The 57,671-nt window shown below is 29.7% G+C and carries 43 protein-coding genes (1 of these 43 only partly in view); 5 read left to right on the top strand and 38 right to left on the bottom strand.

Going from position 1 to position 57,671, the window contains the following annotated elements:
• Positions 1-170: 170 nt before the first annotated feature.
• The 3 genes from CLPUN_RS15095 to licT (CLPUN_RS15085) all read right to left on the bottom strand — a co-directional run bounded on the left by CLPUN_RS15095 (position 171) and on the right by licT (CLPUN_RS15085) (position 4,690).
• Positions 171-1,604: a 6-phospho-beta-glucosidase gene (locus tag CLPUN_RS15095; RefSeq protein ID WP_077848080.1), complete on the bottom strand. Its 1,434-nt coding sequence runs from the start codon at positions 1,602-1,604 to the stop codon at positions 171-173.
• Between the two features lie 217 nt (positions 1,605-1,821).
• A complete protein-coding gene (locus CLPUN_RS15090) occupies positions 1,822-3,705 on the bottom strand; it encodes a beta-glucoside-specific PTS transporter subunit IIABC (protein WP_077848079.1) in 1,884 nt (627 codons plus the stop codon).
• Between the two features lie 157 nt (positions 3,706-3,862).
• Positions 3,863-4,690, bottom strand: coding sequence for a BglG family transcription antiterminator LicT (gene licT / locus CLPUN_RS15085; RefSeq protein ID WP_077848078.1), 828 nt, complete (start codon positions 4,688-4,690; stop codon positions 3,863-3,865).
• Positions 4,691-5,171: 481 nt separating this feature from the next.
• On the opposite strand from licT (CLPUN_RS15085), the gene CLPUN_RS15080 reads away from it, so the two are divergent.
• Complete coding sequence (locus CLPUN_RS15080; protein WP_077848077.1) at positions 5,172-6,203, top strand: PocR ligand-binding domain-containing protein; 1,032 nt, start codon at positions 5,172-5,174, stop codon at positions 6,201-6,203.
• A 267-nt stretch (positions 6,204-6,470) separates the two neighbouring features.
• On the opposite strand, the gene CLPUN_RS15075 is transcribed toward CLPUN_RS15080, so the two are convergent.
• From CLPUN_RS15075 to CLPUN_RS15065, 3 genes are all read right to left on the bottom strand, one after another.
• On the bottom strand, positions 6,471-8,171 hold the full coding sequence (locus CLPUN_RS15075) for an ABC-ATPase domain-containing protein (protein WP_077848076.1): 1,701 nt from the start codon (positions 8,169-8,171) through the stop codon (positions 6,471-6,473).
• Between the two features lie 83 nt (positions 8,172-8,254).
• Positions 8,255-9,403: a toxic anion resistance protein gene (locus CLPUN_RS15070; RefSeq protein WP_077848075.1), complete on the bottom strand. Its 1,149-nt coding sequence runs from the start codon at positions 9,401-9,403 to the stop codon at positions 8,255-8,257.
• 28 nt (positions 9,404-9,431) lie between these two features.
• Complete coding sequence (locus tag CLPUN_RS15065; RefSeq protein ID WP_077848074.1) at positions 9,432-10,664, bottom strand: 5-bromo-4-chloroindolyl phosphate hydrolysis family protein; 1,233 nt, start codon at positions 10,662-10,664, stop codon at positions 9,432-9,434.
• Positions 10,665-11,018: 354 nt separating this feature from the next.
• On the opposite strand from CLPUN_RS15065, the gene CLPUN_RS15060 reads away from it, so the two are divergent.
• The 3 genes from CLPUN_RS15060 (at position 11,019) to CLPUN_RS15050 (ending at position 13,505) form a co-directional block, all read left to right on the top strand.
• Positions 11,019-12,056 (top strand): agmatine deiminase family protein, encoded by a 1,038-nt coding sequence (locus CLPUN_RS15060; RefSeq protein WP_077848073.1) that lies wholly within the window; start codon positions 11,019-11,021, stop codon positions 12,054-12,056.
• Positions 12,057-12,078: 22 nt separating this feature from the next.
• The gene (aguB, locus tag CLPUN_RS15055) at positions 12,079-12,957 is read left to right on the top strand and encodes an N-carbamoylputrescine amidase (protein ID WP_077848072.1); all 879 of its coding nucleotides are present in this window, start codon (positions 12,079-12,081) and stop codon (positions 12,955-12,957) included.
• Positions 12,958-13,040: 83 nt separating this feature from the next.
• The gene (locus CLPUN_RS15050; RefSeq protein WP_077848071.1) at positions 13,041-13,505 is read left to right on the top strand and encodes a GreA/GreB family elongation factor; all 465 of its coding nucleotides are present in this window, start codon (positions 13,041-13,043) and stop codon (positions 13,503-13,505) included.
• A 147-nt stretch (positions 13,506-13,652) separates the two neighbouring features.
• On the opposite strand, the gene CLPUN_RS15045 is transcribed toward CLPUN_RS15050, so the two are convergent.
• From CLPUN_RS15045 to CLPUN_RS14970, 16 genes are all read right to left on the bottom strand, one after another.
• Positions 13,653-14,525: a 50S ribosomal protein L11 methyltransferase gene (locus CLPUN_RS15045; protein WP_077848070.1), complete on the bottom strand. Its 873-nt coding sequence runs from the start codon at positions 14,523-14,525 to the stop codon at positions 13,653-13,655.
• A gap of 161 nt (positions 14,526-14,686) precedes the next feature.
• Complete coding sequence (locus CLPUN_RS15040; RefSeq protein WP_077848069.1) at positions 14,687-15,154, bottom strand: AAA family ATPase; 468 nt, start codon at positions 15,152-15,154, stop codon at positions 14,687-14,689.
• Positions 15,151-15,657 (bottom strand): ABC-2 family transporter protein, encoded by a 507-nt coding sequence (locus CLPUN_RS15035; RefSeq protein WP_158078782.1) that lies wholly within the window; start codon positions 15,655-15,657, stop codon positions 15,151-15,153. Before CLPUN_RS15035 ends, CLPUN_RS15040 begins: the two co-directional genes overlap by 4 nt.
• 119 nt (positions 15,658-15,776) lie before the next feature.
• A complete protein-coding gene (locus tag CLPUN_RS15030) occupies positions 15,777-16,052 on the bottom strand; it encodes an ABC-2 family transporter protein (RefSeq protein WP_077848067.1) in 276 nt (91 codons plus the stop codon).
• Positions 16,053-16,423: 371 nt separating this feature from the next.
• Positions 16,424-17,647 carry a serine hydrolase domain-containing protein gene (locus CLPUN_RS15025; protein ID WP_158078781.1) on the bottom strand — a complete coding sequence of 408 codons (1,224 nt, stop codon included), beginning with the start codon at positions 17,645-17,647 and terminating at the stop codon, positions 16,424-16,426.
• 235 nt (positions 17,648-17,882) lie between these two features.
• Complete coding sequence (locus CLPUN_RS15020) at positions 17,883-18,719, bottom strand: PRD domain-containing protein (RefSeq protein ID WP_077848065.1); 837 nt, start codon at positions 18,717-18,719, stop codon at positions 17,883-17,885.
• 21 nt (positions 18,720-18,740) lie between these two features.
• Complete coding sequence (locus CLPUN_RS15015; protein ID WP_077848064.1) at positions 18,741-20,867, bottom strand: PTS sugar transporter subunit IIABC; 2,127 nt, start codon at positions 20,865-20,867, stop codon at positions 18,741-18,743.
• A 381-nt stretch (positions 20,868-21,248) separates the two neighbouring features.
• The gene (locus tag CLPUN_RS15010; RefSeq protein WP_077848063.1) at positions 21,249-22,229 is read right to left on the bottom strand and encodes a DUF5692 family protein; all 981 of its coding nucleotides are present in this window, start codon (positions 22,227-22,229) and stop codon (positions 21,249-21,251) included.
• Positions 22,230-22,359: 130 nt separating this feature from the next.
• Positions 22,360-22,932, bottom strand: a complete 573-nt coding sequence (locus CLPUN_RS15005; protein WP_077848062.1) for a TetR/AcrR family transcriptional regulator C-terminal domain-containing protein — start codon at positions 22,930-22,932, stop codon at positions 22,360-22,362.
• Between the two features lie 335 nt (positions 22,933-23,267).
• The gene (gene ahbB, locus CLPUN_RS15000; RefSeq protein WP_077848061.1) at positions 23,268-23,747 is read right to left on the bottom strand and encodes a siroheme decarboxylase subunit beta; all 480 of its coding nucleotides are present in this window, start codon (positions 23,745-23,747) and stop codon (positions 23,268-23,270) included.
• Positions 23,740-24,207 (bottom strand): siroheme decarboxylase subunit alpha, encoded by a 468-nt coding sequence (gene ahbA, locus CLPUN_RS14995; protein WP_077848060.1) that lies wholly within the window; start codon positions 24,205-24,207, stop codon positions 23,740-23,742. Before ahbA ends, ahbB begins: the two co-directional genes overlap by 8 nt.
• Positions 24,208-24,236: 29 nt before the next feature.
• Positions 24,237-25,220, bottom strand: a complete 984-nt coding sequence (gene nirJ2 / locus CLPUN_RS14990) for a putative heme d1 biosynthesis radical SAM protein NirJ2 (protein ID WP_077848059.1) — start codon at positions 25,218-25,220, stop codon at positions 24,237-24,239.
• 123 nt (positions 25,221-25,343) lie between these two features.
• Positions 25,344-26,507, bottom strand: coding sequence for a putative heme d1 biosynthesis radical SAM protein NirJ1 (nirJ1, locus tag CLPUN_RS14985; protein WP_077848058.1), 1,164 nt, complete (start codon positions 26,505-26,507; stop codon positions 25,344-25,346).
• A gap of 370 nt (positions 26,508-26,877) precedes the next feature.
• Complete coding sequence (gene polC / locus CLPUN_RS14980) at positions 26,878-31,218, bottom strand: DNA polymerase III subunit alpha (RefSeq protein ID WP_077848057.1); 4,341 nt, start codon at positions 31,216-31,218, stop codon at positions 26,878-26,880.
• Positions 31,219-31,503: 285 nt separating this feature from the next.
• The gene (locus tag CLPUN_RS14975) at positions 31,504-33,453 is read right to left on the bottom strand and encodes an oxidoreductase (protein ID WP_077848056.1); all 1,950 of its coding nucleotides are present in this window, start codon (positions 33,451-33,453) and stop codon (positions 31,504-31,506) included.
• Positions 33,454-33,621: 168 nt separating this feature from the next.
• Entirely contained in the window at positions 33,622-34,851 is a 1,230-nt protein-coding gene (locus tag CLPUN_RS14970) for an L-lactate MFS transporter (protein ID WP_077848055.1), read from the bottom strand.
• Between the two features lie 241 nt (positions 34,852-35,092).
• On the opposite strand from CLPUN_RS14970, the gene CLPUN_RS14965 reads away from it, so the two are divergent.
• On the top strand, positions 35,093-35,635 hold the full coding sequence (locus CLPUN_RS14965) for a PadR family transcriptional regulator (RefSeq protein WP_077848054.1): 543 nt from the start codon (positions 35,093-35,095) through the stop codon (positions 35,633-35,635).
• An 86-nt stretch (positions 35,636-35,721) separates the two neighbouring features.
• On the opposite strand, the gene CLPUN_RS14960 is transcribed toward CLPUN_RS14965, so the two are convergent.
• The 16 genes from CLPUN_RS14960 to CLPUN_RS14890 form a co-directional block, all read right to left on the bottom strand.
• Positions 35,722-37,050 carry a right-handed parallel beta-helix repeat-containing protein gene (locus tag CLPUN_RS14960; RefSeq protein WP_077848053.1) on the bottom strand — a complete coding sequence of 443 codons (1,329 nt, stop codon included), beginning with the start codon at positions 37,048-37,050 and terminating at the stop codon, positions 35,722-35,724.
• Between the two features lie 212 nt (positions 37,051-37,262).
• A complete protein-coding gene (locus CLPUN_RS14955) occupies positions 37,263-39,044 on the bottom strand; it encodes a pectate lyase family protein (protein WP_077848052.1) in 1,782 nt (593 codons plus the stop codon).
• Between the two features lie 828 nt (positions 39,045-39,872).
• Complete coding sequence (locus CLPUN_RS14950) at positions 39,873-41,879, bottom strand: methyl-accepting chemotaxis protein (protein WP_077848051.1); 2,007 nt, start codon at positions 41,877-41,879, stop codon at positions 39,873-39,875.
• A 501-nt stretch (positions 41,880-42,380) separates the two neighbouring features.
• Positions 42,381-43,181 carry a hypothetical protein gene (locus CLPUN_RS14945; RefSeq protein ID WP_143329065.1) on the bottom strand — a complete coding sequence of 267 codons (801 nt, stop codon included), beginning with the start codon at positions 43,179-43,181 and terminating at the stop codon, positions 42,381-42,383.
• Between the two features lie 163 nt (positions 43,182-43,344).
• Positions 43,345-43,923 carry a DUF1097 domain-containing protein gene (locus CLPUN_RS14940; RefSeq protein WP_242954146.1) on the bottom strand — a complete coding sequence of 193 codons (579 nt, stop codon included), beginning with the start codon at positions 43,921-43,923 and terminating at the stop codon, positions 43,345-43,347.
• Between the two features lie 81 nt (positions 43,924-44,004).
• The gene (locus CLPUN_RS29230) at positions 44,005-44,139 is read right to left on the bottom strand and encodes a hypothetical protein (RefSeq protein ID WP_278281660.1); all 135 of its coding nucleotides are present in this window, start codon (positions 44,137-44,139) and stop codon (positions 44,005-44,007) included.
• Positions 44,140-44,734: 595 nt separating this feature from the next.
• Positions 44,735-45,400 carry a GntR family transcriptional regulator gene (locus tag CLPUN_RS14935; protein ID WP_077848050.1) on the bottom strand — a complete coding sequence of 222 codons (666 nt, stop codon included), beginning with the start codon at positions 45,398-45,400 and terminating at the stop codon, positions 44,735-44,737.
• A gap of 333 nt (positions 45,401-45,733) precedes the next feature.
• Positions 45,734-45,982: a CPF_0552 family protein gene (locus tag CLPUN_RS14930; RefSeq protein ID WP_077848049.1), complete on the bottom strand. Its 249-nt coding sequence runs from the start codon at positions 45,980-45,982 to the stop codon at positions 45,734-45,736.
• A 210-nt stretch (positions 45,983-46,192) separates the two neighbouring features.
• Positions 46,193-47,746, bottom strand: a complete 1,554-nt coding sequence (locus CLPUN_RS14925) for an ABC-F family ATP-binding cassette domain-containing protein (protein ID WP_077848048.1) — start codon at positions 47,744-47,746, stop codon at positions 46,193-46,195.
• Positions 47,747-47,966: 220 nt separating this feature from the next.
• Positions 47,967-48,242 (bottom strand): CD3324 family protein, encoded by a 276-nt coding sequence (locus CLPUN_RS14920; RefSeq protein WP_077848047.1) that lies wholly within the window; start codon positions 48,240-48,242, stop codon positions 47,967-47,969.
• A 485-nt stretch (positions 48,243-48,727) separates the two neighbouring features.
• The gene (gene ascB, locus CLPUN_RS14915) at positions 48,728-50,146 is read right to left on the bottom strand and encodes a 6-phospho-beta-glucosidase (RefSeq protein ID WP_077848046.1); all 1,419 of its coding nucleotides are present in this window, start codon (positions 50,144-50,146) and stop codon (positions 48,728-48,730) included.
• Positions 50,147-50,296: 150 nt separating this feature from the next.
• Positions 50,297-52,147, bottom strand: coding sequence for a beta-glucoside-specific PTS transporter subunit IIABC (locus CLPUN_RS14910; RefSeq protein WP_077848045.1), 1,851 nt, complete (start codon positions 52,145-52,147; stop codon positions 50,297-50,299).
• A 248-nt stretch (positions 52,148-52,395) separates the two neighbouring features.
• On the bottom strand, positions 52,396-53,238 hold the full coding sequence (gene licT / locus CLPUN_RS14905; protein ID WP_077848044.1) for a BglG family transcription antiterminator LicT: 843 nt from the start codon (positions 53,236-53,238) through the stop codon (positions 52,396-52,398).
• Positions 53,239-53,940: 702 nt separating this feature from the next.
• Positions 53,941-55,023, bottom strand: a complete 1,083-nt coding sequence (locus CLPUN_RS14900) for a 2,3-butanediol dehydrogenase (protein WP_077848043.1) — start codon at positions 55,021-55,023, stop codon at positions 53,941-53,943.
• Positions 55,024-55,261: 238 nt separating this feature from the next.
• Entirely contained in the window at positions 55,262-57,208 is a 1,947-nt protein-coding gene (locus CLPUN_RS14895) for a sigma-54-dependent Fis family transcriptional regulator (RefSeq protein WP_077848042.1), read from the bottom strand.
• A gap of 232 nt (positions 57,209-57,440) precedes the next feature.
• Positions 57,441-57,671 carry the 3' portion of an HD domain-containing protein gene (locus tag CLPUN_RS14890; RefSeq protein WP_077848041.1) on the bottom strand. Its footprint extends 543 nt past the window's final position, so the window shows 231 of its 774 coding nt (coding positions 544-774); its start codon lies off the right edge, out of view — the gene reads right to left on this strand; the stop codon is at positions 57,441-57,443.

Genomic DNA, 57,671 nt, shown 5'->3' with positions numbered 1-57,671 from the left:
TATTACCATCTCCTTTCACTTAGAATCACCGGCAAGTTAATTATCTCATAATTTTTACCAAACTCTCAATGGAAAGAATTTTTATAATAAAACTTTCCTAAAACAAAAGAACTAATATCAATTTTTATATCTGATATTAGCTCTTCTTATATTATTATATCTATATTATTTTATAATTGTTCACCATTAGTTTCGATAACCTTTTTATACCAATCAAAGCTCTTTTTCTTAGAGCGCTTTAGTGTACCGTTACCATCATTATCTTTATCTACATAGATAAATCCATAACGCTTCTTCATTTCTCCTGTAGATGCACTTACCAAATCAATACATCCCCAAGGGGTATACCCCATAAGTTCTACACCATCAATTTTTACAGCATCCTTCATGGTCTTAATATGTTCTCTTAAATACTCAATTCTATAATCATCTTCAACATATCCATTTTCATCTGGTGTATCCACAGCACCTAATCCATTTTCTACAATAAATAACGGTTTTTGATAACGATCATATAACGAATTTAGTGTAATTCTAAGTCCAAGAGGATCAATTTGCCATCCCCATTCACTTGCTTTTAAATATGGATTTTTTAATGTTGCAAATACATTACCTTCTGTTTGTGCATTCACTTGTGGATCTGCACTAGTTAAACGAGAAGCATAATAGCTAAATGAAATAAAATCTACAGTGTTATTCTTTAATAATTGTTCATCTCCATCTTTTATTTCCAAATTTATGTTCATTCTTTCAAACATTTTCTTTGCGTAATTAGGATATTCTCCACGAGATTGTACATCTACAAAGAAATAATTTTCTCTATCCTTTTCCATAGACTTCCATACATCTTCTGGAGCACATGTATTGGCATAAGTATTACCAGCAGCTAACATACACCCTATCTTAAATTCTGTATTTATTTTACGAGCTATTTTAGTTGCTTTTGCACTTGCAATTAATTGATGATGTGCGGCTTGATACTTAATAGCTTCTTGATTTTCACCGTCTTGAAAAACTAATCCTGCTCCAATGAATGGTAAATGTAATAACATATTAATTTCATTAAATGTAAGCCAGTATTTAACTTTATTTTTATAACGTGTAAAAATAACCTCACATAATCTTTCATAATATTCTACCATCTTACGGCTTCTCCATGAACCAATTGTTTCTACAAGATGCATTGGCACATCAAAATGAGTTATAGTTACTAATGGTTCAATTCCATACTTAAGACACTCATCAAATACTTCATCATAAAACTTTAAACCTTCTTCATTTGGCTGAGCATCATCACCATTTGGGAAAATACGTGACCATGCAAGAGATAAACGAAAAGTTTTAAATCCCATTTCTGCAAATAAAGCGATATCCTCTTTATAATTATGATAAAAATCAATTGCTTCATGACTTGGGTAAAAATGATCGTTATCACATTTCATCATTTTCATTTTTCCAAGCATAACAGGAAAACGATCCTTACCTGCTGGAATTACATCAACTGTTGACAAGCCTTTATTAGCTTCTAAATATCCACCTTCACATTGGTTAGCAGCTGTAGCTCCTCCCCAAAGAAAATTATCTGGAAATGTACTTTTATTCATAAACTTCTCTCCTTCAAATTATAGCTTTTATTATTTTAAACTACTATTTTTTTGAATAGTATATTTTTAGTTAGTAAATTTCATTGTTTTTAAAGCTTGCCTGTTTTTTAATTATTAAAAGTACAAAGTCAATTTAAATTAATAAACTTTTTTCAGAATACATATATATAAATTCTAAGTATAAGAGGAAATTCCTCTTATACTTAGAATTTATTTTTTAAATCATTACTGTTAATAAATCTTCCTTGTAACTAATAGTTTTCTTATCTGTTTCTATAACATCTAAATAATTATCTGAATTAGTAACTATTACAGGTGTTATTACTGAATATCCTTCTGCTTTTATAGCTTTAATATCAAATTCTAGTAATATATCTCCTGCTTTAACCACATCACCTTGTTTTGCTTTAGGAGTAAAGTGCTTACCTTCTAATTGAACTGTATCCATACCTACATGAATTAATATTTCAGCACCATTATCACTTGTAATTCCTAACGCATGACCTGTTGGAAAAAATGTTGTTAACACACCATCCACTGGAGCAATTACTTTACCTTCTATTGGTTCTATCGCTATACCTTTTCCAAGTGCTCCTTTTGAAAACGCTTCATCTTTTACTTCTGATAAAGGTTTAACTTCACCTTTTAGTGGACTTACTAATATTTCTTGTTTCACTAATGAATTTGCTTTAGCTCCTTCACTTGTTTCTGGATCATCTTCAAATTTAGTAAATAGCATCATAACAAATCCTAAAACTAAACTTACTACCATAGCTATAGCCATTCCATAGAAGCCTTTATCCATTCCATTTGGTCCTATATAACTTGGAAGTGCAAATATACCCATTCCACCTATCATATATCCTTTTGAACCAAAGAATCCTATGATACCACCACCAATTGATGCTCCTATACAACTTATTATGAATGGTTTTTTCTTTGGTAATGTAATACCATAAATTGCTGGTTCTGTAACACCGAAAATACCTGAAATAAATGCTGGAATTGCTAGAGATTTTAATTTCTTATTTTTAGTTTTTAACAATATAGCTCCAACTACACCAGTTTGTGCAAATGATGCTGCCACTGAAAGTGCTAATACTGAATCGTATCCTAACGTTGCTAAATTGTTGAAAGCTATAGGTACTAGGCCCCAATGTAATCCAAAAATAACAAATACTTGCCAAAATGCACCAATAAATAATCCTGCAACAATTGGGCTGAAATTATAAATTGCAGCAGTAATAGCTCCAAGTAATTGACCTGCCCATGTTGAAATTGGTCCTATTACTAGAAAAGTTAATGGAACAATTACCAATAATGTACAAAATGGAACTAAGAAGGTTTTAACTACATCAGGAATAATTTTTTTAAATAATTTTTCAATTTTTGACGCTACAAATATAGCTATTATTATTGGAATTACAGTTGATGAATAATTCATCAATATAACTGGAATTCCTAAGAATGTAGTGCTTACCGAAGATTCAAACATTGTACCACCTAAAACTTTAAATAATGGTTCACCAGTAGTTAATGCTATAATCTTTGGATAAACCATAGCTGCACCTATTGCCATTCCAGTAAATTCATTTAATTTAAATTTCTTAGATGCTGTATAACCTAAGAATATTGGAAGGAAATAAAATAAACTATCGCCTATTGCATTTAGAATTTGATATGTTCCATCTTTATCTGTAAGTATATTAAATGCTACAAATAATGCATTAAAGCCTTTTATCATACCTGTTGCAGCTAAAACGCCTAATGTTGGTGCAAATACTCCTGATATAATATCAATGAACTTATTAAAAGCATTCATGTTTTCATTTGAATCATCTTCAGAAGCTGCCGCAAATCCACCTACTGCTGATACATCTGCATATACATCTGGAACATGGTTTCCGATAACTACTTGATATTGCCCACCACTTTTTACTACAGTAACAACACCATCCATATTTTTCAATACCTCTGTATTAGCTTTACTTTCATCTTTTAATTTGAAACGTAAACGCGTAACACAATGAGTTAAGCTATTAACATTTTCTTTTCCACCGACATTTTTTATAATGTCTTTTGCCAATTTTTCATATTTCATATATATCTCTCCTTATATATTATTTTCATATTTATAAAAAAAGCGAGACCTAACACTAATGATATAAATAAATTTTGTCCAATAGGATAAAGTTTATACTATCTAATGTTGGTCTCGCCTGCTTTACCAGTAACAATCCATTAATATTTAATTTTAACTATCTTTGTGTAACCCTTTGAATGTGAATAGTTAGATATAACTTTTCCTCATCAGATAATTCTTTTTCTAAATATGCTTCTATTTTCAACATACAATCATATGCATTTCTATATTTTGCTTTCACTTGAGTTAGTAAGAAATCATCTTCCGATTCTACTTCTTGATTTTTACTTAATCTTTGAAAGAAAAATCTTAAATGTGTAACAAACCTTTCATAGTTCAACGATTTCTCATCAAGTGGAATATTATATGTATATTTAACAATATTTAAAATATCTTGTATCATTTTTGTTTGCTTAGCAACATCTTCAACCTTACCACCTACACTATTAACTTGTGCATTTATTAAGTGAAGAGTTATATTACAAGCTTCATCTTCAGGTAATTTTTTTCCTGTTTCATCTTCAATAAATTCTAACGCTTTTAATCCTATTTCAAATTCTTTAGTGTAGAACTTTTTGATTTCCCAAATTAAAGGATTTGGGCGATTAAGGCCTTCATTAAATAATTTTAATGCATAGTTTATATGATCTGTAAGAGTAACATATATATAGTCACTCAATTCAACCCCCAATATATTCTTTGAATATTCAATAATATCATAGCATAATGAAACATATTCTGAGGGAATATCTTCTAATAATAATTTAAATTTTTCTGATGCATCTTTTTGCTTAAGAATAAAGGTTTTTTCGATTAAAGATTCATCTACTTTTTCCCCAACACTCTTTTTAAATCCAACACCACTTCCCATAACAACAAATTCATGCTTATCGGAATCTTTAGCTAATATAGCATTATTATTAAATATCTTTTTTATTATCATGGTTATCCCCCTATCGATATCACTATGCTAATTAAGAATATAAAAACCTTAATTAATCAAAAGAGATAGTTTGTTCTCTTCTCATTAATTAAGGTCTCGCCTGATCGTATCAGTAACAATCCCACTGTATTAACTTGTAAGCGTTTAAATTCTATATTTATAATATATTATTTTTTCTTAATTGTCAATACCTTTTTTATCTTTTATTTTACATATTCCGATTCTTTTTTCATTTTACATACTTTATCAAATTTGAATTTTAAAACAAATTTACTATAATATAGGCTGTTTTTTATTTTAAATTTAATTTTTTAAGAGAATATTTCATGACTTCGTGATATAATAAATAATTTTTAGATTAATTGCTCATCATTTCACGATTATATCAATATCGAATAGTAATACATTATATCATATTTCTTCATTTCATTGTATAATATGAATAATTGTTAAAAATATAACTGTATTTAAGGAGGATTTTATGAAAAATTATAATGTTGAATTAAACACTTTAGAATTAAACGATATAATGGACTTACAATTTCTTCAGAAGTTCCAAGATGATTTTGCTAAAAGTATAAATATTGCTAGTGTTACAGTTGATAAAAATGGAGTTCCATTTACTAAACCAAGCAGCTATAGCTATATTTGTTCTAATCTGACTCAGTCTACACAACTTGGGAAAAATCGTTGTGCGCAATGTCACAGTAAAGCTGGTGAAGAAGCTTTTAGAACTGGAAAGCCATACATATATAAATGTCATTCTGGACTTATTGACTTTGCTGCCCCTATAACAGTTAAAGGTGTACTTATAGGAACAATACTTGGTGGGCAAATACTATTTAATGAACCTGAAGAAATGGAATTCAGAAGTACTGCAAAGGAATTAGGATTAAATGAAGACAATTATTATGATGCGGCTAAACATGTGAAGATATTAGATGAAAGTAATGTTAAAGCAGCAGCTGAAGTATTATTTTCAGTTGCAAATACACTATCTAATGAAGGTTATCAACGTCTAAAAATTAAACAATTAACAGCAACTCTTTCAGAAAGTTTTGAACAAATATCTTCTGCAACTGAACAGCTTGCCTCTTCATCAATGGAGGTTACTGAGACTCAAACTTTATTAAATAATGAAATCTTAAATGTTCAAAATCTGTCTAATGAAATAAATATTATTCTTGGATATATAAAAGATATATCCAAACAAACAAAAATGCTTGGACTTAATGCTTCCATTGAAGCTGCAAGAGTTGGAGACCTTGGCAAAGGTTTTAGTGTAGTTGCTTCAGAAATAAGAAAATTATCAGAGAGCTCAAAAGAAACAACAAATAGTATTGCTGATTTATTAGATAAAATACAAGCATCAGTAGACAGAACTATGCAAGCATCAAATACTACTTTAAATATAACCGAACAGCAATCAGCAGCAATAGAGGAAACAAATGCCAGTGTTGAGGAAGTAACAACTTTCACTATGGAATTGAATAAATTAGCTAATGAAAAATAACTATAGTTACAATGAGCATTTCTGGAATTGATTCCACGAAATGCTTATTTGCTTAATTATCCTATTACATCAAAAAGTAATTTCTAATAAATTGAAAAAAGTTCTTGGTTGTGCTTCGCACTTTTTTCATCTGTAAAAAAGTTTTTAATCTTACTATATGGTTCAAATAATATCTTATATTAATGACCTAATTGAAAATTTCACTTTTATGATTTATATATTCATATATAACTTCCTCCATAGCTGTCTCCTATTCTTAAATTTAATCTATATTTTTAATTTTCTATATCGATTATATGCAGCCATTATTTCCTGTTTTCTAATCATGGCTAAACTTCCACTGCCACCTTTTATTTCCTCTATTGATATTAATCCATTTTTATTTATTTCACAGATTATATTATCAACCATTTCATTTAGGCTTAAACCTTTATTCATAAGGTTAGCTTCTGCCCATTTCATAATCGATCCTATAGTATTTAACTGTTCGTTATCAACAATTTGCTCTACTGCTCTTAAATTTATTTCTTCTTTATTTATACTTATTGTATCTACTCCTAAGGTTTTTATTTTAATTCCTTTTTCTCTAGCCTCAATATTTCCTGCTTTAATCTCTCTGTTAAATGCAATATCTATCTTTAAATTTTTCTCATTAATCCTTTTTATAATATTTCCACTACTTAATGCTTTAGCTTGTTTTGTTACATCCTTAATATCATAATTATCCATTTGTATTACACAATCTGCAACATCAAAAAAATCTCCGCAGCTTCCAACTACTATGATTGTTGAAATATCTTTCTGTTCATATAAAGATCTGACAATTTCAATAAAAGGTGTAATTGGTTCCTTATCTTTAGAAACTAATTTTTGCATCAAATCATCTCTCATCATAAAATTAGTGGCTGAAGTATCCTCATCTATTAAAAAGACCTTAGTGTTACTTTCTATTCCTTCTATAATATTAGCTGCTTGTGATGTACTTCCACTTGCATTTTCTGTGTAGAATTTCACCGTATCTTTTCCATTAGGTAAATTATTTATAAACAAAGATATATCTATCTTAGTTACACATCTGCTATCTTCCGCCCTAATCTTTAAGGCTGATTTATTTGTTATAACAAATTCCCGTCCATCACCTTCAACATGATTATAAACTCCAAGTTCTAAAGCTTTTAATAATGTGGATTTACCATGATAACCTCCACCTACAATAATCGTTACACCCTTTTTAATACCCATTCCTTTTATTATTCCTCTGCTTTGAGTATTGAATTCCACTTCTAATTCCTTTGGTGACATAAATGTTTTACCCGTTTTTAATGCTTTCGTTGATACTCCACTTTCTCTTGGCAGCATTGATCCATTAGCTATGAAAGAAATTAATCCTCTCTTATTTAATTCCATTCTTATATATTCCTGATCTTCTACAAGCTTTACTCTAGCTTGTAATTTTCCATTATTAATATTTTTATATATTAAAGTTTTTTCCACAAGGTTTGGTATAACATTATATAAAATCTTTTCTAATTCTTTTGATAAAACACTTCGTCCTCTTGCTGGAAATCCAACATAAAATCTTGCCTCAATTTCATCTTCATTTATAATTATTGATGTTCTATTTAATATCTCTTGTGGACATTTACTTATGGCTATTATCCCACTCTTTCCAGATCCAAAAATTCTTTCACTAAATCTATTTATATTAAAGTAAAATTCTCTTGTTAAATAATCTGCAACAGCAATATTTTTATTTTTATTATCAAAAAGTTCCTTTGGAAATTTAGCTGTATGCTGCTTTACTATTAATCTAATTCTTGATGGTGCTGCAAAAGGATCGCCTTGAACATGATCTATACTTAAAATGTAATTTTCAAAATCATATTGTCCCTCTAATTCCTTATACAATCTGTAGCTCCTTCCATCAATTCTATCTAAGTCCTTTTTTAATATTTGTGAATTTTTCATATAAATCTCCTTTTTATTGCTTATAACCTTAAAAGATGAGCCTTATACAAAGCTCATCTTAATAAAGTCACATTATTATATGCTTATTTACTTAATTGTAAAAGTCTATTTTTTAATTTTTCTTCTATATTTTGTAATTCTTTTTCAGCTTCTTTACGTTTTTGTCGACCTTCTGTTTGTATACGAAGCACCTCATCAAGAGTTGTAATTAATGATTCATTTGTATTACGAAGAGTATCAATATCAACAATTCCACGTTCAGATGCTTTAGCTGTTTCTATAGTTGACATTTTTAAAGTTTCAGCATTCTTACGTAAAAGTTGATTAGTCATATCTGTCACTTCATTTTGCACTTTTGCAGCATTAGTAGAGTGAGCAACACCAAGTGCTAATACAATTTGACTTTTCCAAAGTGGAATTGTATTTACAATGGTAGATTGTATTTTTTCTGACATTAATGAATCATTATTTTGAACTAAACGAATTTGTGGTGCCATTTGAAGAGAAATCATTCTAGTTAATTCTAAATCATGAATTTTTTTCTCAAAGCGATTGCAAAGTGACATAAAATCATTAGTTGCTTGTGCATCTTCTGGAAGACCACTAGTTTTGGCTCTTTCAACTAAAACAGGAAGTTCTTCCTTTTCTAATTTTACAAGCTTCTTTTTTCCTGCCAATATGTACATAGAAAGTTCTTTAAAATATACTTTATTTATTTCATACATCTTATCCAACATAGCAATATCTTTTAGCAGTTGAATTTGGTGGGTTTCAAGCATAGTACAAATTCTATTTATATTATTTTCAACCTTATCATATTTTACTCTCATAGCAGAAACTTTTTCTGTAGTTTTCTTGAATAGACCTAAGATACCTTTTTTCTCCTCTGGAGCATCAAAACTTTTTAATTCACTTACTACACTAGAAAGCATATTCCCTACTTCGCCTAAATCCTTTGTCTTTACATTATTTAAGGCTGATTCAGAAAAATCTGCAATTTTCTTTTGAGCTCCTACTCCATATTGGAGAATTGAGTTTGAATTGCTTATATCAATCTTCTGTACAAATTGATCTACCATCTTTTTTTCTTCTTCTGTTAAATTACTATCATCAAGTACTTCTGCTTCCTTATTTTCTTCACTTGCCTTAGTAATAGAAACTTCCTCTTCTTGAAAAGGTTCAAAAGTTAAACTTGGCGTTACATCAATTACTTCTTTAAATTCATTGCTCATTTAAAAATCCTCCTTTTTCGTTTCAATATTAATTTTCAAAATCTTTTTTAGTCAATCCTTCCTGCGTAAAAAGTGTTTCCAAGACAGAAATATCTGTAGAAATATCCAAAGCTACTTCTTCAAATAAATCATCTAATAATTTTTCAAAAGCAGTATTTATGAAATCAATACTTTTTTCAATTTCATTTTTAGCATTTTTTATATTATCACCCTGAACTGCCTGCTCATTTAACTCTTTATATGAATTAACTAATTTTAAAGTTATAGGAAGATAATGATTGGCAAATTTATTAACCTCAGGTAATTTTTTTGGATTATTTTCTATGTGTTCTAATATTTGTATCACAATATTTTCAAGTCTATATAATTTATTTGAAATCTCTTCTTCTGGCAAGGCATCATTTACACTTCTTATTTGTTTAATATAATTTTGCCCCATATCTATTGTAAATCGTAATTCTCTTTTCGCAGGATCATTTTTTTCTTCATTTGACTTCTCTTGTCTTCTTAATTCTTCTTCATTACGTTGTTTTAACGCTTCTTGTGATTTTAGATAATTGTCATAAACTTCATTACTTAGCATAAAATAAGTCTGTTTTTCATCAATATGAGCTTCTTTAAACATACCTAGTTCACTCATTTTTCTTAGATCTTTTACAACATATTTATTTTTCTTTTTAATATCGCTAGCCAAATTTTCAATTAAGCAGTAATTTTCACCATCAAGAATCTTAACATACTTTTTAAAACGATATACCCTATTCCTTAAATATCTACCTCTAAATGATAAACCAATACTTGATATAAAAAAAGTAGATAGAAATCCTAAAAAAATAAAATTATTAGTCAAAAATTGTGGAAATAAAGGTGTCAGCATTGAATAAACCATTAATAGAATACCAAAAACCAAACTTCCAGTGTACCCAAGTACCTTATAAACTACTCCTGATATACTTCCGATGGGTCTTTTTACAATATATACTGGTGCCTTATTTTTTTCTTTTTTATTTACCTTCGATAAGTTTGTATGCTGATTTTGAATCTTAGATTCCATTTTTTCACTAAATTCTTGTGATTTATTCCTTAACTTTCCTATTACATCATCTGATTTATCTTTAAACTTTGTTTTTACACCATTTAAAGCATCATCAGCTTTATTATTAATACCTTTTTTTAGATTAACAAAATCTATAGCATTGAATGCACTTTTTACTGTATCTTTAATTTGATTTTCTAAATCAGAAAAATCCTTTTTGTCCATGTTCATGCCTCCAAATTTTTTCTTATAATTCACTTTAAACTTAAAGAATATTTAATAGTATTCCTTATATAATTTAATATTTTCGTTTTATTATATCTTATTCTCTGGTAAATTACAATTTGCACCAATCAGAGAAAATATAATTATTTTTCTTCCTCTTTTCAATATATCTATTTAAATTATACCTTAATTCTTAAATCACTTAAATAGATTATTTTATCCATTTAATCTTTGGAGCTTATGAAATTGACTTGAATATTGACATTGAAGTGAGTTGAAGTTTATTATATGATTGATACTATAAGAACTTAAACGAAAATTTAAATGTAATTATTTAAGGAAAAGGAGTATAATATGTATCCAAAAGATTTAAATTATAAAATGCCTGCTGAATGGACTTCACATGAACGTACATTTATTTCATGGCCTGTTAAAGAATCTATGTGTTATCCAAATAATTATGAGGTTATTTGCCACGGTTATGCAGAGCTTATTAATGCAATTTCTGAGTTTGAAACTGTTACAGTTATTGTTAACCCAGAAGATTTAGAAACAACACAAAAACTTTTTCATAAGTCTAATATAGAATTTCTTCCAATTAAACATAATGACGCATGGCTTAGAGATAATGGTCCTACATTTTTAATGGATGATGATGGAAACATGGCTGGAGTAAACTGGAATTTTAATGCGTGGGGGGGGAAATATACTCCTTGGGATTTAGATAATGAAGTGGCTCCAAAAATCTTAGATCATTTTAATATTAAAAAATTTGATGCACCTCTTATAATGGAAGGTGGTTCAATTCATGTTGATGGTGAAGGTACACTAATAACTACTGAAGAGTGCTTGTTAAATCCTAATAGAAATCCAAACCTTACTAGAGAACAAATTGAAAATTATTTAAAGAAATACTTAAGTATAGAGAAAGTTATTTGGCTTAAGAATGGTTTAAGTGGTGATGAAACTGATGGGCATGTTGACAATATCGCATGTTTTGCTAAACCAGGTAGTATACTTATTCAGACTTGTGCTGATTCAAATGATGATAACTACAAAATCACTTTACAAAATCTTGAAATACTAAAAAATCAAACTGATGCAAAAGGAAGAAAGTTTGAAATTATCCAAATAGCTCAACCGCCTAAAACTGAGTATGGCAATCATAGATTAACATTAAGTTACCTAAACTTCTATTTTGTAAATGGTGGTATTATTTTACCGATTTTTGGCGATAATGCAAAAGAAACTGATAAAATGGCAGAAAAGGTATTAAGCGGAACTTTTCCTGAAAGAAAAATTCGAAAAATAAATGGAATGGCAGTTATTACGGAGGGTGGTAATGTTCATTGTACTACTCAGCAAATGCCTACCCCTAAAAAGTTTTTATAAATAAAGATATGAGGTGATTAGCATGAGAAAAGTTAAAGTTGCAGCTACGCAAATGAGCTGCTCTTGTAATATTGATGAAAATATTAATAAAGCAGAAATTTTAGTACGAGATGCTGCAAAAAAAGGTGCCCAAATCATTCTAATTCAAGAACTATTTGAAACGCCATATTTTTGTCAGAAAGAAAAATCTGATTATTACACATATGCTACGGAATTAGAACACAATAAAGCTATAAATCATTTTAAAGAAATTGCTAAAGAACTTAAGGTAGTGCTGCCTATTAGTTTTTACGAAAAGAAAAACTGTGCTAGATATAACTCTTTAGCGGTAATTGATGCTAATGGTGAAATATTAGGTACATATAGAAAAAGTCATATTCCAGATGGACCAGGGTATGAAGAAAAATTCTACTTTAATCCAGGCGATACTGGTTTTAAGGTATGGAATACTAGATATGGAAAAATCGGTGTTGGAATCTGCTGGGATCAGTGGTATCCAGAAGCTGCTAGATGTATGACATTAATGGGTGCAGAAATTCTTTTTTATCCAACAGCTATTGGGTCAGAACCTCAAGATCAATCAATAGACTCTAAAGATCACTGGCAAACTTGTATGTTAGGTCATGCTGCTGCCAATTTAGTACCAATTATTGCTTCTAATCGCATTGGAGTTGAAGAGGATGAAGATTCTAAAATTACTTTTTACGGTTCTTCCTTTATTGCAGGTCCACAAGGAAATAAAATTATAGAAGCTAATCGTACAGATGAAACTGTTCTGGTTGCTGAATTTGACCTAGATCAACTGGAAATACAACGTACTGAATGGGGAATATTTAGAGATCGTCGTCCTGATTTATATAAAATTATCACATCTTATGATGGAGATTTAATGATTAAATAAATCTTTTAAAATAAAAAATGCCTAAAAAAAATATTTATATTATAATATTAATATAGTATATTTTAGTGGAGGTTTAGCATTTTATGAATAATACGCTAACAGAAGAAAATATAAGAAAATTAAGAGAAGAATTAGATTATCGAATGACCGTAAAAAGAGCTGAAATAGCCAAAGAAAAATTAGTAGCGGCAGCTCATGGAGACAGATCTGAAAATGCTGAATATAAAGAGGCTTGCAGAAACTATAGAGAAAATGATAATAGAATTCAATACCTATTGACGATGATTTCAACAGCAACAGTAATCGATGATGATGATTTGGATAAATCAGTTTTAGGAATTAATAGTAAAGCTAGAATTAAATTTGTAGAAGATGACGATGAAGTTGTCATAACCTTAGTAACTACTATGGATTTAGACCCTGAAAATATGCTTATAAGTATAGAATCAGATTTAGGCAAAGCTTTATCTGGGAAAAAAGTTCGTGACATAGTAGAAGTTGATGCTCCTGGCGAAAAATATACAGTAGAAGTACTAGAAATATTATAAAAATATATAACATAACCAAAAATGCCACTCTACAATGCATATATTTCTGCATTGTAGAGTGGCATTTTCTTTCTAGAAATTAATCATTATCTCTATATAAAAGCTTGTGTTTTTAATTATTTTTCATGACATATATGTATTTAATTTTTAGTTTTCTTTCTTAAGAACCATTGTTACCCATTCATTAGTTTTTGTCTTTTTTATTAGGTTATATCCTTGAGCATTTAATTCTTCGTAAATTTTATCACTACTCCATTCTACTAATCCAGATATAAATAACCTTCCATTAGTTTTTATAACTCTATTAATTAATTCCATAGATGATAAGGTCTCATCCCCACCTATATTAATAAATACTACATCAAAGTTATTGTTAACACCTAAATCTTTTGAAGTAACATCTGCAACTACAACCTCTATATTTTTTATATTGTTAAGATGTGAATTATGTAAAACTTCGCTAGTTACATCTCTTATATCTAATGCTACTATATGTTTTGCATTTTTTAAGCCAGCTGCTATACTTAATATTCCTGAGCCTGTACCTAAATCAAGAAGTATTAGCCCTGAAAAATCTTCTTCTAATATATATCTAAGTAAATCCTGAGTAGTTTCATGTAATCCAGTACCAAATGAACCTTGAGATTCAAAGTTTATTTTCTTTGCATTTTCACCTACTACACTTGGTTCTGCAATTATCCATCCATTATTTAAATCTACAGGTTCAAAAGGATGTTGCCAATTATCTTCCTTAAGCTCTGCTAAAGTTATATTCTCCTTTATATCTAGAACTTCTTTAATTTCATCAATAAATTTACTGCATTCCTCAATATTTTCACTTTCAGGATAAACCTTTAAATTAATAAATTCATTTTCTTTTTCATAAAATCCATACCCATTAGAATCCACAGTAACCTCATAAGGGGCATCATAATAAGTAGAAGAAAAACCTATACTTATAAGTTTATTTAATACTGTTTCAATTTCAGAATATTTTACTAGGAATGATATTTCAAACATACATTTCACCTCGTTATATTAATTTTCTATTTTATTTCTGCGATTTCATCATATAAAAATCATAAAAGATTAAAAATGTTAATATATTTTCATATAATTTAACAAATCTCTCTTCTTTTCATTATATCTTAAATCAGAAAACTATCAAACCTAGTAATATTTTATGTAGTTTTTTCATAAATTCTCATTATTACTTTTTCCATAGGAAGTTCTTTAGTTAAAGTCAGCTCCACTATGTTTTTCTCACCAAAAGTTTTTCTTAAATCATCAATAGATACATCAAAAACTTTTTCCCCCTTATTTATGATTATCACATTTTTAGCCAACCTTTCTACGCCTTCTAAATCATGTGTAGTCAATATGAAGGTCACACCTTTTTCATTCATTTCTTTAATAAATTCTCTTATATTTTGCTTTGCAATAACATCAAGACCAATTGTAGGCTCATCTAAAAACACAATATCCGGATTATGAAGCATAGCCATAATAAACTCGCATTTCATTTTTTCTCCTAAGGATAAAACCCTAGTTGGACGCATGATAATATCACCCACATCAAGTAAATCTACAATCATATTTAAGCGTTCCTTATAGACATCATCAGGTATTCCATAAATAGCCTTATTCATTTTAAAGCTATCAATAGGAGGTATATCAAAAATAAGTTGGCTTTTCTGTCCAAAAACTGCTCCCATCTTATTAACATATTCTTTTCCGTTAATCCTAAAAGTGCAGAAGCTGGAAAAAATCCAATCATTGCTACAGGTACAATATATGAAGTTATGAAAATAATGCTTCTACTAAATATACTTTGCGGATAATAACCAAAACGAACAAAGCTATTATACATTTCTGGTATTCTAGAATTAGCAACCCATTTAAAAGATGTTGCAGCCATAAGCAGTTGAATGCCAACCATTACAAAGAGTCCCGTAACAAAGAATACTAAAAATTCTATCCACATTATAGCTGTTATTTCTCCAATATGCGCAATTGATATACAAAAGAAGACAATTACGCCTATAATAACACCTATTCCATCCATGCTAAAAGTAGAAGCCATTAAGTAAAACATGCAGTTTACTGGTTTTATAAGTGTTACTTCCAGAATACCTTCTCTAACTTCCTCCACGATTTTTCAAATAATACCATAAAAAAAATACGCTTGAAACTCCATTCGATATGCTGTTGATGATGAAAAAAAAATTCTTATTGCTTCTTTATATATTTTTAAATATTTTCTCATTTTCATCAACCTCCTGCATCAGTATATTTATTCATTGCAAGTCTATATATAACTTCGCTAAGTATTATTACAATAGCTACTGCTACACCTTGAATCATTACAATTTGACTAATCTCCATAGTAATTCCACCCAATGAGTATTTTCCCATAACCACACAAGCTGGCACATAAGTAATATAATGAAATGGCAAGAAAAAAAGCATCTTTTGTAATGCTTCTGGAAAAAAGATTAGTGGAATCAAAATCCTTGACAATATCTCAGAAATTACTTGATACACCATTCTGATTCCTTATGACTGTACAAGCAAAAAAGCAGTCATTCCAATATAGTAATTAACATAAAAGTTCATAAGAAATGCAAAAATAATTATTATAATAGATAAGCCTACCCGCTAGGAATTAAATCAACCTTAAAAATAAATTCCAAAATAAAAAAGCAAGGCAAAACTCAAAAATAAACCCTAAAATTCTGTGCCCAATTTTTTGTGATAATGCAAAAAATCTATGATTTATAGGTAACAAATACCACCAATTTTAATACTACAAACGATGCTTTATTTTGTTCTTTTAATCCTTCCTTATGATTATTCACTCATTACTCAGGATTACTCATATTATATAAAAATAAAGAGTAATCCTTTAATTCTATTCTCTAATCCTCCATAGCTGCCATAACAAGATTTAAAACACGTCCATTTATATTAATAAATTCTGGCTTTTCAAAATGCACAGTTTCCGCTGCAAAAAATGCCATTGTCAAATCGTGTTCTGGATCAACAAAAATTTTTGTTCCACCATATCCTGTATGGTCAATGCATTTCTCTGATCTTAAAATCCCATCGCTATCTTTTTTATTTCCATGAAGATTCCAACCTAATGACCAGCCTGAATATTCTTCTCCTAAATCACATGAAACCCCTTTATTATGATTAATAAACATTTGGTCTATACTTGCCTTAGATAATACTCTAACATTATTAAGTTTTCCTTCATTTAAAATCATTTGAGTGAAACTCATCATATCATCTACAGTTGTTTTAATACCACCTGCTCCACTTTCAGAAACATAGTTTTCTTTGCAATTAAACCACTCTGCACTAACAGCTGTATCAATTCTTCCAATAATTCTATGCCATTTATCTTTTGGCATACGCCACGCAGTATCTTTCATACCTAATGGAACAAATAGTTTTCTTGAAGCATATTCATCTAAGGATTCACCTGTGACAGCTGTGATTATATCAGCAAGTCTTTGATATCCATAATTAAAATAAACCATATTTACACGTGGCTTACGTTTCATTTTAAATTTTAAAGAAATAAGATATTCAACGTCCCCCATTCTTCCTTCTATACTCCTATCAACCCCCATCTTTTCAGCTACTTTAGTTGAAAATTCTTCAAATTCTTCATGTGAACATTCATTGTTAGGTACTTCTATTCCAAGTTCATTTTTAATATATTCATTTAAAAAATCCCAAATTTCTTGATCATCTAAACCACTAGAATGAGTCATCAAATGCCATATGCATACGTTTTCTTTACCTCCCCCAGTAAATTCAGGAAGGTACCTGCATACTCGCTCACTAACATCAACAATCCCATCTTCTTGTAAACATAAAATTAATGTAGCTACAATAGGCTTTGTAATAGAACACACATTAAATATTGTATCCAATTTCAAACCATATTCTTTTGTGTTAATTCCATAGGTACCTTCAAAGAAGATAACACCTTTCTTCATCCCTTTAAAAATAATTGCCTGCCTCTGACCTTGTTCAATAAAATAATTTAACTGTTTATCCAATACTTCTAATCTTTCTGGTATAATTCCAAGCTCTTCTGCCTTGTTCATTGCTTCCTTAGTAATACCCATGCTTCTATTCCCCTCCATTTTTAAATTTACCAATAATTCCTTTGAAATCGTCTAAATACCATTAAAGTATAAATTTAATTTTTCTTAATTTAGATAATAGCTTTATTTTATTTATTTGTCAATTATTTTAAATTTATTTAAACTTTATAAAAATTGACACATATTAAACAAATCCCCTCGAAAATCTACTCGCATTTAGATTTTCATGGGGGATTTATTAAAATAATATTTTTTTCTACTCCTCTAATTCATCTGAAAATACTCTTTCAATATGCATTGCAAGATATCCAATTTCAACTTCTTTAAACTCTTTCTTTAACTCACGGCCTAGTTTTCTGCATATTTCTTCTGCAATTTCAAATGACTTAGGAAATCTTTCGCTAATGTAATCATTCATATCCAACTTTATTGTCTCACCTTTTAATATTCTTGCTGCCATATATTTAATATGGCTCATAAGACGATTATAAGATAATGATTCAATATCAATTTTTTTCCCAATACTATCTTCAATAGAAGTAATACATGATCTAACAAGCATTGCTATCTCCATCGCCTGTGATACTTTTTCATTTCCGAGACTTGAATGAATATGAATTGCTATATAACCAATCTCATCTTCATTTATATCAATGCCTTTTATTTCCTTTATAATATCTTTTCCTTTACATGCTACTTCATATTCTTCTGGAAATAAAGCTCTGATATCTTGAGTTAAAGGATTGCTTATTTCTTCATTATTTTCTATTCTTTTTACTGCAAATGCAATATGATCTGCAAGAGGGCATAAAATGTTCTCATCTACTTTTGTAAATTTCTTTTCTGCTTCTATAATGATGCTACCTGCAATTTCTAAAAATTCTGGCTCTATATCATTTATTAGTTCTTTAGATAAACCTCTTTCTGTTTCTTTTTGCAAAAGGTATATGTGTGCATTTTCAGGAGCTTCCATACGTTCATTTACTTTTTTCCCAAAACCTATACCTTTTCCTAGCAAAATATATTCATTCAAAGTATCCATATCTATAGCCATTACTCCATTATGATTTAGTGCCTTTATAACTCTGAACATTTTATGCCTCCTCTTTACATGTTATTCAAATACATCAATTGCAATAAGAGCTTCTCCAGCCTTTATCTTTCCTGTCTTTAATAAACGTACTTTTTGTTTACTATTTAATGATGTGCAAATACATGGTGATGAAGTTGATGGTGCATTATCTTTTATAAAGTCTAAATCAAAACTTAATAGTTTATCACCCTTCTTTACCTTATCTCCATCTTTTACAAAAGTTTCAAAGCCTTTTCCATCAAGCTTTACTGTATCTATTCCTATATGAATAAGTAATTCAATTCCATCAGTTGTTGTTAATCCTACTGCATGCTTTGATGGGAATACAAAACTTATAACTCCATCTGCTGGTGCTACAACAGTGCCATCAATCGGAGTAACTACTGCACCATCTCCCATCATCTTGCTTGCAAATGCTTCATCTGGTGATTCTGATAAATCTTGAGCTTCACCAGTTAATGGACTATCTAATATTATTGTATTAATAATGTTTCCTTCAACTTCTTTTTCAATTACTTTTTCTTCATTATTTTTTTCTACTGTATTCATTATAATTTCTTCATTCGGTGCTGCTGCTAAGTAATCTTCTAAATTTGACTTTATAACAGTTACTCTTGGTCCATATATAATTTGAACCCCAACCCCTTTATGAACTACTCCTGATGCTCCAGATTGCTTTAATAAAGCATCATTTACTAATTCTGCTTTATGTACTGTACAACGTAATCTAGTTGCGCAGCAGTCAACATCTGAAATGTTTTTCTTACCTCCAAGACCTTGGCATATCATAGCTGAAAGTTGATCTGAATCTTCATTTTTACCATTTTTCTTTGCTTCTACATCACTTCTACGATAAAGTTTAACTTCATCAGTATCTTCACGACCTGGAGTTTTTAAATTAAATTTCTTAATTAAGAAAGTGAATAATAAATAGTATACTACAAAATATCCAATCCCTACAATAACAATCCATATCCAGCTTGTTTTTGCATTTCCTTGTAAAATACCAAATAAGAATAAATCAATTAATCCACCTGAGAAAGTCATACCTACTCCAACACCAAACATATGCATTAGCATATATGCAGCTCCCGCAAATACACAGTGAATTCCATATAATGCTGGTGCAACAAATAAAAATGTAAATTCAATTGGTTCTGTAATACCAGTAAGCATTGAAGTTAATGCTGCAGATATTAATAATCCACCAACTATTTTTTTCTTTTCTGGTTTAGCACATTGATACATTGCAAGAGCTGCCCCTGGTAAACCAAATATCATAAGTGGGAATTTACCTGACATAAATCTTGTAGCTGAAACACTAAAATGCTCTATTCCTTTAGTCCCAAGTTCTGCAAAGAAAATGTTTTGAGCACCTTCAATAAGTTTTCCACCAACTTCAGCTGTACCTCCAACTGCTGTTTGCCAGAATGGTAAGTAAAATACGTGATGAAGACCAAAAGGTATTAATAAACGTTCCATTAAACCATAAACCCATGTTCCTGCATAACCTGATTGAAGAACTATATCTCCAACTTTATAAATACCTGCTTGAATATGAGGCCAAATATAAAACATTAAAATTCCAACAATTAAATATGTTATTGCACTTACTATTGGAACAAATCTAGTTCCACCAAAGAATGATAATACTTGTGGCAATTCAATTTTATAATATCTATTATGTAGCGCTGCTACTCCAAGACCTACAATAATACCACCGAAAACACCCATTTGTAATGAAGTAATACCAAGTACTGAAGTTGCTGCTCCACTAAGAAGAGCTTCAGTTCCACCATTAATATTAATCATAGCACCTATTGATGCATGCATAATAAAGAACGCAATTGCTGCTGCTAGAGCTGCAACTTCTTTTTCTTTTTTTGCCATACCTATTGAAACACCCATTGCAAATATTAAAGGTAAATTACCAAATACTACATTTCCTGCTGCACTCATTACAGAAAGAATTGAATAAGCAAATGTACCTGGTCCAATTAAACCAGTAAGTCCATAAGTTGCAAGCATTGTTTCATTAGTAAATGAACCACCTATTCCCAAAAATAATCCTGCTACTGGTAAAATAGCAATTGGAAGCATAAATGATCTTCCTACACGTTGTAAAACGCCAAAAATTTGATCTTTCATATTTTTTCTCCTTTTTGTATATAATATTTTTTATATACTTGAGGTGTCTTTAGACGCTTTTTGACACAAAAAAAGCATCAACTAACATAAACATCCTCAAATATCTATGTATAGTTAATGCCTGCTTCCCAGTAACATACTATATCAATACAATTATTTTACCCTACTTATAATCATTCGTCAATATTTTTATTAAATATTAATTTACAATTATATATTATCAATTATATTTATTTTGAGAGTTATGCAAAATAGCCTCATGATTATATTAAGAGAATATTATCATGAGGCTATAAAAACAAAGTATACAATTAATACTTTTTTCAAAATTTATCTATTAATCATATTTTTTTCACCAATTGTGAAAAACTCAAATAATTTCTATTCTGCAAGTATTTTAATTTCATTATATTTTTTTAGATCTGTATAAAGTTCACTAAGATAAGGATTTCTTTTTGTCTTAAATACTTTCCAAATCATATAAGCGAATACTGCTATATTTGAAAGTAATGATAATAAACTAAATGTCCAAAGTGGAACAGTATTGTAAGTAGACGAAACTAGAAAAGTTCCTTTATCAATAAATGCTGGGAATGTTTGAGCGAACATACACCATAATGCTAAAGTATGTGCACGATGCTGTAACCACGCACCTTTTCCTATTGTAAATGCACAGAGTGTTGGTGCTAACAGTAATGCAAAACCGCAATACCAAGCATGACCTGGAAGACAATTATAAGTATAATCAAAATTCCATAGGTCATATGCTATTATCCAAAACCATAGCATATCAGGCCACAGCATGTCCATACTTCCATCTTTAATAGTCTTTTTCCTTAAGCAGATTCCAAACCATCCTGTTATTGTTATAATATTTAAAATTCCAGCAATACCATTTATAAAATTCCATGGACCTCCAAGAACATACATAGCTTCATCGGCTAAATTTCCGCCTCCATGGTATTGCATACCAACTTGAAAATCACGGCTTACTGCCTCTGCTATATTAATAGCTAAGATTAAAGGTGGAAAACATAATGCCCATTTCTTATCAGCTAGTCTCCATTCCTCACCAGTTGATTTATCTTTTCCTCTAACATATTTGATACACCAAAAACCAATACATCCAGCTGTAGATGAATATACTTTTGCAAGATGAAACCAATCTGTATACGTTGTATCTTTTAATACTGTAAACCATAATCCTGACAGTACTATTGGTAAAATAACAAAACAGAAAAGACCAACATATTTGAATCTGCGTGTTATTTCATTTAGCCCAAAGAGTGCAATAAAAACAAGTATCCAAACACCCCATACACTTAATATTGATGCTCCTTGACTGTAATTGAAAGTAAACATTTTACTCCCCCCTAAATATGAATAATTTAACATTTTCCACATTTAGTATATATCGTTTTCAGCCCCTCATTCAATAGACAGATATGTGAAAGTGTCACGAATTAATACTTTCATTCACTTTTTAAAATTATTATTTCATTGCTTCTTTGGCAAACGCAGATACTGAACGAGAAATACTCCCTCTTATCATTATCAAAAGTTTTTTTAAAATAATTTCTGGTTCTATTTCCATACCTTCACTTATCCAGTCTATAATCAATCCATTAAATACATGCCTATAAAAATTAACAATAAATTGTTCATCTTTCTCTGATAATCTTACCTCCATTTTTTCTGCACAATCCCTAACCACATCATCGAGTAATTTATTCGAAAAATTTGTAAAGTAACTATTGGCTTCACACCAATAAGATGAATTATACACATGTAGGATCATTTTTGAATTTCTTTTCATATAATTCATGGTTGCTAAAAAACCACCAGCCCAAGTTTTAACAGTTCTATTTTGTGCAATTTCTCCAGATAATTCTTCATATATTATAAACTTGAAAATATCCATAATATCTGTAAAGTAATAGTAAAAAGTCTGCCTGTTTACACCACAACGTTCACAAATATGCTTTACTGTAATTTTATGTATACATTGCTTGTTCAATAATTCTTTAAAAGAATTAATTATGGCAGTTTTAGCATGTTGTCTCATAAATACTTCCCCCATTATTTAGTGTAATTTATTCCCTTTTCTATTATAATTTAATCAACATAAATTTCAAAGTAATTTAATTAAATCAAAACGTTTCTTTTATAAAGTCTATATTTATGTATCTTATTCTGTTTAAATTGAATCATTACAAAATAACTATATTAAAAACTTAATTAAAAAATGACTAATTCAAATATATTCTTATCATTTGAATCAGCCACTTTAAATTTTATCTAATTAATAAAACTCTTGAAGAAATTACATGAAAATCTATTAATAATGTTAACAAATATAATCTTGATTTTTAAATTACAAATTTAATCAAATTCAATAGACTATTCATTGGAGTTCGTGAAATATTTCATACTAGTTTTCTTCAACTCTTTTGTACTATATAAAATTCTATAATTCTCAATACGTATATCAACGGCTATCTTTTCAATAATTTTATTACAACTTTCTCTATCTTTTTCATGTATCATAGTATAAAGATTATAATCCCAAGAACCAAACGTTTTTCTTTCATAACAATGGCTTACTTCTGAAATTGATGCCATATACTTTCCCACTTTATCTAAATCTTCATCATTTATTTTCCAAACTACCATAGCATTGGCATTAAAGCCTGCTTCTCTATGATAAAGTATAGCTCCGATTCTTTTTAATATTCCCATTTCATTGTAAGTTTTAATCTTATTTATAAGTTCCTCTTGCTTCATATTAAGTTCAGAAGCTATTTCCTTATATGGAGTAGCTGTTATAGAAATATTTTCTTGAAGTCTCCGTATTATTTTCTTATCAAAACCATTAAGCATTTTTATCATCCCCTTGAAAATTTAAAGCTACTTTAACCTTAAATAATTTAATAGAAGGTAAACTCATTATTTCATTTAATCCTGTTTCACGTTTTATTTCTTCAAGAATATTATTTAAACTTTCCTCTGAATGTGTTATTATTGTAAACCACATATTGTACTCATCTTCTCTTATGTAATTATGTGTTACTTCATAATAATTATTTATGAATGCTGCAACTTCTTCAATTTTATTTTCCGAAACTTTAGCTGCGCAAAGAGTACTTATATATCCTATTCTTCTTGAATTAAATATTCCACCTATTCGCCTTATAATTCCATCTTCTTTTAATTTTCTTACTCTTTTTAAAACGTCATTTTCTGTAAGCATTAATTTTTCTCCTAATATTTTAAATGGCCTTTTATCTATTGGAATTTCATTTTGCATAAGATTAAGTAGCTTTTTATCTATTGTATCCATAAGAATTCCTCCCTATCTGAGATTAACTTTTAATTATTAAAAATGCATATTCTATCAGATGACATATAATCTCCACCATTATAATATGCAGCTCTCGCCCTACAACCACCACAATTTTTTTTAGATTTACAAGTATTGCATGTTCCTTTGTAATCTTGAGTTCTTAAGTTATTAAATAATTCATTACTCTTCCATATTTCATCAAAAGGGGTTTCTCTAACATTTCCTGCTACTTCTATTAAATAAGCACACGCTTGTACATCTCCTCTAGGATTTATAATGCAATAATTTAATCCTGCAATACATCCTCTTTTAAATCTGCTATATATACCTAAATTTTCTGCAATTCTAACAAATTGAGGAGCACAGGTTGGTTTTATTTCTATATTAACTTCCTCTTGCTTTTTCATTATTGAAGTTAATAATTCTTCATATTCTTTAGGATTTAACAATTCATCTTCTATGTTTTTCCCTCTTCCTGTAGGTACAAGGAAGAAAATGTGATGAGCTGCTGCACCCATAGCAACTGAAAAATCAGTCAAGCTGATTATTTCATCTTTATTCCAATCCATAACTGTTGTGTGAACTTGAAATCTAATTCCTAAATCTCTACAATTTTTCATAGCATAAATAGTATCTTTAAAAGCTAAATCATTTCCCCTAAAAAAATTATGTTTTTCAGAATTAAGACTATCAAGACTTATGCCTATTGCAGAAATTCCAGCTCCTTTTAATTTTTGTGCTACCTCTTTTGTTATAAGAGTACCATTTGTACCAAGTACAGGCCTTAATCCAGTTTTAGCTGCATAATTTATCAAATCAAAAATATCGTCCCTCATAAGTGGCTCCCCACCTGAGAATATCATAATTTTAAAATTAGCTTTTGCAATTTCATCTATAAGTTTTTTTGCTTCTTTTGTATTTAATTCACCTTGAATTTCCTTGCCTGAATCTCTATAGCAATGAGTACATTTTAAATTACATCTATTTGTAGTATTCCATGATATTATCATTCATTTCACTCACCTTATATACTTATATTTTATTTATCTATTCACAATTACTATTCAAAGATTACCTTTAAACATAATTTTTTATTTACAATATTAAATTATTTTTGTGACAATGTAATAGAGTTATAATTTAATTTCACTGTCAGTAAGGTAACAAGCTGGATCTTCTGCCCAAAAATCATTATGTACTGTTTCTGCCCTAGTTCTAAAATTTCCATTACAAACCTTTAACCATTTGCAAACAGAACATCTACCCTTTAATAACTCTTTTCTATTTCTAAGACCATTTAACATTTCGTTATTAGAATTCTTCCATATAGAACTAAAACATTCTTCTTTAACATTTCCGAAAGTATGCTGCCAAGTGAATTGATCTGGGTGAACATTTCCGTAAAAATCTACATTGGCAAAAGCCATTCCTGATCTGTTTCCTCCGTTAGCTTTTAAAAGTCTTAATATATTTTCACTTTTATCTTTGTATTTTTCTAAGGATTTTAAATACGTATAAACAGCATCTGCATGGTTGTCTACAGTAAGCATTTCAACATTTGGTCCAAATTCTATGGCTTTACTTATAATTAAATCTAAAACATGTCTTGTTTCTTCCTTAGATATATCTTCCTCCATCATTTTACTTCCTCTACCTGAATAAACTAAATGATAAAAGCAAACTCTTGGGATATTTTCCTCTTTTATAAGTTTAAATATATCTTCTAATTCTTTATAATTATTTTTATTTATAGTAAATCTAAGTCCAACTTTTTGGCCTACTTCAATGCAGTTTCTTATTCCTCTTAAAGAACTGTCAAATGCACCTTTAACTCCCCTAAATTTATCATGATTTGCTCCAATCCCATCAAGACTTATACCAACATATCCAAGGTTTATTTTCTTTAATGATTTGCAAATATCTTTATCTAAAAGAGTACCATTAGTTGATATAGTACTTCTAATTTTTCTTTGATTTGCATAATCTAATAAATCTAAAATATTCTCCTTCATTAATGGTTCTCCGCCTGAAAACAACAATGCTGGTACATTAAACTCTTTTAAGTCATCTATGAATTTTTTTGATTCATCTAATGTAAGCTCTCCTTCATATCGTTTGCTATCTGAACTTGCATAACAATGTTTACATTTTAAATTACAAGTTTTTGTGCAATTCCACGCAACTACAGGACCTCTACCAGGGCTTACTCCATACTTTTCTACTGCTGCTCCCTCTACATATCTTAAGCTATCTCCATAATTTTCTGAATTACATAATAGTTTAGTTATACTTATCATATTAACCTATTATCCCCTCTTTAAATTTAAACTAGTATTCTCCACTAAATAATTTCAATAAATTTTATAATTCTTAAAGTATGAAATTTATTAAAATTATATATTTTGTAAAATAATTCTTATACTATAAATTTAACAAATTCCACAAAAATATCAACTATTAATTATAATTACATAAAAAACGTTACTCATTTACACAATCAATGCTATTCAAATTATAAATTAGATGCTATATAATATAATAAAAAACAAAGCCCATATCTTTAATTTCCAAGTAAAATAAGATACAAACTTTGTTTCATATTATTTTATATAATTCTTTAAGTATTAATTTTAAAATTTTAATGAAAAAAAATTGATTTTTAATTATTTACCCTGCATCAAAAAAACTCATTTGATCACTTTCTGGGAGACCATTTAAACAGTCGAATTTTCTAAGTAACTCTATAGCTGCGTTTCCAATCTTCGAACGCTTCCTTACATCCTCTACAGAGTTAAATGGCTTTTCTTGAGCTGCATTAGATATACCTTCTGATGCCACATTTCCCATTCCTGATATACTGTTTATAGATGGTCTTATACCATCATCCTCAACTTGAAATTTTGTAGCATGAGATTTGTATAAATCTATTGGCAGGAATTTAAGGCCTCTCTCATACATTTCTAAAACTATTTCCAAGTCATCGTACATATCCTTATCCTTAGGAGCAGCGTCATAACCCATTATCTCAATTTCCTTCATTTTTTCTTTAACCTTTTCTTTTCCAAAAATCATAAATTCTGCATCGAAGGCTTTTGCTCTAATACTGAAATAAGTTGCGTAATAAGCCTGAGGTATGTGTACCTTAAACCAAGCTATTCTAAAGGCCATCATTACGTAGGCTGCAGCATGAGCCTTAGGGAACATATATTTTATCTTTTTACATGAATCTATATACCATTCTGGCACTTCATGCGCCCTCATTAAAGCTTCATATTCTGCCCATTTCGCAGGATTCTTTAATGCCTGACCTTTACGTACCAACTCCATTATCTTAAAGGCATCACCTGGTGGCAGCCCTTTTTTAATAAGATAGATCATAATATCATCTCTTGTACATATAGCCTCACTTAAGGTTACTATCCCTTGGTCAATTAAGTCTTTTGCATTTCCAACCCATACATCGGTACCATGAGAAAGTCCAGATATAAATATTAAATCAGAGAAAATTTTAGGCTTTGTATCTACAAGCATTCCTCTTACAAACTTAGTTCCAAATTCAGGAATTCCAAAAGTTCCTACCTTAGAATTTATCTGACTAGATGTTACCCCTAGAGCCTCAGTTGATGAGAATATAGACATAGTCTCCTTATCATCCATAGGAATATCTTTAGGATCAACCCCAGTTATATCTTGAAGCATTCTTATAACTGTTGGATCGTCATGCCCTAATATATCTAGCTTCAATAAGTTTTGGTCAATTGAGTGATAGTCAAAATGTGTTGTTATGATATCTGAATTCGCATCATCTGCAGGATGTTGTACTGGGCAAAACTCAAAGATTTCTCGGCCCTTTGGCACAACTATAATTCCTCCTGGATGCTGTCCTGAAGTTCTTTTTATACCTGTACACCCTAATGCTATTCTTATTGTTTCCGCTTTATTTATTGGTTTGTTTTTCTCTTCATAATACTTTTTCACATATCCAAAAGCTGTTTTCTCCGCTATAGTACCTATAGTTCCAGCTTTAAAAGTTGTGCCCTTACCAAAGATAACTTCTGTATATTTATGAGCTTTTGCCTGATATTCTCCTGAGAAGTTTAAATCTATATCCGGTTCCTTATCTCCATTAAATCCCAAGAATGTTTCAAATGGTATATCTATTCCATCCTTAACTAGCTGCTCTCCACAAACAGGACACACTTTATCAGGTAAGTCGAAACCAATCTTAGCGCCATAATCCGAAAAGTCCGAATGTTTGCATTTAGAACATCGATAATGTGGTGGTAACGCATTTACTTCTGTTATACCAGTCATGTTTGCTACAAAAGATGAACCAACCGATCCTCTCGAACCTACTAGATAACCATCTTCATTGGATTTCCATACCAACTTTTGAGCTATAATATACATTACAGAAAATCCATTTTTTATAATAGAATCTAGTTCTCTATCTAATCTAGCCTGAACGATTTCTGGCAGTGGATCTCCATACAACTCATGGGCTTTATCATATGCGATATCTTTAATCGTCTGTTCACACCCTTCAATGTGAGGTGGACATTTTTCTGGTGAAATAGGACTAATCTGTTCACACATATCTGCTATCTTATTTGTGTTTGTAACTACAATCTCATAAGCCTTTTCTCTTCCTAAATAAGCAAATTCCTCAAGCATCTCCTCAGTAGTTCTTAAATATAATGGAGCCTGATCATCAGCATCCTTAAATCCCTGTCCCGCTTCTAGTATACGTCTATATATCTCGTCCTCAGGATCTAAGAAATGAACATCTCCTGTTGCCACTACAGGTTTATCAAATTTATCAGCTAATGCTATAATTTTTTTATTAATTTCCTTTAGATAATCTTTATTAGGTACCTGCTCTTGTCTTACTAAATAATCATTATTCCCTAGAGGCTGAATTTCCAAATAATCATAGAATTTTGCAATGTTTTCTATTTCCTCTTCAGATTTTCCTAAAAGTATAGCCTGAAACAGTTCACCTTCACTACAAGCACTTCCAATGATTAAACCTTCAGAATATTTTTGTAACATACTCTTTAAGATACGTGGTTTTTTATAAAAATAATCTAAATGAGAATATGATACAAGCTTATACAGATTCTTTAATCCTGCATAATCTTTTGCTAGTATTATTACATGATTGGTCTTAACCTTTTTATAAGCTTGCTTCTTAGATTCTTCATCAGAAGCATGTATATCTATATCCTCAAGGGTTTCTACTCCCCTTTCCTTTAGCATTTCAATCATTATATTAAACACCTTAACAGTGGTATCTACATCATCTAAGGCTCTATGTGCAATCTCTACCTTTATACCAAGGTTTTTAGCAATTCTTCCTAATTTATAGGTTTTAAAATCAGGGAAGATTTCTTGCGCTAAAGATAAGGTATCTAAATAGGTAAAATCAAAATCATAACCTAAAACCCTTGCATTATGCTTTAAAAAGCCTATATCAAATTCAGCATTATGAGCAACTAAAACACTTCCTTCAATAAATTCTAGCATTTTAGGAAATACTTTTTCTATGGTTTCTGCATCTCTTACCATATCATCAGTTATTTTGGTAACCTCTACAACCCTCATTGGAATTGACTTTTCAGGATTTACAAAGGTACTAAATTTATCTATTACCTTTCCATCCTTTATTTTCATAACTCCTATTTCAGTAATTTTCTCTGTTACTGGAGAAAAACCTGTAGTTTCTAAGTCTAGAACGCAATATGTTGTATCAACCCTCTGGTCCTTAATATTTGTTACAGATGGCTTTTTATCAGGTGCCAAATAACCTTCTACTCCATATATTACTTTCATATCTGAATTATCTCTTCCAAGCAGCTTATGTGCTTCTGGAAAAGACTGCACTACTCCATGGTCAGTTATGGCAATAGATTTCATTCCCCAGCTCATGGCTCTTTTAATCAAATCCTTGGCACTTGACATAGCATCCATTTGACTCATTTGTGTATGCATATGAAGCTCTACCCTTTTAACTTCTGCTCTATCCTGCCTCTTAGTCTTTCTAATTCCATCTGTTTCAATTATACTATTGGCAATAAGTTCAACTTCATGAGAAAAATTACTATAGCCTGCATTTCCAGCAAGTTTAACTCCCTTAGCCTTTTTTAGTTTAGGTAATACTTCCGCATCATCACCAGGCTTGCAAAATACCTTACAAGTCATGGAATTTGATCCATCATATAAATCAAAAGAAATTAATGTTTTTCCACTTCTTAATTCCTTCGCTTCTATATTAGATACTTCACCTTGCAACGCTACCCTTCCCTCATTTGGTGTGATATCAGTAATTTTTACTGCTGGTTCCTTAATATTAGCATTTCTACCAACAATCAAAAGTGAATTTACTTTTTTCCCATCACCTTCTACATTTACTTCTTGTTTATTTTCTTCAACTTTTTTAGGCAATTCAGTAGCATTATTACTTTGTGTAGTTTTAATTTCTTTAATGAACATCATTTCATTTGCACGTTTATCTTCTGCAATCTTTACTAATTCTTCATTATCTAATTTATCAATAAAATTAATATTATATTGTTTCCCATACATATGTTTTATAACTTTATTAATTTCTTTATCATATTCCATTGTTTTCAAAAAAACTGATACTGGAATTTTAAAATTGAAAGTTATAGTATTTCCAACCACTTCATATTCACTATTATTCGCCGCCGCCTTTAAAGCAGGATATTTTTTTGACATGGAAGATATAATGTTTTTTAATTCCTCTTCTATAGGCCTTATCTTGACTTCGTCGGTATACTTTACAGTAATTTTAGAATCACTTAATTCAAATCTTTCTTTTATAAAGTTGCTAAAACTCTCAATTTCTCCAATTTCAATATAGTTATCTGAACTAATCTCCATTTCTAGGACTTTAGTTCTTTTACGTAACGTTACAGATTCTATAAAGGCAGTATTTATCTTTCCACTCAATTTATAATCACTAAAAGCTTCATTTACTCTCTTCATACTACTCATTACCTTTTCTAAAAATTTTTTCGCATGTTACTATTATATATGTTAAACTTATGATTTGTTAAGTCTGAAAAAAATGTATATAGATACTTCTATCTAAAAGGTACTTCTATACCTCCTTTATATTTGTTCTAAATAACATTTATATTATTTTATATTATAAAAAATAAAATGCCCTAAACCGCTTTCTCTTATTAAGAAAAAATATAGTTTAGGGCTTAGTTTTACTTTTTAGAAAAACTTTTATTCTTTACCATTTCAACTATTAAGATATAATAATTAAATATCAAGTGCAGCATGATATCCTTGATATACTGCTGTTGTTATAGTTGATGGACGTACACAATCTCCAATTTCTATGACATAAGGTGCACAATCAATCAATTCTTCCGCAACGTTTCTTCTTGCTCTTTGTCCAAGTGCACAAATTACTGAAGTACCTGGAACAAGATGTTCCATACCAGCCGCATCAGCGCATAAAACGCCTTCTTCTGTTACCTTTAGTCCTTTATATTCTGTATGAACATGAATATTGTTCTTTTCGATTTCCATTAATAGAATTGGACGATGTCTGATATTTGCATCTGGAGCAAGTTCAGCTCTCATTTCTACTAAATGTACAATTCTACTTTCTTGTGCAAGGTGTATTGCGGCTTCGCAGCCTGCAAGACCGCCTCCAAGTACCACTACTTCATCTGTGACCTTGTCCTTTTCTAAATAATAGTCATTAACAACTACTATATTCTCACCATTCAAACCTGGAATTGGTGGAACAAGCGGTTCTGAACCAACTGCTATAATTAATGCATCAACATTTTCTTTTTCAACATACTCTTTTGTAACATTTGTATTTAAGCGAATCTCAATGCCCAAATCTGCTGCTAATTTTCCAAATGTAACACCTAACTCATACATTTCATACTTAAATGGAAGTGCTTGTTCTCCCTTAAGTATTCCGCCTAACTCATCAGACTTTTCGCAAAGAACTACCTTATGTCCACGTTTTGCAGCAGTGATAGCTGCCTCTAATCCCCCTGGTCCACCACCTGCTACTAGGACTTTACGTGAAGTTGCTGCTGGTATAATTTCCATTCCTCCTAATTCACGTCCAATCAATGGATTAACTGTACAACGTCTTGTTGATGTCATAGCACGCTCAGCCATACATGTAAAACATCTTAAACATTTTACAATATCCTCATCTTTATTTGCCATAACTTTTTTAGGTAGTTCATGATCAGCTAAAAGTGCACGAGCCATTTCAACAACATCTGCTTTACCACTAGCTATTATTTCTTCCATCATTTCTGGATCATTTAAGCCCCCAAGTGTTGCAACAGGAACACTTACATGTTTTTTAATTTCCGCTGCAAGATAAACATTTGATCCATGTGGTAAAAACATAGAAGGATGTGTTACTCCAAATCCTCTTTGGTAAGTTCCTGCAGATACATGAAGTAAATCAACTCTTGATTCTACTAATTTAGCAATTTCGACACCTTCTGCAAGATCATAGCCACCTTCAAATAATTCAGAACCACTCATTCTAAACTCTATTGGAAAGCCAGATCCAACAGCTGTACGAACACTATCAAGAACTTCTTGTGCAAAACGTACTCTGTTTTCTAAAGAACCACCATATTTGTCTTTTCTTTTATTAAAATAAGGAGATAAGAATTGATTAATTAACCACCCATGTCCACCATGAACCATAATCATTTCAAATCCTGCTCTTTTAGCTAATGCAGCAGTATTTCCATAAGCTGCTACTATATCATCTATCAACTCTTGAGTAAGTTCTTTTACCGGAAGACCATCTGGACGAATAGTTTCACTTGGTCCCCATTGAGCTAGTCCTTGTTTTTTGCTCTTATCAGTTAAATAAGTTCCAGCATATTGTCCTGAATGAGATAATTCTACACTGGCAATTGCACCATGACGACGGATAGCATCTGCAGTGTAAGTAAAACTTGCAAGTGAACCTACTGTTTGTAGATCAAGGTGATACATATGTGAACCTTCTGTTTCTGGATGAACCACTACTTCACTTACAGTCACTGAAGCTGCGCCACCTTTAGCTCTTAATTCATAAAAAGCTGTAGATGCAGGTCCCACAGTACAATCTGCAGTAATATCTGTTCCCCCCATAGGCGCTGAAAACATTCTGTTTCTAAAATTTACATTTCCAATTTTAATTGATTTGCATAGATTTGGATATTTTCTTTCCATATTTTTATTCTCCTTTATTCTTTAATTAATTAATTTTTATTATTTCTAACCGATATAATTTTTTATTATCAACTCTATATTTGTTAAATTATTCACTTTCTAATGCATATCATAGAATTATCAAACAACAAACATACATGTTAATTCTACTTACTTATTTGTTGTGGCTTATTTTTTCTTTACAAAACGATAAAAAAATGTTAATACAAAACCTATAGCACATAGAATCGTTGCTATTAAAAATGCTCTTTGATAACTATGGTCAATAGCATATACATTTTTCATGACTGTTGGTCCAAAATAACCTGATATTGCAAAACCAACGAACATTATTCCATAATTAACACTATTGTGTTTTGTACCAAATTGATCTGCAGTAAACCCTGGAAAAACACCCATAAATGCGCCAAAAGATACCCCAACACTTATAATACCTATATAGAACTTTGTAACATCTCCTTGTCCTGAAAAATACAGACATCCAAGTCCCATGATAGCAAGAACAAATGCAATAGTAAGTGTATTTATTCTGCCAATTTTATCTGAAACATAACCTGCAAAAATACGGCCACCAGTATTGAACAATGCCAAAACAGAAACCACTGTAGTTGCAGCTGCAACTGACATTCCAATCATACCTTGCGCTAAAGGAGATGCTAATGCAGAACACATTAATCCATAGAATGCACCACATAACAATACTAAAATCATTGGATAGAAAACAGGGCTTGTAAGCATTCCTTTCCAGTCTTTATCATTTTGATTTAACTTGTTTCCATTAGAAGCTGGTGGCATCCAACCTTCAGGAACAAATTCTGCTGGACATTTATCAATAAAGAATGAGCAGACACATACAATAATGAGAAATACAGTACCTATTATCTTAAATGCCGCTGTTACTCCAAAATTACTAATTAATATATTAGCAACTGGTGGAACTATTACTGAACTAAAGCCATAACATGCCGTTGTAATACCTCCAACAAATCCACGTTTGTCTGGAAAAAATTTAATTGAATTACTGATTGTACATCCATAAACCATTCCAATACCAAGACCAGTTATAATACCATACGCCAATACTAACACGTTTAAGCTAGTGGCAAACCTGGATAAAATCATACCTCCGCCAAAGAGTATTCCTCCAAGAAAGATAACTTTTTTAGGTCCAAAAGTATCATTAATTCTTCCACCTGTAATCATAGTAATAGGTCCAACTGAATTTGTAACAGTGAAAACGATTGCTAGAACCCCGGCAGTTAAGGTAGCACCAGTAACTTGACTCAAGTACTTTGCCATAGGAGCTGCAAAAACACTCCAAGCATACATTGAACCAATGCATAAATTAATAAAGCAGCTTGCAATTAAAATAATCCATCTTTTTTTTGTTAGTTCCATTAAAATTCCTCCTTGTTTATCTTTCTTGTTAATATTATCACAATTTCATGTTAATAATATCACGATTTTATAATCATGTAAGTACAAATATATAAATATTTATATATTTGTATTTATATATTTTGATATATACATTTAACATATAATAATGTATAATATTCTTTTCATTTATTCAATTTCATACAATTGTAATTTACAAAAACAATGCTATAATAAATAGAGTTAGGAAAGAGGTGTGTTTATGAGGACACTTAAATTTGCAATTTTAGGATTATTAAATAGAAAACCAATGACAGGTTATGATATAGGAAAAGAATTCAATTTTCAATTAGCTGAATTTTGGAGTGCAAAACACAGTCAAATCTATCCAGAATTAAAAAAATTAGTTGACGAGAAACTTATAGTTTATGATATTGAAATCACTGGAGATGTTTTAGAAAAAAAAGTTTATACCATTACAGAAAAAGGCAAGAAAGACTTTTTAAAGTGGTTAAAGAAAGACGAACCCATGGAACAGACACCAAAAAATATTTTTCGCCTTAGGATGTACTTTTCAAATAATTTAGATTTAAACACTAGACTTCATTTATTAGAACAGCAGTTATCTCAACATAATGAAAGACTTGCTTTTTTATATACTCAATTGGAACCTTATAATGGTATTCCACATATTGATAGTGATGCTTTTGGAGATTTTATTGTTCTAAATGGAGCTATTATACGAGAGGAATCTACTATCAAATGGTTGAACCTTTGCATTAGTTATTGTAAAAATACTAATTAAAATACCCCATGACATTTTATAAATTAATTGTCATGGGTTTTATATTTTAAAGTTAATTTCGCGTCATATCATAATTTTCTATCTAATTACTTCCAAAAACTGAAATTCATACGTGTTGGAATTTTTTTATCTTTAAGTTCTTGTCTCATCTTTGCTATTGCTGTATCAACTTCTTTTCTTATAGCTGCTTGTTTTACTGAATCTACAGTTGTTATAGTTCCACCACTTGGAGCTTTATTGCTCTTTGCTGCTGAAAATGCTTGAACATTTGTAAATGTTCCTGCTTTCATAAGATCAAGTTGATAATCCGTTTTATTTCCAAATGCCATACCATTAGTTATGTTAATTGTGCCAGCTCCATTATTTTCATCAAAACCTTTTGATGTATTATCAACAGCTAAACAATTTGTCATACTCCTAACACCACTTGTTTGAGCACCATATTTCGATGACCCTGAACCCATTTTAAATCCATTACCGTTTCCAGTTGATTTACCTTTTGTCACGTCATTATCTACTGGAAGTCCTTGTGCTTTATCATATGCTCCAGTATAAACTTTAGCATCTCCATTGTGATATGCTACACAATTGTTATATGTTACATCACTGTTTTCTATAGCAAAACTGTCCCAAGCATCATCTGAATTTTCAGCTGCTACACAGTATGTGAATACATTACCTGTTCCAAGGAAAAGCTTTGCTGCAAATCCATCCGCATTTCCACCAGTTGTAAGTGGATCAAAGTTTCTGTAAGCTACACAGCCAGTTACAGTATTATTATCTGGACGTACTTTAAGTCCTAAGTCTTCTAATCCGTCACTACCTGAAATTTGAAGACCTGCATCACCATTATAACTGAATACACAATCTATAATTTTATTATTATCTGGTTCTCCTGGCTTCTGATCAGCTTTTTTTAATGCACTATTATAGTTTGGCTTTATAAGCATACCATTATCATATGCCTTTTGAATTGTAAGACCTTGAATTGTATAATTACCTCCACTTATTCTTACACCTACATATGCATCACCTGTTTTACTAGGGCTTGCTTTCTTTGCAGCATCTCTAAATGAAGAGAAATCTAATACTGGTGAGTATCCTGCTGCTGCCTTAATTGTAATACCTGAGTTTACTTTATCAAGTACAAGTTGGCTTGTACAATCAAGTGTATTTGCTGCAATTTCTATTGTTTGTCCACTAGTTGCAGAAGTAACAGCTGTTTTTAACTCATCAAAAGTCTTAACTGTTTTAACATCTGTAGCTTTAGCTGCTGCTATACTGCTAGTAGTAGTTTTAGAACTAGTTGTCGCTGCAAATGCGTTTACAGTAGGAGTTCCAGCTACATAACAAACTGATAAGGCCATAGATACAATTGTTAATTTTGCTAATAATACTTTTACTTTTTTTGACATAATTTAATCGCCTCACTTATTTTTATTTGTTTTAAAATGAGATTTAATCTCATTTTAAGCATATTTTTTAATTATATATATTACTTTTATACATTTTATTATGTGATTTATATTATAAATATAAAGCATAAAATTTAATATAATCCCATTGTTAACGTTAACTATAATTCGATTAAAAATTATGCCTCATTATTCATTAATAGTTTGTATGATTATTTAACTATTGAATTTCCTCCAACAGAAACTAAACTAGATTGGTAACCTTTAATCTTAGCCATTAAATTAGCATCCATAGTAGAACTTGTGTCATCAGCATTTGTAAATTTCCATATGAAATCTCCACCATTTCCTCTTCCTGCATAAGTAGTAACATTATTTCTTACTGCTTCTGGTGCATCCGGTTTATAGTTGTACATTGTTGAACTTGTATCGAAATTATTATAAGTTGTTCCTCCACTTACAGTTTTGTATGTGTTTGGAACTACTTCATTTCTTGTTTTAGCTAAATATGCATCAAATTGAGTAGCATTGTCACTAGCATAAATAAGACTTGCAGCGCCTTCTATCTTGTTATTGTATGCCTTAATCATACCACCAGCTTCACCTGAGAATCCAGCTCCTGCAGTACCATATTTAATATCAGTACCTTGTAATGAACTTAGCATTGGATCTTTACAATTTCTAAAATCATTAGCTTCTACGAAAGCTGACGAACCTTTTGTAACACCAACTCCATATTTTGCATTACCATCAAAATAGTTATTGTACACGTGAACAGTTCCGACCCTAATACGAGGATGTCTTGAATCTGAGTGATCAAACCAGTTATGATGATACGTAACAAAGAAGTTTTCTGTATCCTTCATGCCACAAAGTGAAGATTTTCCTGAATCATAATAATGATTATATGCAATTGTAACATAAGTTGATAGTTTTACATCTGTAGAACCATCACCCTTTACTTGGTCTGCATCACTTCCAGCTGATCCATAAAAAATATCATTATTGTGAACCCAAATATTTTCATTGTCTGTATCAAGTGAAATACCATCATCAGGGAATAACATCACTCCAATATTTTTGATTTCTACGTTATGAGAATTTCTAACAAGAATTCCCCAACCATAAACTGTAGCATCTTCTCCTACACCTTCAAATGTAGTATTATAAGAACCTTTTAATTCTAAATATCCAGTACTATTAAGTCCAGTTATATCAGATGATTTAATTTGACCTACCATACGAATAATAAGTGGAGTTTTATCATACCCCTTTTGACGTTTTGATAAAATATCAGTAAGACCTGTACATATAGTTTTAGTTCCTTTTGCATTTGTTACAACATCTAATTTTATTGTATTTACTGTGCTGGCTGTGATATATAAAATATTAGCATTAGCTGCTACAGTACCATTATCATTATATCCTCCTGAACCTGTTCCCATTGGTGACTGCTTAGAAAAAGCAAACCCTTCTCTTGTATTTGATTTTACACTAAGAGATTTTGTAACTGCTTGTGATGAAGCTACCTCTTGATTATTAACAATAGGTACTATCTTTATTACATAATTACCTTCTGCTAGACCCAGTGCATCAGCTCTATAATATGATGCATATTTTCTAATTAATTGATTATCTAATTGCTTATATTGAGAATCAGGAGCACTTGCTAACTTATAATAAACATTATATCCTGTAGCATTTTGAACAGCGTTCCATTCTACATTTGCTGATTCTAACCATCCCTCACTATCTAATATAGATACTTGACTATTTAATGTAGCTCCATTAAATTCTCCTGCTGTAGTTGTTGTAGCCTTTGCAGCACTTGTACTCTTTTCAACTGCTACTGTTGCTGAGCTTTTACTATTAGTTGATGTACTAGCACTAGCATCAAATGTTGGTGCCATGACTATTGATGATGCCAAAGTAGCTAACACTACTTTTTGTGAAAACTTTTGAATTTTATTATTCTTTTTAAGTCTTTTTACCATTTAACGATCCCCTTTTCATTAATTTATTTTTTATTTATATATGTTCTAAAAAATTTTGTTCATTAAGATTTAATTTCTATATTAGAGTGATTGGATAAGACAACCAACTAAATTATGAACTTTCTTAATTAGAACTTATATATATTAAATCAAATCAACTATTATACGTTTACAGAAAATAATTAATCTGATTATAAGGCTAGTAAGATTATAAAGTTTAAATAATATTTTAAAAATTTTATTTAAATTTGTATAAAAATATATTTAACTAAGCTAATTATTATCATATATATTTTTTTTATCAATAAGAATATCGTAACATCATAATATAATGTCGTAAGTGCTAAGTAAAATGTCTTAAAATAGAAAATTAACATAGGTAAAAGATTAATATTCATTACAGAATTAACATTGGATATATTTATCTTTTTCAATATGTTAATCCTGCTCACCAATACTCTTTATTTTATTTTGAAAAGTCGCACAAGCTACAATTGTTTTTTTGCCTTTCTCTCTACTTTTCTTAGAACATTTGAATACTGCCCATAGAAATCAAAAAATCTCTCATTCTTATAAACATAATTTTACTATGTCTATAAGAACGAGAGATTAAACTTGCCCAGTACCAATTTATTCATAATTATATATATGTACATTTAATATTTTTTCTATATCCTAATTTTTATTTTAGGTAATTCTGCTACTTTCGCTGTACTCATATATTTCTCAATGAGTATAATAATCTCTTTAATTTTATACTCATTTTCATTATAACTACCACCTAATCTTCTGAGCTTTTAATTATATCTGTTTTTAAAATTATATAGACTAATTTATTTTAAAGTTATTTAATTCGGAAGCTAATTTTTCAGATAATACTTGAAGTTCATCTGCATATTTTGTAAATCTATCCATAACAGCTGTTATCTCTTCTGTAGATGCAGTTACTTCTTCTGATGCAGATGCTGTTTCTTGTGATATAGATGAAATATTTTCAATTTCTGATACTACACCTTGCTTCTTTTTATTTATATCAATAATAGACACCTTTACTTCTTCAACCTTAGCTATCATTGTTCCAATTGATTTAAGAATTTCATTGAAAATTTCTTGTGTTTGACCTACTGCTAACTCTTGTTCAATTACTATTTCTTCTGTAGATTTAATTGCACTTACAGCTATATCAGACTTTGTTTGAATATTTGCTATAATAGCCTTAATTTCACCTGTTGATTCTTTTGATTGTTCTGCAAGTTTTCTTATCTCCTCTGCTACAACTGCAAATCCTTTACCAGCCTCACCTGCACGCGCAGATTCAATACTTGCATTTAGTGATAATAAATTAGTCTGCTCTGTTATTTCAGCTATTGTCTCTGATATACTATTTATCTTTTTAGTGCTATCATTCATATCTTTAACTATATCATTAACTTCTGAGGTAGCTATTTTTGTTTTATTAGATTTTTCTATTAATGTACCTATCATAGATAGTCCCTTATCGCCTAACCCCTTAGTACTCATAGAAAGCTTATCCATTTCATTAGAATTTTCATTAATCTTATCCAAACTGTCTGCTAAATCATTCATCTGTTCAGCCCCATTTTGAGCATTTTGTGCTTGATCTGTTGCACCTTCTGAAACTTCTTGTATAGCTTTTGCAACCTCTCCTATAGAAGCTGTCACTTCTTCTGACATACTTGCAAGATTTGATGAAGTTTCTAACACTGTCTTAGATGAACTCGAAACATTACTCATAAGATTTGATATATTGTTCATCATATCATTAAATGAATTTGCTAAATCCATAAATTCATCTTTAGTTAATGCATTAATTGTTACAGTTAAATCTCCCTTAGAAGCTTTTTCAAATACGTATTTTAAATTTTTAATATTTTTTGCAATTCCTTTACTTAATAATAAAGATAAAATTATAGAAATCACCAATATAACCAATACTATAATTAACGTTGTTGTTAATATTGAATTTGTATCAGTAGTTACTTCCTTTTCATCTAATGTGGCTACTAATTTCCATCCAGTTAATGGATTAGTTTCATATACACCAAATTTTTCTGAATTATTAAATGTATAAGTTATAAATCCATTTTCTGATGTTTTTACCTCATTCCAAAAAGTTTGCTTAGATGCTACATCAGTATCAATTAAGTCTTTGCTAGGATGAGCTATCATACTTTTACCTTCTACATCTGAAACAAATATGTAACCTGAACGTCCTATTTTCTTTGAACTTATCTTTTGTGTAAGTGTATCCAACGAAATACTCATACCAGAAACACCAATAATTTTTCCATCTCTCTCCACAGCTTTAGCAATTGCTACAACGCTTTTTCCTGTTTGAGCATCTTTAAATGGTAAGGTTATTATTACCTTCCCTTTATTCTCAACAGCTTCTTTATACCAAGGTCTTTCCATATGATTAAATCCATCCGACATTTTTTCATTAGGATATATTGAAAATTTTCCATCTGAAGTTCCAAAATATGTACTAAAAATACCATTATTACTCTCTTTTACGTTCTTCAATAATGCTGGAATAAATGAGTATGACTCATCTTTATCAGCATTAAGAAAATTATAATTATTTGATAACATAACAACCATGCTGCTATACCCTTCGAAGTAATTATCAATTCCATCATTTACTTCTGAAAGTGTCTGCTGACTTGTTACCTTTAATTTTTCATTAAGAATTGATCCAGCTTGCCAATTAGCACCATAACCTAAAATAATTAATGGAATAATACATATCCCCATTAGGCTAATAACTAATTTACTCCTAATGTTATTAACTCTAAATCTTTTCACTTTTTCCATAATCGTCTCCTCTAATTTTATGAATTTACACTTGTTTAAGTGAATTATTATGTTTTTCGACCTTTTGTGGCATCATCTATATATTATCGACCTTCATCCCCAAACCTTTACATATACAATATATTTTCCACGATTTTGCATGTAACTAATATATCATCAATGAAGTCAGCTTGATTATTATGTAATTGGAAATTAATATTGATTCAATTATATATATGTTGAAATAATAAAATCACATTCAAAAAGGTTATACGCTGAATAAATGATTAGATATATGGTGTAAAGAACTAATTGCAACGTATATAACATTCATAATATAGAATAATTTTTATCTATACAGAAAATTCAGATTACAAGACTTTTAAAAAATTATATATCCCAAAAACAATTTTAATAAAATGTACTCTTTTTATCCAAAGTTAAGTTTCAACCTGTAAATTTTTTAATTTTTTGCTTTTTAAAACTTAATCATTAATAATTTAATTTTTATATTTATTAAATTTAACAGGTAACATTATAAGGTAATCCTCTCAAGAAATCTCTTTCTGGAGCTTCCTCTAAGAAGATACTAATCATATCCTTATATGGTTCTAAATATGGTGCATAATCTATTTTTGCCCATACTGGCTTAGGTACCTTAGGCTGATTTTCCACCCAATTTTTCTTCCAGGTGTTAGAATCTCTATACCATAACTCTAATACACGTTGAAATGGACCTGCATAAGGTGGCACAGCTTTATACGAAAATGCTCTTAACAAATCTTCTTGTTCACAAACTGCAGGAGCAAATTTTGTTAACAACCACTCTTCACCAGCTTCAAATTTAACACCATCAGGGTATTTGAACGTAACTACAAATCTAAAAAATGGCCCATCATTAAGTGTTATTCCTTTTCCTTTAAAAGAATTATCTGCTCTATAATTGCAAAATATAAAAGCTGGTGGATGTGCATTAGGATTTTTATCACTTTCACTCCAATCTCCTCTTGCTTGTGAATCTATTGGATTTCCTATAGCTTCATTATATCCTTCGCACCAAATTTCAGACATGGCAGAACCATGATCTAGCTGTACATCACCAAATGGATCTTCTCTCCAAAAATGTTCCGTCATTCTCCAATTGTAAGCTCCAAAAGCTTCAGCACCTTCTGGAATTGGAAGTGCTCTGTAAGTCGTGTATCTTTCTAATATTGGCCCATTTTGACTTACTGTATCAGGAGCATGGTCCTTAAATAACCAACGGTTCATTTTAGGTAAATCATTTAAATCCGTTAAATTAAGTGTAAGGTAACTTCTTTTCATACTTATTTTTTCCTCTCTATTTGAATAATTTTTGTATTTTTATAAAAATGGTCTAATAACATTTTTTTAATTAATGATTTTAAATAGAAAATATTATAATCAAATACTGATATCGTTTTGTAAATTAAAGCTTAAATATATTTTCAAAAAAGTTTTAACCTTATTAAATTGAACTTATATATGCCAATAACTTGTTAATGAAATTTCCAAATACAAGTACTCCAGCACCTACATAAACAACTCCAACAATCATTGATACAAGTATAGCCATAGGAATATTTCCCCAAGCTCCCATTGGAAGTTCTCCTAGAATTCCAAGTGTAATTGCCCATCCACATAACCATGAAGGTAAATAGATAATTTTTTTTAATCTGCTACTGGCTATTAATACTGCTATTACTCCCATGGAACATAGTGTAATAAATACATTTATACTCTTATTCCATGGTAAAACATTTATAATATATGATGCTATGCATCCCCAAGCAACACTTATTGCAAATCCTACAGAAATTTTGATTATGTCTTGAATCTTATTTCCATTTGCTACAAACAATGCTGCGCAAACTAACGCAACACCTCCAACTTTTATTCCTAAAAATGGACTTAAAACTGCCCAAATTGGAGGTAATAAACCAATTCCCATAGCAAGGGTAATAACTTTAAATATTTCTTCTCTATGTTTTTGTATTTCCTCTGTACTACATTTTTTTCTCAAAGACATTATCTTTTTCTTCTCCATTCAATACTCTAAGCCCCCCAAAAGGTAACGCTTCCATTTCATTTTCATCTAGTAAAATTACAACTTTAGAAATAACTCTAACTACCCTTCATTAGGAAATTTGCTTTCCTCTCGAGTATGTTCATCTTCTATAGAATAAGCCCAATCAAATGTTTTAAGATATATGGGTGATAAAGATCTAACTCCAATCATAGATGCTCCTATTGCCACGTCCATTGCAGCTTTTTCATTAGGTGCCTATTCAGTTATAATTTCCCTTTTATATTACGGATGGTTTTTAAGGATTTCAATACTTAGTGTTCCTGCATATGCTAATGAAACTGCTAGTCCAACTTCGTAACCCCTTCCAACAAGAATCCCATTTCCTGTAATCAGTTCTTTCATATATAACTCCTCCTTACTAATCAACAACATATATCATACATTATATATCTTGCATGATTATTATTTTAAGATGATTATATCACTTATAATTTTGAAAAAGCAAGAATTTTTAGTATTGATTTTATAAATTTATAGTAATAACATTCAACATTTCTTCATATTCTTACACTTTAAATTCATTTATAATAAACATAAAGCTCATCACATATTATGCACGATATGTGATGAGCTTTCTATCTTATTAATAAAAACATGTTTAAAGTCACTTGAAATTATAGACTTTATTATATTAATCCTGCTTACTAATCAAACTTCGCTTTAGTGAAATTACAAAAAATAAACAATCAAAAGCTTAATAATAATTATTAGTGAAAATTTAAATCTAATTACTAAACTTTTTAGATAATAATTTTTTTATTATTTTAATTTAGTTATTTAATTCCTCAATTCCTTTAATAATAACGTCTTTAGCCTTAAAATTATTACGCTCAATTGCTTTCATTGCCTCGATTTCATCTCCAGCTTTAACAGCCTCATATAAATCTATAAAATCTTGAATTCCAGATATTCTAAAATTCTGTTCTGCATTAATCTGTTTTGTAAAAATATTTCTTAAAATTGCTTGTTGGGCGTGTACAATATTAGCACTACCTGTCAATCTTGAATTATCAGCATATTTATAAAAAATATCCATAATTTGTGTAACATACTTTGAAAGTTCTTCCTTGTTGCTTGATTTTTTATAATTGTCTATGCATTCTTTAATTTCTTTTGCTATATCATCATTGTTTCCCTTTTCCATTGCATATCTAATTGCTCCAGTCTGAAGTGCAAAATCAACTTCTATGATTTCTTGGACATCTTTAGGTGACAAGGTTATCACTCGTGCCCCAATATTATTTTCATATTCCACTATGCCATCTTTTTGAAGTCTATTAATAGCCTCTCTAATAGGAGTACTACTAACTCCAAATTTTTCTTGTAATTCACTTACATTTAACCTGTTTCCTAATGGAATTCTTAGCTCTATTATTTGTCTTTTCAATTCTTCATATATTTGATCCACTAATGATTGTTTCTTTAGTACTGCCATGTTTATCTCCTCTATTTTTCTTGTAATTTAAATCACTTCAAAAATTATCCTACTATATGATTAAACTAATACATTCTTTAATACAATTATATCATTAAAAATAATACAATAAAATTAACTTTCAATACAATTACTTAATTATTCATTGTAAATTAAGAATAATTAAATAACCCACACCAATACTTAAATTTAGTATTAGTGCAGGTTTCATGATTAGGACTGAGTATGCGTTTAAAATATAGCATCTTTCAAGATGTTATATTTTTTTATTCAATAAGTTCCTATATAATATAATGCTAATATTTTTCATATTTACTAAAACATTAACTTTGCTTATAAAGACATATGTTTTACTTTGACACCATTAACGTCAAGTAACTCATTTTTAAGTATTTCCATTTCATCTAAACTAGAGTGAATATGCAAAATTATCAAGCCTTCCTCAGAACAAGAATCTTGACTAACTTCATGTAGACCAATTCTAGTTTTTATAATGCATCCATGTTTAGTCAAAACAGTTTGAACTTGTGGCGCATGAGCACTTCTAGGATCAATAATTACTACCATAATTGTGGTTTTCATAAATCACATCTCCTTGTTTTTATGTTATAAATTATTATCTCCAAATAAATTGAATTAATACAATTTTATTTTACTAATTTATGACAAAGTTGCTTCTGCTTGTTTTGTTAACATGTATTAATATTCTTTTCTACTTCTTTATTTTGCCAATTTCTAATTTTAAACTAATAAAATATTTTGTCATTTTCAGTATACTCCTGTAACATGATATTAATTAGTATAACATCTCCAATCTTCACAATTCCATACATCTGTTGCAATATCCTCATAAAACTCTCGCTCATGACATACTAGAATTATGCTTCCAGCATATTCTTTTAAAGCACGCTTAAGTTCATTTTTAGCATAAATATCTAAGTGGTTTGTCGGTTCATCTAAAACTAATATATTGGTGGGTTCATTAATTAATTTACATAATCTAACTTTTGCTTGTTCCCCTCCACTTAATAGATTAATAGGACTATCTATGTGCTGCTTTGTTAATCCACATTTAGCAAGATTACTTCTTATCTCCGTTTGAGTTAAATCTGGAAATGCATTCCAAGTGTCATATAAAACTGAATTAGTATTATCTTCTGCAATTTCCTGTTCAAAATATCCTATCTTGTTATAATAGCTTAAGATTATTTCGCCGTTTATAGGTTTTAATAATCCAAGTAAGCTTTTTAAAAGAGTTGTTTTCCCTAAACCATTAGCTCCAATTATTGCAATTTTTTCTCCTCTTTTCATTTTTAGATTTAGAGGTTTACTTAACGGTTTGTTGTATCCAATAATTAAATTACTCGCTTTAAAAATTATGCTTTCTGGCATTGTTACACTTTTAAAGTTGAAACAAGGTTTCATAATTTCTTTTTTGATTTCTATTCTTTCAATTTTATTAAGTCTTTTTTCTCTTGACTTTGCTTGTTTTGAAGTTGCACTTCTAGCTTTATTCTTTCTTATATACTCCTCAAGCTTTGCAATTTCGTTTTTCTGTTCTCTATATTCAATTAACTTCTGCTGCTTTTGTATTTTATAAAACTTAACAAAATAATCATAATTTCCTTCATATCTTGTTAAATTTTTATGCTCAAGATGACAAACTACATTTACTACACTATTTAAAAAACTATTATCATGGGATATTATTATAAATGCATTATCATAGTTTATTAGATAATTTTTAATCCATTCTATATGTTCTTCGTCTAGATGATTAGTTGGCTCATCTAACAATAAAATATCTGGCTTTTGTAAAAGCAGTTTGGCAAGTAAAACTTTAGTTCTCTGCCCTCCACTTAAAGCAGAAACGTCAGTTTCTAAAAGATGCTTAATTCCAAGTCCAGCTGCAATTGCCTGTATTTTGGAATTAATACTGTAAAAATCACTTTTATTTAATATTTCTTGCATAGTGGCAATTTTGTTTAGAGTTCTGTTCATTTCTTTTTCGTTCATGTTGCCAAGCTTATTATATAAATGATTAATTTTATTTTCTATATCAAATAAATTTAAAAATGCTTCTTTTAAAAAATTTAATGCAGTTATTCCTTCTTTTAAGTCAACCAGCTGGTCCATATACCCAATGCTAAATTTACTATTCCACTTGATAGTACCTCCATCCGGTAAGATTTGATTAGTAATAATTTTCATAAAGGTTGATTTACCTTCTCCATTAGCACCAATAAGACCAATATGTTCCCCTTTTAATAATCTAAAAGATACCTTGCTAAATAATATTCTATCTCTAAATGAATGACTCATATTTTCAATTGTTAAAATACTCATAAATTATTCATCTCCTTGCATCCTCATAAGGAATAATATCATTATGAAAGACAAAGTCCAAGTTTATAAATAAATCTGTAATGTTTGTAATCATGAAAGGTATTTTTTATACATCGTATATAAAATATATCAACAATATCATATATGATTACAATATATGGACATAAAAATTCAAGGCATATTTTTCATTGTAACAACTGTGAAAAATATGCCTTTTATATTAATCATAATTTCTTTGATGCCTAATTATTCTTCTTATACTGCTTTCCGTTAAAAAATATTGTTCTGATAATATTTTAACAGACGCTCCAGAGGAATGCTTATTAAAAATTTCTTTATCGCGTTCTTTAAGATATTTTTTAGTTTCAGTATTTTCTCCCCAAGACTTTTTATTTTCATTTTTTCTAGGTATATAGATATATCCACCATCTGTATACTTTTGAATTAGTTTAATTATACCTTGTGGTAGTATATTTTCTGCTTTTTCATATTTCATAAATTTTTCGCTCCACTCTACATTTAGTTTATAAATGAAGATGCAAAGTTTAACTAAAATATGAAAAACTCAATAATTATATATTGGCTCCAAGCAAAAGTTTTTCATATCTTACAATCTTTGCATGGAGCTAAGTACTATAGATAAAAACATCGTAAAATCACTTCCTTTTTATTTTATATTATACTATTTACGTAATTAATGTCAATTTTAACTCTTCCCCTATCACCGTATGGTTTTAATCTGCTTAATCTAATGTTTATAACAAGGAATGGCGATAGTTTTAGTTACGAATGTAGTTAATCTAAATAATTGAGAAAAATCTATTTTGATTCTCGTTAGTTTCACGATAGAAGTGAAGCACGACCTTTGAAATCCACTATCTAAATAAAGTACAGATATGAACTTTACTGTTTTATCTATACTTTAATTATGATTATAATTGTATTAATTTGTTTAATTTATTCTGTATATAAATATATTAATTACCTTTTTAAACTTGCTCCATTAGTATAAATCACTTCTTTATACCACTCAAATGATTTCTTTTTTATGCGGCGGAATGTTCCACTTCCATCATCATGACGATCAACATAAATATATCCATAGCGTTTTCTTACTTCTGCTGTTCCTGCACTTACAATATCAATTGGCCCCCAACTTAAATATCCCATTAACTCTACTCCATCTGCAATTCCTTCACCAGCTTGAACAATATGATCATTTAAATATTTAATACGGTATTCGTCATTGATAATATCTCTTTCTTCAAGTATATCATTGGCACCTAATCCATTTTCGACAATAAATAATGGTTTATGGTAACGATCATATAAAACATTCATTGTATATCTAAGTCCTTTAGGATCAATTTGATATCCCCATTCTGATGAGTTTAAGTAAGGATTTTTTACCCCACCGAATAAATTCCCCGGTGATGTCTCAAGCCCTTCTGGAAATGCACTTGAACAACGACTTTTGTAGTAGCTAAATCCAATAAAATCTACTGTATGTTCTTTTAAGAGTTCTTCATCTTTAGGTAATATTTCTATTTCGATTCCATTTTCTTCGAAATAACGATTCATATAAGATGGATACTCGCCCCACGATTGTACATCTGAGAAAAATAAAATTTTACGATCATATTCCAATGCACTAATTACATCTTCTGGACGACACGTATATGGATAGTACGAACCTGACGCAATCATGCATCCAATCTTTGCATCTGGAATAATTTCATGGCACGCTTTAACTGCTAATGCACTTGCAACAAACTGATGATGCGCCCCTTGATATTGAACTTGTAATTCATTCTCTCCATCTTTCATGAAAATTCCTCCACCTGTGAATGGGAAATGAATAATTGAATTAATTTCATTGAATGTAATCCATAATTTAACCTTGTCTTTATAACGCTCAAATACAATGCGAGAATACTTTTCAAATAAATCTACTAATTTACGATTGCGCCATCCACCATATTTATTTACAAGACCCATCGGCATTTCATAATGTGATAATGTTATTAATGGCTCTATTCCATACTTAGCCAACTCATCAAACACATCATCATAAAATCTTAATCCTGCTTCATTAGGAGTTTCTTCATCTCCATTTGGGAAAATACGTGTCCAAGCAATTGAAGTACGAAAACATTTAAATCCCATTTCACCAAGTAAAGCAATATCTTCTTTATAACGATGATAGAAATCGATTCCCTCATGAGTTAAATGTTCTCCGTGTTTAATTTCATGGTATCCTCCTATTATTCCTTTTGGAGAATAATCAGCCGTTGACAAGCCTTTTCCATCTTCCATATATGCTCCTTCAAATTGATTGGCAGCTACAGAGCCTCCCCATAAAAATCTTTCTGGAAATTTTTTAAATTTATTCAATGACATATAAATCTCTCCTTAATAATTATTGTGATATTTATTTAAAAATTGTGTTAAATAATAGTATTAAACTCTAATGAAAAATTAAATTTAGTTATTAGTTAAACATTTTTCCAACAACTTTTAATATTTTTATTAAACAATCTTATTTAGTATTTAAACTAAAGTTAATATTTTTTCTCCAACTTTAATAAACTCTTCTTCAGTTGCTAATACATCTAAGAACTCATTAGTATTTGTAATGATAATAGGCGTAACTAAATCATATCCTTTTGCTTTAATTTCTTCATAATCAAATTCTACCAATAAATCACCCAATTTAACTTTATCTCCAGCTTTTATGTAAGTTTTAAAATGTTCTCCTCCTAATTTAACAGTATCAATTCCAATATGGATTAAGATTTCTGCTCCATCATCAGTCACAATTCCAATTGCATGTTTAGTATTAAAAATTGAAGCAACTGTCCCATCAACAGGTGAATATACCTTTCCTTCTGTTGGAATAACTGCAACACCTTTTCCCATAATTTCATTTGAGAACACTTCATCATCAACCTCTGATAATGGTACTACTTTTCCATTTAATGGGCTACTAATTGTATGTTCTTGTATTATTTTCGAATCTTTTTTTTCAAGTTCTTTTGGCTTTAATTCATCAGTAACATCTTCAAATCCAATGAACCATAATATAGCGAACGTTACAATAAAAGCTATAAAAGCAGAAATTAATGCGTTAATTACATTATGAGGGTCATCACCTACATATAATCCAATTGCTGCAAGACCTGCTCCACCGCCTCCAAAACGTTGAACTCCCATAATTCCTGCATAAAATCCTCCTACTCCTCCACCAATTGTAGTGGCAATCATAGGGCGTTTTAAACGTAAATTAACTCCGAATAAAGCTGGTTCAGTAACTCCAAGCAATGCAGTAATTCCACTTGAAATTGATAATTGTCTTAATTCTTTATTTTTAGTCTTACAAGCCACACATAATGCTGCGGCACCTTGAGCAATATTAGAAGGTAAATTTCCAGGTCCAATAATTGTTTCACGCCCCAAAGATGAAAGTGAATTTACATAGGCTGGAAGTAAACTGTAATGCATTCCTGTCATAACTAGGAAAGGCATAAATGCTCCAATTATAGTTGGTAATACCCATGGAGCTACTTTTTCAACAGATAATAATATACCTACCAATCCGTCTCCTAGAATTGTTCCAAGTGGTCCTAAAACAACTAGTGCAATAGGTGACATAATTAATAAAATAAGTAATGGTTTAGCAATAAATTTAATTACAGATGGTATAACTTTTTCAGCAAATCTTTCAACATATGATAATACCCATACTATTAAGATAATTGGAATAACTGAAGATGAATAAGCTACCAACTTAACTGGTAATCCAAAAAATGAACTCATACTAGCCGCATCTTTTAATACAACAAATTTGGGATGAAGTAAAATAGCACCCATTAGCATTGCCATGTATGGATTACAGTTAAACTTACGTGCTGCTGATGGTGCTAGGAAAATCGGCAAGAAATAATACGCCGCATCAGCAATAAAACTTAAATAGTAATATGTTGTTCCCGTCTTATCAATTAGATTAAATAGTACCAACACTGACAATAGTGCTTTAGTCATTCCCGCTCCAGCGATAATTGGTAAAATAGGTGAAAATATTCCTGCGATAGTATCTAATATCTTATTAATTACACTTTTATTTTCCTCATCTGAAGAATCAGTCTTATTATTCGTAAAATCACCTATTTTTTGAATTTCTTTAAATGCTTTTGCAACTTCAGGTCCAATTATAACTTGAAATTGCCCTCCTTTATTTGCCACCCCCATAACTCCGTGAATATTTTTAATAGTTTGTTCATCAACATTTTCTAAAGATTTCAAATTAAATCTTAGTCTTGTCACACAGTGAGTTAATCCAGATACGTTTTCTTTCCCTCCAACTTGCTTTAGGATTTCTTTGGCTAATTCTTTTACATTCATACCTTTCCCTCCTACTTTTATATAGCTTTTAATAGTTTAAAATTTATATACTTTTCTTAATTACTTTTAATTTTATGAAATAGAAAAGACCCAAACTGCAACTAAATACTTCAAAAAAATACTATTTCAGGTTTTAACTTTCTTAAAATAGATTTTCTTCATAACAATTAGAAGTATTTAGTAAACAATTTAGGTCTTGCCTGAAGCATCAGTTACAATCCATAATTATTCACGTTTATATTAAATTTTTATTTATCTTTATTTCGCTCAGTGACTCTCTGTATGTGTATTATCAGATATGTCATTTCCTCACTAGTTAGTTTAAAATTAAAATTCTTCTCTATATATTTTTTAACTTTTTCTGAACATTCATAGGCTTCTGAATACTTATTCTTTAACATTAAATATAAATCCTCATCATAACTTGTGGTTAGTCTATCATTCAATATTCTTTGTGCAAAAAATTTTAAATGTGTTACTAATCTATGATAATTTAAAGCTTCTTCATCAAAATCAATTTTAAAATGGTATTTAATTATGTTAAGAGATTGTTGAATCATATTAGTGATACTTACTACATTTGGCATATTCTCATTTAGCTGTGCATTTACAATATGCAATGCAATAGATGCTGCCTCATCCTTTGGTAAATCCATATCAAGTTTTTCTTTTATTATTTCTAGTGCCTTGAGTCCAATTGAATACTCTTGTTTATAAAATCTTTTTATTTCCCAGGCCAACGGGTTCTTTATGTCTGCTTCTTGTTTATGTCTATACAAAGCAAAGCTAATATGATCAGTTAATGTCAAATATATATTTTCATTCAATTTTTTATCTAGTTTGCCTTCTGCATAATTTACTATTTCTTCACAAACTTCTACATATTTGATTGGAATTTCACTAATAAGTTTTTTTAATTTTTCAGACACTTCTTTATTGTCTAAAGTAAATATTCTTTCAATTTTTTCTTTTTCTAATTCATCTCCAGCTTTTTTTTTAAAAGCAAGACCTAGTCCCATTACCACCATTTCTTGATCACTCTCATTAATAATAGTAACAGCATTGTTATTTAATACTTTTTTTATTTTCATATTAATCACCATCTTAAAATATATGAATCTTGAGTAATAGTATTTTTTACAATTATCGATAATTACCTAGTTTAAAGTTCATTATATAATAAAAAACCTAAACTAATATCAAACTCTTATAAAATATTTATAAGATAGTTTCATATTAATTTAGGTCTTGCCTGCAAACCAGTCACAATCCTTTTTAAAACGATATCATCTTTACAAATACATAATATTATATAATACAACTGTTGTCAATAGTATAAATTAGAAATTATTTTTATTATACTCTATTTTCTTATTTTTAAACATTTTCATCAAATTAAGATTTATAATTTTATTTCTGTACTAGGTAATGACCTTGCAAACATTACTATTTTTTATTATTTTACTCCATAGCTTTTTATAAGAAATATTCTAACTTACTTGGTATATTCTCTATTTCTCACATTAATAAATATTCCTTAGGATATCAGTTTATATATCTTTAGCATCAAACAGTTATTTATTTATTTAATTTATTACTTAGATTATATAGTCAAATAACCCACTACAATACAATTTTTATTGTAGTGGGCAAATGGCTATGAATTTTAACCTAGCTTATCCATTAACACGCATTCCTTATTTCTCACTTAAACTAATCAAAAAAACTTTTATTTAGTATATGATAGACTCATATGGTTTTAAAGTTCCATATCTATACAAGTATTACTTATATTAGTTATCATATAAAAGATCTTTGTCGGGTGTTACCAATATCTTTACATGCTTCTTCTTTTCTGGACCTGTTAATGCTCCAAAACCTTCTTCTACTATCTCATCTAAATGTATTTTCTTTGTTACATATCCTTCTGCTTTTATTCTCCCATCTTTCATTTGAGCAATGGTTGCTGGAAATTCATGTCTATATGCTAATGTGCCAACAACTTTCTTTTCTGTAAATACTAATGAATTAGGATTAATCTTAGCATCATTTTCCCATATACTTGTTATTACTAAAGTTCCTTCAAATTTTAAACTTTCAAGACCTACATCAAGACCTATTTGAGCTCCTGTAGTTTCAAAAGCTACATCAACTCCCAATCCATTTGTAAGCTTTTTAACTTCTTTTACTATATCTACCTCATTAGGATCTAATACTACGTCTGCACCTGATCTTTTAGCGTATTCTTGTCTTATTGACTTTCTTTGTAATACTATTACTAATTTTGCGCCAGCGGCCTTTAAACATTCTATAGTTGCTAATCCTATTGGTCCAGAACCTAAAACTAATGCAGTATCTCCTGTTCTAAAGTTACCTATTCTAATAGAATGTAATGCAACTGCCATCGGTTCAACTAATGCAGCTTGCTCATAAGACATCTCATCTGGTATTTTATGTACAAATTTTTCTGGAAAAACTGTATATTCAGCTAATCCACCACCACTTCCACAAAGTCCATGGAATCCTAAAGATGAGCATAAATTATATTTTCCTTCTAAACATGCTGGGCATTTTCCACATGCAACTATAGGTTCAACTATTACTCTATCTCCAATTTTAAAATTAGTTACACTCTTACCAATATCTACAACTTCTCCCGAAAATTCATGACCTAAAACTACTGGAGCAGTTGTGCCACTTAGGGGATGAGGTTGTCCTACTGGTATAAATATAGGTCCTCCTAAATACTCATGTAAATCTGATCCACATATTCCACACCATTTTACTTTAATTTTCACACCATCACTTGTTACCTTTGGTTCTTCAATCTCTTCTACTCTAACATCTTTCTTTTCATACCATAACGCTGCTTTCATATAAATTCCTCCTAAAACACATTGTTAATTAATTCACACTTATATAAAGCAATATTCATGCCACAAAAATCAGATATTACTATAGCAATTGTGATTTTTTCTTTAATCTATTCATATTAATGACTTCTCTTTATTTTAGAATATAACTATTAAATATAATAAATTTGAAAGTAAATTAAAAACGCATCAAAATGATACACTTTTTCCTTCTCATTTTGATACACACTTTTCTTTTTTCTCATTTTGATACATAAATTTCATATTTTTTTATCTTTCTATATAAAGTCGCTCTTCCTATCTTTAACATTTTTGCTGCTAGCTGAAGATTTCCATCACATTTTTTTATGGCATTTCTTATTGCCTTATCTTCTAATTCGTCAAGAGGTATTATTTTTGTTTCTTCTCTGGAAGATTCCTGTTTATTTATATTTATATTTTCATTTTTATTGTTATAATCTAAACAATTTATATTCATGATTTCATCTTCACTTATATAATAGTCTCTTTCAAAAACATTTTTAAGTTCTCTTATGTTCCCAGCCCAATCATATTTTTTTAATTCATCTATATATGACTGTTTTACATTTTTATTTCTATCTTTATTTTTTATATTTAATATTTGTATGAAATTGTTTATAAGTAGATCTATATCTTCTTTTCGTTCTCTAAGTGGTATTGTCTTTATTTCCATTACACTTAATCTATAATATAAATCTTCTCTAAAATTTTTTTTACTTATTTCATTTTTCAATACTCTATTCGTAGCACCAATAACCCTTACATCTAATTGTTTTTCATATGTGCCCCCAACTCTTACAATCTTTCCATTATCCAATACTCTAAGAAGCTTACTTTGAATATCTAATGGCAATTCTCCAATCTCATCCAGAAAAATTGTACCTCCATCTGCTAATTCAAATTTTCCTGGATGTCCTTCTTTTGATGCTCCTGTAAACGCACCTTTCTCATACCCAAATAACTCACTTTCAACCAGTTCACTTGGTATTGATGCACAATTTACTGCAACAAAAGGACCTCTTACACGATTACTATAATTATGTATTGATTGCGAAATTAATTCTTTACCAGTACCGCTTTCTCCTTGAATCAAGATATTGCAATCACTTTTTGCAGCTTTTTTAGCAAAATTTATCATATTTTTCATTTCTAAATTATTTGTTATAATATCTTTAAATTCATATTGAGCTTTATATCCTGCAAATTTATTTACTAGTTTATGTACCTTTTCAACTTCTGTGAAAGTTATAACCATTCCACTATTTTTGCCATTTTTATTTAATGGTAATATATTCATGACGCATTTTATCATGTCATTGTTTATAGAGAAATCCCATTCTAGGTTATTAAAAAATTTATTTTCTTCTTTAAGAAGTTTTTTGAAATTTATTCCATTTAAAACTTGGCTGATATTCATATTCATTGCTTCTTTTAATGATACATTTAAAATCTTTAACGCTCGTCCGTTTATTCTTTTTATTTTCATATGTTCATTCATAACTATCATACCCTCAGATATAGAATCAAAAGTTACATTAAGTAATTTATATGAAATAGCTAATTCCATTTGTTTTTGTATTGATTCAGCTGCTGCCGTTACTATCCCTAGTGTATGAGAATGAGCATTGTAATAATTACCTGACATATTTATGCATCCAATTAAATTATTATCTTCATCATAAATTGGTGCTGCTGAACACGTCCATGAATGTTGATTTATTCCATAATGTTCCCCCCCTATGGTTTGAACTGGTTTATTTAGATATAGAGCCGTTCCTATAGCATTAGTTCCAACTACTTTTTCTGACCACAATTCACCTTTTAGAAAGTTTAATTCTTCAACTCTCTCCATTATATCTTCATCACCTATTACGTCTATTATATATCCATCTTTGTCTACTAAAAATAAAGCAAAACCTGATCCGCGAACCATACTATAAATACTTTCAATAACAGGCCTAGCAACAGAAATAAGTTCACTATTTTTATTAATCAACTCATTTATCTTAGGATGTTTAATACTTCCTTTTCCATTGTAAGGATCCACACCATAATTTCTACACCTTATCCATGAATCCGCAATCTCACGCCTAACATTTTGATGCACTTCTCCAGTAGAAATAAATTTTTCCCATGCTTCAGTTATAAATTCGATATATTCTTTCATATATACATCTCCATTACTTATAAAATATACTAAGTTATATTTTACTTAGCCCAACTTAAGGTGTCCACTAGTATTTGTCATGACAAATACTTAATAAACTTCACTTCTAATATGCCAAATTTAAGACTTTTAAATTTAAATTATTTAGCTGTCCATAGAACATTTTATTATGCTTAATGTATTGACTGTATTTCTATTTAGTGATATAGTCAATATATTTTTCAGCCTTCCTTTAATATTTTTCTATATATTGCTCCAAATAATTATATAGTTTATTAATTTCTTCATTTTGAGGCAAACAGTTAATTAATGTTTCCATAACTTTTTTCTCATTTATATAGTTAAATGAAAATGGGAAATTTAAATCTGATATCCAACTCAATTCATATAATTTTCTATCATTATAGTTTTTTAATGAATTGTTACTAATCTTTCTGCCTAAAAGGATATCTTTCAACAATTC

The sequence above is a fragment of the Clostridium puniceum genome, assembly GCF_002006345.1.
GTDB lineage: Bacteria > Bacillota > Clostridia > Clostridiales > Clostridiaceae > Clostridium > Clostridium puniceum.
The sequence above is the reverse complement of the archived record's forward strand: the minus strand, read 5'-3'. Positions and strand labels throughout refer to the sequence as shown.

Coding starts and splice junctions, on each gene's coding strand:
- CLPUN_RS14945 (WP_143329065.1), bottom strand. CDS start 43,181: ATGAAAAGAAGTTACCTTACACTTAATTTAACGGATTTAAATGATTTA.
- CLPUN_RS14925 (WP_077848048.1), bottom strand. CDS start 47,746: ATGAGTATTTTAACAATTGAAAATATGAGTCATTCATTTAGAGATAGA.
- CLPUN_RS15060 (WP_077848073.1), top strand. CDS start 11,019: ATGTATCCAAAAGATTTAAATTATAAAATGCCTGCTGAATGGACTTCA.
- CLPUN_RS15070 (WP_077848075.1), bottom strand. CDS start 9,403: ATGAGCAATGAATTTAAAGAAGTAATTGATGTAACGCCAAGTTTAACT.
- CLPUN_RS14910 (WP_077848045.1), bottom strand. CDS start 52,147: ATGAATGTAAAAGAATTAGCCAAAGAAATCCTAAAGCAAGTTGGAGGG.
- CLPUN_RS29230 (WP_278281660.1), bottom strand. CDS start 44,139: ATGGACGTGGCAATAGGAGCATCTATGATTGGAGTTAGATCTTTATCA.
- CLPUN_RS14940 (WP_242954146.1), bottom strand. CDS start 43,923: ATGGAGAAGAAAAAGATAATGTCTTTGAGAAAAAAATGTAGTACAGAG.
- CLPUN_RS14920 (WP_077848047.1), bottom strand. CDS start 48,242: ATGAAATATGAAAAAGCAGAAAATATACTACCACAAGGTATAATTAAA.
- CLPUN_RS15040 (WP_077848069.1), bottom strand. CDS start 15,154: ATGAATAAGGCTATTTATGGAATACCTGATGATGTCTATAAGGAACGC.
- CLPUN_RS14975 (WP_077848056.1), bottom strand. CDS start 33,453: ATGGAAAGAAAATATCCAAATCTATGCAAATCAATTAAAATTGGAAAT.
- polC (WP_077848057.1), bottom strand. CDS start 31,218: ATGAAGAGAGTAAATGAAGCTTTTAGTGATTATAAATTGAGTGGAAAG.
- CLPUN_RS14900 (WP_077848043.1), bottom strand. CDS start 55,023: ATGAAAGCAGCGTTATGGTATGAAAAGAAAGATGTTAGAGTAGAAGAG.
- ahbB (WP_077848061.1), bottom strand. CDS start 23,747: ATGCTTAATGGTTTTGATAAGAAAATAATACGGAGACTTCAAGAAAAT.
- CLPUN_RS14970 (WP_077848055.1), bottom strand. CDS start 34,851: ATGGAACTAACAAAAAAAAGATGGATTATTTTAATTGCAAGCTGCTTT.
- CLPUN_RS15080 (WP_077848077.1), top strand. CDS start 5,172: ATGAAAAATTATAATGTTGAATTAAACACTTTAGAATTAAACGATATA.
- licT (WP_077848078.1), bottom strand. CDS start 4,690: ATGATAATAAAAAAGATATTTAATAATAATGCTATATTAGCTAAAGAT.
- CLPUN_RS15030 (WP_077848067.1), bottom strand. CDS start 16,052: ATGGTGTATCAAGTAATTTCTGAGATATTGTCAAGGATTTTGATTCCA.
- CLPUN_RS15050 (WP_077848071.1), top strand. CDS start 13,041: ATGAATAATACGCTAACAGAAGAAAATATAAGAAAATTAAGAGAAGAA.
- CLPUN_RS14960 (WP_077848053.1), bottom strand. CDS start 37,050: ATGTCAAAAAAAGTAAAAGTATTATTAGCAAAATTAACAATTGTATCT.
- CLPUN_RS14950 (WP_077848051.1), bottom strand. CDS start 41,879: ATGGAAAAAGTGAAAAGATTTAGAGTTAATAACATTAGGAGTAAATTA.
- CLPUN_RS15095 (WP_077848080.1), bottom strand. CDS start 1,604: ATGAATAAAAGTACATTTCCAGATAATTTTCTTTGGGGAGGAGCTACA.
- aguB (WP_077848072.1), top strand. CDS start 12,079: ATGAGAAAAGTTAAAGTTGCAGCTACGCAAATGAGCTGCTCTTGTAAT.
- CLPUN_RS15065 (WP_077848074.1), bottom strand. CDS start 10,664: ATGGACAAAAAGGATTTTTCTGATTTAGAAAATCAAATTAAAGATACA.
- nirJ1 (WP_077848058.1), bottom strand. CDS start 26,507: ATGATAAGTATAACTAAACTATTATGTAATTCAGAAAATTATGGAGAT.
- CLPUN_RS14935 (WP_077848050.1), bottom strand. CDS start 45,400: ATGGCAGTACTAAAGAAACAATCATTAGTGGATCAAATATATGAAGAA.
- CLPUN_RS14965 (WP_077848054.1), top strand. CDS start 35,093: ATGAGGACACTTAAATTTGCAATTTTAGGATTATTAAATAGAAAACCA.
- CLPUN_RS15045 (WP_077848070.1), bottom strand. CDS start 14,525: ATGTTTGAAATATCATTCCTAGTAAAATATTCTGAAATTGAAACAGTA.
- CLPUN_RS14895 (WP_077848042.1), bottom strand. CDS start 57,208: ATGAAAGAATATATCGAATTTATAACTGAAGCATGGGAAAAATTTATT.
- CLPUN_RS15005 (WP_077848062.1), bottom strand. CDS start 22,932: ATGAGACAACATGCTAAAACTGCCATAATTAATTCTTTTAAAGAATTA.
- licT (WP_077848044.1), bottom strand. CDS start 53,238: ATGAAAATAAAAAAAGTATTAAATAACAATGCTGTTACTATTATTAAT.
- ascB (WP_077848046.1), bottom strand. CDS start 50,146: ATGTCATTGAATAAATTTAAAAAATTTCCAGAAAGATTTTTATGGGGA.
- CLPUN_RS15020 (WP_077848065.1), bottom strand. CDS start 18,719: ATGTTCAGAGTTATAAAGGCACTAAATCATAATGGAGTAATGGCTATA.
- CLPUN_RS15015 (WP_077848064.1), bottom strand. CDS start 20,867: ATGAAAGATCAAATTTTTGGCGTTTTACAACGTGTAGGAAGATCATTT.
- CLPUN_RS15075 (WP_077848076.1), bottom strand. CDS start 8,171: ATGAAAAATTCACAAATATTAAAAAAGGACTTAGATAGAATTGATGGA.
- ahbA (WP_077848060.1), bottom strand. CDS start 24,207: ATGGATACAATAGATAAAAAGCTACTTAATCTTATGCAAAATGAAATT.
- CLPUN_RS15010 (WP_077848063.1), bottom strand. CDS start 22,229: ATGTTTACTTTCAATTACAGTCAAGGAGCATCAATATTAAGTGTATGG.
- CLPUN_RS15090 (WP_077848079.1), bottom strand. CDS start 3,705: ATGAAATATGAAAAATTGGCAAAAGACATTATAAAAAATGTCGGTGGA.
- nirJ2 (WP_077848059.1), bottom strand. CDS start 25,220: ATGATAATATCATGGAATACTACAAATAGATGTAATTTAAAATGTACT.
- CLPUN_RS14930 (WP_077848049.1), bottom strand. CDS start 45,982: ATGAAAACCACAATTATGGTAGTAATTATTGATCCTAGAAGTGCTCAT.
- CLPUN_RS14955 (WP_077848052.1), bottom strand. CDS start 39,044: ATGGTAAAAAGACTTAAAAAGAATAATAAAATTCAAAAGTTTTCACAA.
- CLPUN_RS15025 (WP_158078781.1), bottom strand. CDS start 17,647: ATGGGTATTACTAAGGAAGCAATGAACAAGGCAGAAGAGCTTGGAATT.